This window comes from Aeromonas sp. Y318-1, from assembly GCF_027706125.1.
Taxonomy (GTDB): Bacteria; Pseudomonadota; Gammaproteobacteria; order Enterobacterales; family Aeromonadaceae; genus Aeromonas; species Aeromonas hydrophila.
Genome location: NZ_JAPDCM010000009.1, coordinates 1 through 55103 on the forward strand (window position 1 = coordinate 1; position 55103 = coordinate 55103).

The 55103-nt window shown below is 60.9% G+C and carries 58 protein-coding genes and 1 pseudogene; 32 read left to right on the forward strand and 27 right to left on the reverse strand.

What is annotated here, in order from left to right; all coding sequences use genetic code 11:
• Window positions 1-392: 392 nt before the first annotated feature.
• From erpA to clcA, 3 genes are all read right to left on the reverse strand, one after another.
• Window positions 393-743 (reverse strand): iron-sulfur cluster insertion protein ErpA, encoded by a 351-nt coding sequence (gene erpA / locus OKB87_RS14075; RefSeq protein ID WP_005304404.1) that lies wholly within the window; start codon window positions 741-743, stop codon window positions 393-395.
• Between the two features lie 90 nt (window positions 744-833).
• Window positions 834-1529, reverse strand: coding sequence for a DUF6776 family protein (locus OKB87_RS14080; RefSeq protein ID WP_270827776.1), 696 nt, complete (start codon window positions 1527-1529; stop codon window positions 834-836).
• 86 nt (window positions 1530-1615) lie between these two features.
• The gene (clcA, locus tag OKB87_RS14085) at window positions 1616-3010 is read right to left on the reverse strand and encodes a H(+)/Cl(-) exchange transporter ClcA (RefSeq protein WP_270697527.1); all 1395 of its coding nucleotides are present in this window, start codon (window positions 3008-3010) and stop codon (window positions 1616-1618) included.
• A gap of 222 nt (window positions 3011-3232) precedes the next feature.
• Here clcA and hemL point away from each other — a divergent pair, with 222 nt between their 5' ends.
• Together hemL and OKB87_RS14095 are read left to right on the forward strand one after the other, a co-directional pair.
• The gene (gene hemL, locus OKB87_RS14090) at window positions 3233-4519 is read left to right on the forward strand and encodes a glutamate-1-semialdehyde 2,1-aminomutase (protein WP_270697526.1); all 1287 of its coding nucleotides are present in this window, start codon (window positions 3233-3235) and stop codon (window positions 4517-4519) included.
• Between the two features lie 219 nt (window positions 4520-4738).
• Window positions 4739-5545, forward strand: coding sequence for a hypothetical protein (locus tag OKB87_RS14095; RefSeq protein ID WP_270827777.1), 807 nt, complete (start codon window positions 4739-4741; stop codon window positions 5543-5545).
• Window positions 5546-5605: 60 nt separating this feature from the next.
• On the opposite strand, the gene OKB87_RS14100 is transcribed toward OKB87_RS14095, so the two are convergent.
• Both OKB87_RS14100 and OKB87_RS14105 read right to left on the reverse strand, forming a co-directional pair.
• Complete coding sequence (locus OKB87_RS14100) at window positions 5606-6508, reverse strand: sulfite exporter TauE/SafE family protein (protein ID WP_270827778.1); 903 nt, start codon at window positions 6506-6508, stop codon at window positions 5606-5608.
• Between the two features lie 257 nt (window positions 6509-6765).
• Complete coding sequence (locus tag OKB87_RS14105) at window positions 6766-7488, reverse strand: phosphatase PAP2 family protein (protein ID WP_045789068.1); 723 nt, start codon at window positions 7486-7488, stop codon at window positions 6766-6768.
• Between the two features lie 175 nt (window positions 7489-7663).
• Between OKB87_RS14105 and OKB87_RS14110 the strand changes: the two genes are divergently transcribed.
• Window positions 7664-8191 (forward strand): DUF2937 family protein, encoded by a 528-nt coding sequence (locus OKB87_RS14110; protein WP_270827779.1) that lies wholly within the window; start codon window positions 7664-7666, stop codon window positions 8189-8191.
• 75 nt (window positions 8192-8266) lie between these two features.
• Here the strand turns inward: OKB87_RS14110 and OKB87_RS14115 are convergent, their stop codons facing one another.
• Window positions 8267-9847, reverse strand: coding sequence for a response regulator (locus OKB87_RS14115; RefSeq protein ID WP_103829041.1), 1581 nt, complete (start codon window positions 9845-9847; stop codon window positions 8267-8269).
• Window positions 9848-9960: 113 nt separating this feature from the next.
• Window positions 9961-10842, reverse strand: a complete 882-nt coding sequence (locus OKB87_RS14120) for a LysR family transcriptional regulator (RefSeq protein ID WP_270827780.1) — start codon at window positions 10840-10842, stop codon at window positions 9961-9963.
• A 156-nt stretch (window positions 10843-10998) separates the two neighbouring features.
• Between OKB87_RS14120 and OKB87_RS23600 the strand changes: the two are divergent.
• Both OKB87_RS23600 and OKB87_RS14130 read left to right on the forward strand, forming a co-directional pair.
• A pseudogene (locus tag OKB87_RS23600) lies at window positions 10999-11361 on the forward strand (SMR family transporter); the annotation flags it as partial.
• A gap of 191 nt (window positions 11362-11552) precedes the next feature.
• On the forward strand, window positions 11553-11873 hold the full coding sequence (locus OKB87_RS14130) for an SMR family transporter (RefSeq protein WP_039214514.1): 321 nt from the start codon (window positions 11553-11555) through the stop codon (window positions 11871-11873).
• A gap of 117 nt (window positions 11874-11990) precedes the next feature.
• On the opposite strand, the gene gloA2 is transcribed toward OKB87_RS14130, so the two are convergent.
• From gloA2 to hrpB, 3 genes are all read right to left on the reverse strand, one after another.
• Window positions 11991-12392, reverse strand: a complete 402-nt coding sequence (gene gloA2, locus OKB87_RS14135; RefSeq protein WP_039214513.1) for an SMU1112c/YaeR family gloxylase I-like metalloprotein — start codon at window positions 12390-12392, stop codon at window positions 11991-11993.
• Between the two features lie 42 nt (window positions 12393-12434).
• Window positions 12435-14756, reverse strand: a complete 2322-nt coding sequence (gene mrcB, locus OKB87_RS14140; RefSeq protein ID WP_039214512.1) for a penicillin-binding protein 1B — start codon at window positions 14754-14756, stop codon at window positions 12435-12437.
• Window positions 14757-15010: 254 nt separating this feature from the next.
• A complete protein-coding gene (gene hrpB, locus OKB87_RS14145) occupies window positions 15011-17458 on the reverse strand; it encodes an ATP-dependent helicase HrpB (protein ID WP_270827782.1) in 2448 nt (815 codons plus the stop codon).
• A gap of 156 nt (window positions 17459-17614) precedes the next feature.
• Here hrpB and thpR point away from each other — a divergent pair, with 156 nt between their 5' ends.
• From thpR to panC, 8 genes are all read left to right on the forward strand, one after another.
• The gene (gene thpR / locus OKB87_RS14150) at window positions 17615-18142 is read left to right on the forward strand and encodes an RNA 2',3'-cyclic phosphodiesterase (RefSeq protein WP_270827917.1); all 528 of its coding nucleotides are present in this window, start codon (window positions 17615-17617) and stop codon (window positions 18140-18142) included.
• A 42-nt stretch (window positions 18143-18184) separates the two neighbouring features.
• Window positions 18185-18928, forward strand: coding sequence for a DNA/RNA nuclease SfsA (gene sfsA, locus OKB87_RS14155; protein ID WP_270827783.1), 744 nt, complete (start codon window positions 18185-18187; stop codon window positions 18926-18928).
• Window positions 18929-19047: 119 nt separating this feature from the next.
• A complete protein-coding gene (gene dksA, locus OKB87_RS14160; protein WP_005304459.1) occupies window positions 19048-19497 on the forward strand; it encodes an RNA polymerase-binding protein DksA in 450 nt (149 codons plus the stop codon).
• Between the two features lie 113 nt (window positions 19498-19610).
• Entirely contained in the window at window positions 19611-20519 is a 909-nt protein-coding gene (gene gluQRS, locus OKB87_RS14165; RefSeq protein ID WP_270827784.1) for a tRNA glutamyl-Q(34) synthetase GluQRS, read from the forward strand.
• Window positions 20520-20752: 233 nt separating this feature from the next.
• Window positions 20753-22252, forward strand: a complete 1500-nt coding sequence (pcnB, locus tag OKB87_RS14170) for a polynucleotide adenylyltransferase PcnB (protein ID WP_017411017.1) — start codon at window positions 20753-20755, stop codon at window positions 22250-22252.
• Between the two features lie 11 nt (window positions 22253-22263).
• Window positions 22264-22773: a 2-amino-4-hydroxy-6-hydroxymethyldihydropteridine diphosphokinase gene (gene folK / locus OKB87_RS14175; RefSeq protein ID WP_016351886.1), complete on the forward strand. Its 510-nt coding sequence runs from the start codon at window positions 22264-22266 to the stop codon at window positions 22771-22773.
• Window positions 22770-23564: a 3-methyl-2-oxobutanoate hydroxymethyltransferase gene (gene panB / locus OKB87_RS14180; protein WP_011707281.1), complete on the forward strand. Its 795-nt coding sequence runs from the start codon at window positions 22770-22772 to the stop codon at window positions 23562-23564. Before folK ends, panB begins: the two co-directional genes overlap by 4 nt.
• A 187-nt stretch (window positions 23565-23751) precedes the next feature.
• Window positions 23752-24609, forward strand: coding sequence for a pantoate--beta-alanine ligase (gene panC, locus OKB87_RS14185; RefSeq protein WP_270827786.1), 858 nt, complete (start codon window positions 23752-23754; stop codon window positions 24607-24609).
• 64 nt (window positions 24610-24673) lie between these two features.
• On the opposite strand, the gene OKB87_RS14190 is transcribed toward panC, so the two are convergent.
• The 8 genes from OKB87_RS14190 to hpt form a co-directional block, all read right to left on the reverse strand.
• Window positions 24674-25201 carry a rhodanese-like domain-containing protein gene (locus tag OKB87_RS14190; protein WP_270827787.1) on the reverse strand — a complete coding sequence of 176 codons (528 nt, stop codon included), beginning with the start codon at window positions 25199-25201 and terminating at the stop codon, window positions 24674-24676.
• Between the two features lies 1 nt (window position 25202).
• Window positions 25203-25625: a MauE/DoxX family redox-associated membrane protein gene (locus tag OKB87_RS14195; protein WP_270827788.1), complete on the reverse strand. Its 423-nt coding sequence runs from the start codon at window positions 25623-25625 to the stop codon at window positions 25203-25205.
• 62 nt (window positions 25626-25687) lie between these two features.
• Entirely contained in the window at window positions 25688-25948 is a 261-nt protein-coding gene (locus OKB87_RS14200; protein WP_077392373.1) for a DUF3343 domain-containing protein, read from the reverse strand.
• A complete protein-coding gene (locus OKB87_RS14205; protein WP_270827789.1) occupies window positions 25945-26727 on the reverse strand; it encodes an acyl-CoA dehydratase activase in 783 nt (260 codons plus the stop codon). The genes OKB87_RS14200 and OKB87_RS14205 overlap by 4 nt, the downstream gene beginning before the upstream one ends.
• 9 nt (window positions 26728-26736) lie before the next feature.
• On the reverse strand, window positions 26737-27888 hold the full coding sequence (locus tag OKB87_RS14210) for a double-cubane-cluster-containing anaerobic reductase (RefSeq protein WP_060390747.1): 1152 nt from the start codon (window positions 27886-27888) through the stop codon (window positions 26737-26739).
• A gap of 234 nt (window positions 27889-28122) precedes the next feature.
• Complete coding sequence (locus tag OKB87_RS14215; protein WP_005304632.1) at window positions 28123-28896, reverse strand: ABC transporter permease; 774 nt, start codon at window positions 28894-28896, stop codon at window positions 28123-28125.
• Window positions 28893-29810 (reverse strand): ABC transporter ATP-binding protein, encoded by a 918-nt coding sequence (locus tag OKB87_RS14220; protein ID WP_016351893.1) that lies wholly within the window; start codon window positions 29808-29810, stop codon window positions 28893-28895. Before OKB87_RS14220 ends, OKB87_RS14215 begins: the two co-directional genes overlap by 4 nt.
• Window positions 29811-29921: 111 nt before the next feature.
• Complete coding sequence (hpt, locus tag OKB87_RS14225; protein ID WP_024945753.1) at window positions 29922-30452, reverse strand: hypoxanthine phosphoribosyltransferase; 531 nt, start codon at window positions 30450-30452, stop codon at window positions 29922-29924.
• A gap of 200 nt (window positions 30453-30652) precedes the next feature.
• On the opposite strand from hpt, the gene OKB87_RS14230 reads away from it, so the two are divergent.
• On the forward strand, window positions 30653-31267 hold the full coding sequence (locus OKB87_RS14230; protein ID WP_011707289.1) for a TetR/AcrR family transcriptional regulator: 615 nt from the start codon (window positions 30653-30655) through the stop codon (window positions 31265-31267).
• A gap of 74 nt (window positions 31268-31341) precedes the next feature.
• Here OKB87_RS14230 and OKB87_RS14235 read toward each other — a convergent pair whose 3' ends face one another.
• The gene (locus OKB87_RS14235; RefSeq protein WP_270827790.1) at window positions 31342-31953 is read right to left on the reverse strand and encodes a flavin prenyltransferase UbiX; all 612 of its coding nucleotides are present in this window, start codon (window positions 31951-31953) and stop codon (window positions 31342-31344) included.
• Window positions 31950-33320, reverse strand: a complete 1371-nt coding sequence (gene mpl / locus OKB87_RS14240) for a UDP-N-acetylmuramate:L-alanyl-gamma-D-glutamyl-meso-diaminopimelate ligase (RefSeq protein ID WP_011707291.1) — start codon at window positions 33318-33320, stop codon at window positions 31950-31952. Before mpl ends, OKB87_RS14235 begins: the two co-directional genes overlap by 4 nt.
• Before the next feature lie 179 nt (window positions 33321-33499).
• On the opposite strand from mpl, the gene ppa reads away from it, so the two are divergent.
• Entirely contained in the window at window positions 33500-34030 is a 531-nt protein-coding gene (ppa, locus tag OKB87_RS14245; RefSeq protein ID WP_011707292.1) for an inorganic diphosphatase, read from the forward strand.
• Window positions 34031-34055: 25 nt separating this feature from the next.
• Here ppa and OKB87_RS14250 read toward each other — a convergent pair whose 3' ends face one another.
• Window positions 34056-34418, reverse strand: a complete 363-nt coding sequence (locus tag OKB87_RS14250) for a hypothetical protein (protein WP_162517977.1) — start codon at window positions 34416-34418, stop codon at window positions 34056-34058.
• A 124-nt stretch (window positions 34419-34542) separates the two neighbouring features.
• Between OKB87_RS14250 and OKB87_RS14255 the strand changes: the two genes are divergently transcribed.
• The 15 genes from OKB87_RS14255 to OKB87_RS14325 all read left to right on the forward strand — a co-directional run bounded on the left by OKB87_RS14255 (window position 34543) and on the right by OKB87_RS14325 (window position 46468).
• Entirely contained in the window at window positions 34543-35421 is an 879-nt protein-coding gene (locus tag OKB87_RS14255; RefSeq protein ID WP_024945756.1) for a hypothetical protein, read from the forward strand.
• A gap of 257 nt (window positions 35422-35678) precedes the next feature.
• Window positions 35679-36221 carry a YtfJ family protein gene (locus OKB87_RS14260; protein WP_011707296.1) on the forward strand — a complete coding sequence of 181 codons (543 nt, stop codon included), beginning with the start codon at window positions 35679-35681 and terminating at the stop codon, window positions 36219-36221.
• Between the two features lie 44 nt (window positions 36222-36265).
• Window positions 36266-36556 (forward strand): hypothetical protein, encoded by a 291-nt coding sequence (locus tag OKB87_RS14265; RefSeq protein WP_101150618.1) that lies wholly within the window; start codon window positions 36266-36268, stop codon window positions 36554-36556.
• A gap of 35 nt (window positions 36557-36591) precedes the next feature.
• Complete coding sequence (locus OKB87_RS14270) at window positions 36592-37206, forward strand: DUF2796 domain-containing protein (RefSeq protein WP_270827793.1); 615 nt, start codon at window positions 36592-36594, stop codon at window positions 37204-37206.
• 4 nt (window positions 37207-37210) lie between these two features.
• Window positions 37211-37900, forward strand: a complete 690-nt coding sequence (locus OKB87_RS14275; protein ID WP_171279668.1) for an ABC transporter ATP-binding protein — start codon at window positions 37211-37213, stop codon at window positions 37898-37900.
• Window positions 37894-39141 carry an ABC transporter permease gene (locus tag OKB87_RS14280; RefSeq protein WP_270827794.1) on the forward strand — a complete coding sequence of 416 codons (1248 nt, stop codon included), beginning with the start codon at window positions 37894-37896 and terminating at the stop codon, window positions 39139-39141. Before OKB87_RS14275 ends, OKB87_RS14280 begins: the two co-directional genes overlap by 7 nt.
• A 29-nt stretch (window positions 39142-39170) precedes the next feature.
• Window positions 39171-39650 (forward strand): DUF3299 domain-containing protein, encoded by a 480-nt coding sequence (locus OKB87_RS14285; protein ID WP_011707301.1) that lies wholly within the window; start codon window positions 39171-39173, stop codon window positions 39648-39650.
• Window positions 39651-39789: 139 nt separating this feature from the next.
• On the forward strand, window positions 39790-40656 hold the full coding sequence (locus OKB87_RS14290) for a TIGR03899 family protein (protein WP_270827795.1): 867 nt from the start codon (window positions 39790-39792) through the stop codon (window positions 40654-40656).
• A 996-nt stretch (window positions 40657-41652) separates the two neighbouring features.
• Window positions 41653-42300 (forward strand): glutathione S-transferase family protein, encoded by a 648-nt coding sequence (locus OKB87_RS14295; protein ID WP_270827796.1) that lies wholly within the window; start codon window positions 41653-41655, stop codon window positions 42298-42300.
• A 134-nt stretch (window positions 42301-42434) separates the two neighbouring features.
• A complete protein-coding gene (locus OKB87_RS14300) occupies window positions 42435-42782 on the forward strand; it encodes a hypothetical protein (protein ID WP_270827797.1) in 348 nt (115 codons plus the stop codon).
• 116 nt (window positions 42783-42898) lie between these two features.
• Window positions 42899-43849: an alpha/beta hydrolase family protein gene (locus tag OKB87_RS14305; protein WP_270827798.1), complete on the forward strand. Its 951-nt coding sequence runs from the start codon at window positions 42899-42901 to the stop codon at window positions 43847-43849.
• A 137-nt stretch (window positions 43850-43986) separates the two neighbouring features.
• A complete protein-coding gene (locus OKB87_RS14310) occupies window positions 43987-44412 on the forward strand; it encodes a nuclear transport factor 2 family protein (protein WP_242797602.1) in 426 nt (141 codons plus the stop codon).
• 25 nt (window positions 44413-44437) lie between these two features.
• Window positions 44438-45055, forward strand: coding sequence for a nucleotidyltransferase domain-containing protein (locus OKB87_RS14315; RefSeq protein ID WP_270827799.1), 618 nt, complete (start codon window positions 44438-44440; stop codon window positions 45053-45055).
• A 219-nt stretch (window positions 45056-45274) separates the two neighbouring features.
• Window positions 45275-45592 (forward strand): hypothetical protein, encoded by a 318-nt coding sequence (locus tag OKB87_RS14320; RefSeq protein WP_270827800.1) that lies wholly within the window; start codon window positions 45275-45277, stop codon window positions 45590-45592.
• A 414-nt stretch (window positions 45593-46006) separates the two neighbouring features.
• Entirely contained in the window at window positions 46007-46468 is a 462-nt protein-coding gene (locus OKB87_RS14325) for a hypothetical protein (protein WP_242797596.1), read from the forward strand.
• 216 nt (window positions 46469-46684) lie between these two features.
• On the opposite strand, the gene cysC is transcribed toward OKB87_RS14325, so the two are convergent.
• The 5 genes from cysC to cysG all read right to left on the reverse strand — a co-directional run bounded on the left by cysC (window position 46685) and on the right by cysG (window position 53035).
• On the reverse strand, window positions 46685-47278 hold the full coding sequence (gene cysC / locus OKB87_RS14330; RefSeq protein WP_270827801.1) for an adenylyl-sulfate kinase: 594 nt from the start codon (window positions 47276-47278) through the stop codon (window positions 46685-46687).
• Between the two features lie 146 nt (window positions 47279-47424).
• The gene (locus OKB87_RS14335; RefSeq protein WP_270827802.1) at window positions 47425-49149 is read right to left on the reverse strand and encodes an SLC13 family permease; all 1725 of its coding nucleotides are present in this window, start codon (window positions 49147-49149) and stop codon (window positions 47425-47427) included.
• Between the two features lie 4 nt (window positions 49150-49153).
• Window positions 49154-50581: a sulfate adenylyltransferase subunit CysN gene (cysN, locus tag OKB87_RS14340; RefSeq protein ID WP_270827803.1), complete on the reverse strand. Its 1428-nt coding sequence runs from the start codon at window positions 50579-50581 to the stop codon at window positions 49154-49156.
• 24 nt (window positions 50582-50605) lie between these two features.
• A complete protein-coding gene (cysD, locus tag OKB87_RS14345) occupies window positions 50606-51514 on the reverse strand; it encodes a sulfate adenylyltransferase subunit CysD (protein ID WP_039214485.1) in 909 nt (302 codons plus the stop codon).
• 108 nt (window positions 51515-51622) lie between these two features.
• Complete coding sequence (gene cysG / locus OKB87_RS14350; protein WP_270827804.1) at window positions 51623-53035, reverse strand: siroheme synthase CysG; 1413 nt, start codon at window positions 53033-53035, stop codon at window positions 51623-51625.
• A gap of 197 nt (window positions 53036-53232) precedes the next feature.
• Here cysG and OKB87_RS14355 point away from each other — a divergent pair, with 197 nt between their 5' ends.
• Window positions 53233-54153, forward strand: a complete 921-nt coding sequence (locus OKB87_RS14355) for an SPFH domain-containing protein (RefSeq protein WP_011707311.1) — start codon at window positions 53233-53235, stop codon at window positions 54151-54153.
• Entirely contained in the window at window positions 54150-54605 is a 456-nt protein-coding gene (locus OKB87_RS14360; protein WP_010636234.1) for an NfeD family protein, read from the forward strand. The genes OKB87_RS14355 and OKB87_RS14360 overlap by 4 nt, the downstream gene beginning before the upstream one ends.
• A gap of 80 nt (window positions 54606-54685) precedes the next feature.
• Here OKB87_RS14360 and OKB87_RS14365 read toward each other — a convergent pair whose 3' ends face one another.
• Entirely contained in the window at window positions 54686-55099 is a 414-nt protein-coding gene (locus tag OKB87_RS14365; RefSeq protein WP_005304756.1) for a CBS domain-containing protein, read from the reverse strand.
• Window positions 55100-55103 lie beyond the last annotated feature (4 nt).

Here is a 55103-nt window from a genome sequence, read left to right on the forward strand (position 1 = left end):
TTGATATCAAAAATTGTTTTTGATGCTCGATGCTGTGAGTGCCCACACAGATTGCTTGATTCAAATTGTTAAAGAGCAGGGTCGATAACTATAACCCTCACTGATTTGCTTTGCAAGCCAGACCAGACGCGCACTGCGCCGTGCTGATGGAGGCGCATTATAGGGATATGATTCTCGCTGACAAGCGAAAACTCTGTGTTTTTTTGAAAAAGACGTTCAAGTGTTTAACTAACCATCAATCAGGATGAAAAGCGCCCCAATAACAACCCAAAGGAAGCCCATCAAGGGCTCTTTAGCATTCCTGCTTGGTCCAGAGCGTCCGACTATAGGTATGGGGGCCAAAAACAAAAAGGGCCCCTTGGGGCCCTTCGATGTCACGCAGTATCTCTATATCAGATAGAGAAACTGGAACCACAGCCACAGGTGGTGGTGGCATTGGGGTTGGTCACGGTGAAGCGCGAGCCTTCCAGACCTTCGGTGTAATCCACGCTGCCGCCAACCAGATACTGCAGGCTCATGGGATCGATCACCATGGTGACCCCGCTCTTCTCGACCACGGTATCCCCTTCGTTGATCTTCTCATCGAAGGTGAAACCATACTGGAAACCGGAGCAGCCACCGCCCGTGATGTACACCCGCAGCTTGAGCTCGGGATTTTCTTCTTCGGTGATCAGGGTCTTCACCTTGTTGGCTGCCGCATCCGTCATCTGGATGGGCAACGGGGCTTCTGCTACTGCACTCATTACTGACCTCACAACCGTTAAATCCACAAACATGGAAACCGCGAAATTATCCAATACCCGACCATTCAGTTCAAGTATTCACCAAGCTTCTTACTGTACGGCCGGCACAGGTGCCGGTGGAGCGACCACCAGCGGCTTGATTACCTCACCCCATTCAGCCAGCAGCTCCTGGGCTGGTTGCCGGCCATCCTTGCCGATGGTGACCCGTACCCGATCCGGTACAAAGCCTTCCGGCAACTGCCAGTTGCCTTCCAGCAGCTGGAAGTAACGCAGTGCATAGCGCCCCTCCCCCACCTTCATACCCAGCTCGCGGCTACCGAGGGTTCTGGGCTTGTCGCCCTGACTGCCTTCCACCTTTATCTGTACCTGACCACGAAACAGCTCGCGCTTCTTGGCGGGCTGGGTCAGCGCCAGCCGATAGTGATAACGGCCGGGGATACTGGTCTCCTGCAGGGTGAGGTTGTCGATCACCACCCCCACCTGCTCGCCGGTGGGACGCATGATCCGCTCGAAGAAGGCCAGCTGGCGCTTCTGCTCCTGTACCTGGGCCTCCTGATCCTTGAGCGTCTGCTGCAACTGCTCGAATGCCGCCTTCTGGGTAGCCAGCAGCGTCTCCTTGATGCCGAGCTCGCTCTTGAGCTGGCCTATGGCCTTGCCTTGGCGCTCCAGCGTCTCCTGCTGCACCGTCAGCAAGCTGCTCTGGGCCAGCTCCTGGCGATTACCGACGAAATAGCCGATGAGCGCCCCCACCATCAGCACTGCCAACCACTTCACTATCTGGGACATAAGGCCTCTTTTGTTACTGCGCATACTGCGGCCACGCTCCCTTCACTATACGCGACTCAAGCAGATTCAGGCCGGCAGACAGAGGGTTAACCGGCGGTGACGCCGCTTTCTCCCCGCTTTTGACGCGCAGCGAGCCGTAAAGTTCGCTCGAGGATCTGGGAATAAATCGGGCGCCCCCCCAACCACTGCGCCACCAGGGTCGCACCGACCGTGGTGATCATCATGGGCAGGATCAGCTGATAGTTGTCGGTCATCTCGGTGACCAGCACGATCCCCGTGATGGGGGCACGTACGGTGGCGGCAAACAACGCGCCCATTCCGGCAATGGCAAAGGCACCGGGTTCGATGCCCAGCTCCGGGAAGGCCGCATGGAACAGATGCCCGAACACCACCCCGAACAGGGTGCCCAGCGCCAGAGTCGGGGCAAACACCCCGCCCGGCGCGCCTGAGCAGAAACAGACCAGGGTAGCCACCAGCCGGATGGAGAAGATGAGGAACAAGGTGGCCATCGCATACTCCCCGCCCATCAGATGGGGGATGAGCTCGGTACCGCCGCCGGTCACCGCCGGGGCAACCAGCGACAGCACGCCGAAGGTTCCTGCCACCAGCGTCCCGATGGCCACAAAGCGATGGCGTCTGTTTTGATGCAGCGCCAGATAACCATCCTGACAGGCCAGCACCAGCTTGTTGAAGACAAAACCCAGCACGCCAAAAGCGGCCCCCATGAAGAGGAACAGCCAGAGCGCCCTGAGAGCCGGCGCATCGTAGTGAGGCAAGCTGATCACCGCCCCCTGCCCCTTCATGTTCTGCAGCATCAGGGTCGCCATGATGGCGGAGATGCCCACCGCCTTGATGGCCAGAAAGGAGTAGCGAAACTGCGGGCGCATCTCCTCCATCACGAACAGGATCCCCGCCAGCGGCGCATTGAAGGCCGCGGCCAGACCGCCCGCAGCCCCGGCTGCCAGCAGGGCGTGGCCATGCTCCTTCGGTAGCCGGAAGATATCCGCCACCATCTTGCCGAGGTTACCGCCGATCTGCACCGACGGGCCTTCCCGCCCCAGCACCATGCCGGAGCTCAGGGTGCAGATGCCACCGAAGAACTTGACCGGCAACACCCGCCACCAGCGTACCGGACGCAGCTCGTCCATGGCCCCCTCAATCTCGGGAATGCCGGAGCCACCCGCCTCCGGCGCAAAGGTATGGGTCAGGAAATAACCAATACAACCCAGCAAGGCGCTGAAACCAAAGCCGAGCAGGCCGAGCTGCCACCAGGGGCGATCGGCCAGCAGGTCGACACGCTGCTGTGCCAGCCAGTGCACGCCGGACTCGAACAGTCCGCAGACCAACCCGGCCAGGGTGCCGACCAGCGCCGCCAACAGCAGCACCAGCAGGGGCATCTTGTCTTGATGAATGATCCGCCGCAGGACAGGGCCGCGGGGAGGCGAGAGCGGTTCGGAGGAGGAGAGAGCTTGTTGCGACATGAAAAAACCACATTCGTTTGCTGACGGAGGTGACGATCATCCGGCCTGCTGTCCGGCTGCCCAGCACCGGGCCTTTCTGCTATAGTCGGCCCGTTTCATTTAACACGGGGCAGTCCTTGGCCGGGGTCAAGAGCGCAAGCATACTCCAGCGCCCCCTGACTGCCGAGCCGCAATCGGCCACCTGCGCCTGTGTGACGACCAAAATCCCATTAAGGATGATCCATGTCAAAATCAGATCAGCTGTTTGAACAGGCCCGCCAGACCATTCCGGGCGGCGTCAACTCACCGGTCCGCGCCTTCAATGGGGTCGGCGGCACACCCCGCTTCATCGATCACGCCGATGGCGCCTACCTCTATGACGTGGATGGCCAGGCCTATGTGGATTACATCGGCTCCTGGGGCCCCATGCTGCTGGGTCACAACCACCCAGCCATCAAGGCCGCCGTCATCAAGGCGGTGGAGAAAGGGCTGAGCTACGGCGCCCCGACCGAGATCGAAGTGCTGATGGCCGAGAAGGTGCGCCAGATCGTGCCCTCCATGGAGCAGGTCCGGATGGTCAACTCCGGCACCGAAGCCACCATGAGCGCCATCCGGCTGGCCCGCGGCTACACCGGTCGCGACAAGATCGTCAAATTCGAAGGCTGCTACCACGGCCACGCCGACTCCCTGCTGGTCAAGGCCGGCTCCGGCGCGCTGACCCTGGGTCAGCCCAACAGCCCGGGCGTCCCGGCCGACTTTGCCAAGCACACCCTGACCTGCGTGTTCAACGATCTGGACTCGGTGCGCGAAGCCTTCACCCAATACGGCAGCGAGATCGCCTGCATCATCGTCGAGCCGGTGGCCGGCAACATGAACTGCATCCCGCCGGTACCCGGCTTCCTGGAAGGGCTGCGCGCCATCTGTGACGAGTTCGGCGCCCTGCTGATCCTGGATGAGGTGATGACTGGCTTTCGCGTCTCCCTGCGCGGCGCCCAGGGCCACTACAACATCGACCCGGATCTCACCACCCTCGGCAAGATCATCGGTGCCGGCATGCCGGTCGGCGCCTTCGGCGGCAAGAAGAAGGTGATGCAGCACATCGCCCCGACCGGCCCCGTCTATCAGGCCGGCACTCTCTCCGGCAACCCGGTGGCCATGGCTGCCGGCCTCACCATGCTGGATCTGCTGCTGGAGCCGGGCCTCTATGAAGAGCTGAGCGCCAAGACCGCCCGGGTTGCAGAAGGGCTGAAAGCCGCTGCCGCCAAGCACGGTATCCCGCTTGCCATCAACTACGTCGGCGGCATGTTCGGCTTCTTCTTCACCGACGAGCCCGAGGTCACCCGCTACGAGCAGGTGACCCGCTGCGACATGGAACGCTTCAAGCGCTTCTATCATCTGATGCTGGAAGAGGGCGTCTACCTGGCGCCGAGTGCCTACGAGGCGGGCTTCCTGTCGCTGGCGCACGGTGACAAGGAGATTGAACACACCCTGGCCGCCGCAGAGCGCAGCTTCGCCAAGCTGGCTGGCTAAGCCGCCGCGTGTCGCAAAAGGGCCCTTCACGGGCCCTTTTTCATTGCAGCTTCGGCGCCTTTCGGCCTCCCCTGATACGCCCGATGTTGGTGCAGCATTTGCGCAAGCGGTGCTGCTCTGTCACCAAACGGTGCATATCCCGCCCCTCTGCCCGTCATAAAACGGGCCCACAATTTGCACCCTGCAAGTTGGATGCAAGCCCGTTTGAGCGAGGTGTATATGGCGGAAATGAGCCCCATCGATGTGCTGCGACGCTATCAGGAGTACGAAGCCGAACTGGCCCCTCTGCTGCTGGGACTGCTCACGGCATCACCCGATTCACTCAGGAGTTATCCCTTCATCCTGAACCAGGCACCCAGTCGGGAACCGCTCGGGATCCTGCCACCGGTGCCGGCGCCGCAAGCCCGTTTGCATCTGATAGTGCGAGGCCAGGGTCGTGAGCTGACCCTCTGCCTGAACCAGCTCATCGCCTGGCTGATGGGGGACAGGGAGCGACGCCGGGCCATGCCCTGGTTCAAGGGGGTTTATGTGGTGCTGAGTCTGGCGCTGTTTCTGATCGTCGCGACGCTCATCTGGCACGGGCTGGAGCAACTCTATCTGCTGCTGTGCGGGGCGCAGCAGAACCGGCTGGGGGCCTTCAGCGCCATCATCTTCCTGACCCTGGCGCTGGCAGTGTTCGACTTGGGCAAGACCATTCTGGAAGAGGAGGTGCTGCTGCATAAGGATATCTTTCGCCACAGCGCGATTCGCCGCACCATTACCCGCTTCATCGCCGCCATCTTGATCGCGGTCTCCATCGAGGGATTGCTGTTGCTGTTCAAGGGCTCGCTCGGCCAGAGCGAACTGCTCTGGCCGGCGGTGGGTGTGATGGGGTGCGCCGTGGGGCTGCTGCTGGCCCTCGGGCTCTATGTGTTTCTGGGGGCCAGGGCCGAAGCGGCGCTGGTGCAGGCCAGCCTGCGACCTCTGCCAGCCGTAGTTGCCGCGCCGCCCGCCAAGAAGCGGGCATGGTCCAGGAGGTATAGATAACGCTAAAGGACTGCAATCACGTCAATACTCCACGGCCAGCACCGACTCGCGCCGTACTGGCTAACCAGTGACGCCTGCCAACCGGGGTGGTGGCGCCCGCCGCGCCGCCCGCCAGGAGGCGTACATGGTCCAGGAGGTATAGATGACGATGAAGGCCACCAGCCATTTGAGCATCGCCATGTCCATGGATTTGACCAGCATGGCCGCCAGCACCACGCCGACAGGGCCGAAGATGGCCACCGCCAGCACCGCCTTGGCATCAAAGGCCCCTTTGCGGATGAAGGTGCCCGCCGAGAAGACGCTGAGCACGGCGGTGGAGCCCATCATGATGGGAAACGCCGCCAGCGGATTCATGCCGAGCAGATAGACCAGGGTCATGCAGGGGGCGAACAGGCCGATGCCCACGTTCATCAGCACACCGAAGATGAAGTTGCCGAGCAGCGCGATCCCGAGCTTGTAACCGGTCAGCCCCATGGCATCGCCACCGAGGGGGAACAGTCCCAGCAGGCCCGCGAAGATGAGGCCGGCCACCACCAGCAGGGAGACCGCCATCACCAGCCGGATGGTCTGGCGATCGAACGAGGCGACGTGGCGCGCCCCCCAAGCCGCCCCGGCGGCCGCGGCCACCATCATGCCGATGAGGGTGAGTGGGTCTACCTGCACGGCGCCGATGAAGATCAGCGACTGGGTGACCGTCGGCAACACGCACTGGCCGTTGAGGGTGCCCGGCAGCAGCCGATCGTCGATCAGCTTGAACTGCTTGTAGCAGGCGGTCTTCACCGCGAAGCTGCCCACCCCCAGGGTATCGAGAAAATTGGCAACAAAACCGATGGCCGCCACCGGCCAGAAGGGGGTCGACTCCAGCTCCCCCTGTTGCCGTTTGTTCCACCAGGCCCGTACCAGCATGAAGATGAACACCAGGGCGCAGATGATGAATATCAGGCGCAAAAGATTAATTAACATACAGAGTTCTCCAGCAACGGGCGGCGATTCTAAGGCAGCAAAAATAAAAAATCTTGGTCAGGATCAAGCATTCAGCCCATGCAAACGATTATCTGGAGAAACTCATGACGAGCACGCCCGAACGAATCTGCTAATACTTGTCTATGAGGGCCAGCAGGCCTGGGGCCACCGGTGGTAGTCATGGTCATTTCGCGACGACCACAGTCACCGGCGGGAAGTAGCCAAAAAGAAGGCCGGTATGCACCGACCTTCTTTTTTTATTGCTGACTCGCCGGCGTTTTGCCCGCCAGCCACTGCCAGCCCGGCAGACGTGGCAGTCGCTGGGCGATCCAGCCGATCAGCGCATCCGACAGCCCGGTCAACAGCAGCAGCGGCAGACAGAGCAGGGTCAGCGACAGGGCCCCTACATAGACATCCGTCAGCCAGTGGGCGCCGGAGAGAATGCGGGGCGCCGAGAACAACGGCACCATCAGCAGCGCGGTCACCCCGGCCCAGCGCGGCAGATGGCGCAGGGCAAAGCCGGCGAAGATCATCAGGAACAGGGCGTGATCGCCGGGGAAGCTGTCGCTGGAGGAGTCCTTGGTCGGGATCCCGCTGAGCTGGGTCACCCGCAGCGCGTCCGTCACCGTCAGGGTCGGGCTGGGCCGGCTGACCGGCAGCAGATGACCGAACTGGTTGATCACCAGCGCCCCCAGCAACATGACGATCCCCATGGCCACCAGCCGGCGGCGTCCCTGCTCGTCCGCACGCCAGAAGCAGCGAGAAAGGATCAGTCCCATGCAGGAGAGTACCGCCAGATCGAACAGCCGGTTGTTGGTCACGGCCACCAGATCGGCCCACCACTGGGCCTGACCCAGCCAGCCATTGACCAGATGGAAGACGGCGAGATCCCACTGATCCCAGGGGCCGTGATCGGGCAGAGCGGCCCAGCTGATGGCGATGAGACCACCCAACAGATAACAGGGTATAAATTTGCGCATACGAACTCTCCTCCCCGAAAAATGGGGCCGTATTTTAAAGCATAAAAAGCGTGACGTGAATCACACAAACGAGGGAGGAAAGGGTCATGCCTCCTATCCGGAAAGCCGGCGCGTCCCCTGCCGGCTTGGCCTGTTGCAGCCTTGCGGCTAGTATGGAGTCCCTCTATTTCGCGAGATGACGAGAGCTATGCGCAGCTACCTTCGGATGATGCTGTTTGCCCTGGGCCTGCTGGCCGGCGTGCAGATCCCGGGTCTGATCGACCTCTACTACCAGCGGCTGGATGCCCGCCTGCAGCAGGCCAGCCTCAGCCTGGCCTCTTTTCAGGAGACGGCGGACCAGCACTTCAACGGCGATCTGACGGCCCTGGTCAACCACTACCGCACCAACCCGGATCCGGTATTCGCCAAAGATGCTGCCAGCCTGCAGCTGCTGGTCAGCCAGCGCCAGACCCTGCAGCAGGAGAGCGTCTACAAGCACCATCCCTGGTACCGGCAACTCTCCCATTTGCTGCTGCGCGCCGAGCCCCAGCTCTGGCAGGATACCCTGCAAAACTACAGCTACGTGGTGCCGCTCAAGCAGGCCGCCATCGTCTGCGGCATGGCGGCAGGCCTGCTGGCAGCCCTGCTTGGCGATCTGTTGCTCAGCCTGGTGCTGTTGCCGTTTCGCCGGCAGCAGCCCCGCACACGCTACGCGCCGCGCTGACGAGATCGATGCGGTGGCGCAGGCAGCCGGAAACAACAAAGGGGCCAGTGGCCCCTTTGTTGTTTCCGTCCGGTGTCACAGCTCGTATGGCAGCCGCGACTGGCTGACCAAACGCTGGAGCGCCTGCACCACCAGGGGATCGAACTGGCTGCCGGAGCGTGACAGGATATATTCCATGGTCTGGGCCAGCGACCAGGGCTCCTTGTAGGGCCGCTTGCTGAGCAGGGCATCGAACACGTCGACCACGGCCACGATGCGGGCCGACAGCGGGATCTGCTGGCCGGCCAGCTGCTCCGGGTAACCCTTGCCATCGAAGTGTTCATGATGGCCGCGAGCAATCTCGGCCCCCAGCGACAGATAGCTGGTGCCCTCCACCATCTCCCCCGCCTTGTGCAATATGCTGGCGCCGATGTCCGCGTGCTGCTCCATGATGACCCGCTCATCCGGTTCGAACCGGCCCGGCTTGTGCAGGATGTGGTCCGGCGTGCCCACCTTGCCCACGTCGTGCAGTATGCTGGCCATGCCGATCATGTCGACGAAGCCCGGTGTCAGCTCATCGGGATAGGCCCCCGCCTGCTGCAGCTCGGCCACGATGGCATCGGAGAGCTTCTGCACCCGCAGCACGTGATCACCTGTATCCGAATCGCGGAACTCCGCCAGCGCCGCCAGCGCCACCACGGTCGCCTCTTGGGCGCGCAGCAGCTGGTTGTAGAGATAGAGGTTGTCGTACGCCGCCGAGATCCGCTGGCAGAACACGTCCAGCAGATCGCACTCGAGCGGATCGAGCGGCTGGGTGGGGGTAAAATTGAGCACGAACTCACGCCCGTTCTGGGCGGCGATATAGAGCGCATCCTGGGGATGCTCGAAGCGGTTGCAGCGGTTGGCCAGCGCACTCATCACCGAATCGTGCAGGGCCGGGAAGGCGCTGAGCGGCACATCGCTCAGCAGGGATTCATAGTCGCCGGTGGCCGCCAGGATCTCCAGCTCCTGCGAGCCGGGCCGGCGTTCGGCGCAGATGGCGCCTTCGGTGCCCACGTCGAGAATGGCGCTGATCTGCTTGAGCACGCCGGAGGCAAATTCTCGCAGCGAGTGCAGATGATAGAGATCCCCCGCCCCCTCCAGTATCTTGCCGAGCCCCTGCCGGCTCTTGTCGATGGCGCAGAGGGTCTCGTAGGAGCGCAGGGAGGCGATGACGGTGGTGTAGAGCTTCTGCACCGTCAGTTCGGTCTTGGTCTTGTAGTCGTTGATGTCGTAATCGAGGATCACCCGCTGCTCCGGAGCCTGCCCCGGCTGGCCGGTGCGCAGCACGATGCGCACCAGGCTGTTGTGCATCTCGTTGCGGATCTGGTGCACCAGCCGCAGGCCGGCATCCTCGGTCTCCATCACCACGTCCAGCAGGATCAGGGCGATGCGCGGATTGGCCAGCAGCATGCGGGCCGCTTCGGCGCCGCTGTAGGCGTTGAGCAGTTCAAGCGGGCGGGATTTGTACTGAATGTTGGAAAGTGCCAGCCGGGTGGCATGATGAATGTCCGGCTCATCATCGACGATCAACACCTGCCAGGGGTTGATCGCCTTGGTCACCACGGCCTCATCGTCATCCAGCTCGATGATGTCGTCATCCAGCCAGAGCTCGTCCTTGTCTTGGGCACTGCTCATATCGTTCACGCCTCCAGGCGCTGCATGAGGGTACTGACAGTATGTACCATCAGGCAGCGATGGATCACAAGCCCCTGCACTTGCCCCCTCGTGCTCGCCCAGCGCCGGCCGGCTTATTCGAACGGTTCGAGATAGGCCTGGATTGCCTTCCTCAGCCAGGCCAACACCTTGCCGTGATAGGCATTTTCCGACAGATAGACGCCGTAGTCGCGCCACTGCAGGCTGAACTTGTGCTTCAAGGTCAGCAGCTCCCCTTGCCGCAGCTGGCTCTGGATCAGCGGCGACGGCAGCACTGCCCAGCCGAGGCCATCGAGCACCGCATCGCGCATCAGCTCGAAGCTCGACAGCCCGATGTGGTGGCCGCCGATGGGCAGCAGGCTCTTGACCGAAAATTCGTCCACATAGGAGAGGGTGACCTGGGTATGACCGGTCAGATCCTGCTGCAATACCCGCTTCAGGCTAGCCAGCGGGTGGCTCGGGGCCACCACCATCAGGGTACGGATCGGGTTGAGCACCTCGATGTTGAGGCCGCTGCGCTCCTGCTCCTCGGTGATGAGGCCGAAGGCGGCGTCGACAAACCCCTCCTCCACCAGCGCGGGCAGCTCCGGCGGCGAGGCCAGCACCAGCGAGATGCTGGTGCCGGGAAACTGGTGGCGCAGCGCTCCCAGCATCTCCCGCCACACCGCCTCGGGAATGGCGTCATCCCGCGCCACCCGCAGCGCCACCTCGGCGCCGGAGGCGTAGTGTTCGCACTTGAGTTTGAGGCTGTTGGCGGCCTGCAGCAGCCGTTTGCAGTCGTCCAGCACCTGCTCGCCGATCTCGGTCAAGCGGCTCTGGTTGGCACCTCGTTCAAAAAGTTCGACGCCAAGCTCAACCTCAAGCGCCGCTATCGCAGTGCTGACGGCGCTGCGGCTCTTGCCAAGCCGGCGCGCCGTATTGGCAATGGAGCCACTGCAGGCTGATTCCACAAAGAGTTGTATCTGGTAGAGCTTCATGATCTGGGTCGTGAGCAGGGTATCCGATATTCACCTTACCTTGCCCCCTTCTAGCAAGGCAAACCGTCAGCGTCTGAATTGTCGACGCTCAGCGATTCTGCCGCCTGAGCGGGCTGCGGCTATCATGGCCCCGTCGCAGCAACAAAAGGACATTTTATGTTATTCAATCGCCTGCTTCTGGCCCGCATCTTCCTGACGGGCGCCATCCTGACCGAGGTCGCCGGAACCTCCAGCATGGCCATGATCCCGGAGAACGAGGCCGGCTGGCTCAACTATCTGCCGATGTGGCTGCTCATCTCCTTCTCCTATCTGTTGTTGGCCAAAGCCGCCAAAACAATCTCCATTGGTATTGCCTTCGCGCTCTGGGAGGGGCTGGGGATCGCGCTGATCACCGTCGTCTCCGTGCTGTTCCTCGACTACCACCTGAATGCTCAGGAGTTGATCGGGCTGGCGCTGGCCATAGTGGGTATTGTTCTGGTGACAATGGGTGAAACCCATGACGAACCGACCGCAGGCACCAGCAGCATCCGCCGCCTTGGCTCTGCCCATGACGAACCGACCGCAGGCACCGGCAGCCTCCGCCGTCTTGGCGCTGCCCATGACAAACCGGCCGCAGATACCGGCAGCCCCCGCCGTCTTGGCGCTGCCCATGACAAACCGGCCGCAGGTACTGGCAGTACTCGCTGCCTTGGCGCTGCCAAGGAGGCCTTATGCACCCGTTGATCATCGTACTGGGGGCAGCCCTGCTGGATATCGGTGCCAACATGGCGATCAACCGCTCGGTTGGTTTTCGTCACAAAGGCTGGGGATTTCTCGGCATACTGCTGGTGCTGTGTGCCTTCACCCTGCTGTCGGAAGCGGTGAGCACCGGCAAGATCGATCTGGCCGTGGCCTACGCCACCTGGGGTGCCATCGGCATTCTGGGGACCGCCCTCGGTGGCTTGCTGCTGTTTCGTGAGCGGCTCAAGCCCATCGGCTGGGTCGGCATGCTGGTGATGGCCGTCGCGGTGACCCTGCTCACCACAGCCTGATCGCCTCCGTCACGCACTTCACACCATGAAAAGAAGCCGCCCGGCTAACCGGGCGGCTTCTGCTCTTTATGGGGCAATGCAGGTTATGGGGCAATGCAGGCTTGCGGCAGGTCTGCCTCAGCGGCTCGCTTCGTAGAGCTCCAGCGGCAAGCCGTCTGGGTCGGCGAAGAAGGTAAAACGCTTGCCGGTCAGCTCGTCCACCCGCACCGGCTCCACCTCGACACCATGACCCTGCAGATGGGCGATGACCCGGTCGAGCTCAGCGACCCGAAAGGCCAGATGGCGCAAGCCGCACGCCTCCGGCCGGGAGGGGCGCAGGGGCGGCGCCGGGAAGCTGAACAACTCCAGCTGGCTGCCGTCCGGCAGCGCCAGATCCAGCTTCCACGACTGGCGCTCCTCGCGCAGCGTCTCGGCGATGATGGGCAGCCCCAGCACCTGGTGGTAGAAGTGGCGCGAGCGCGCATAATCGCTGGCGATGATGGCCACGTGGTGGATGGCATCGAACAGGGGATGTGACATGAGTTCTCCGGGCAAGCGGGCAGCCAGGGCTGCCCGCTGCGGTCAGTTGAAGAAACCGTTGAACCAGTTGTCCAGCGCATTGACCGGGCTGGACACCGGGCTGGCGCAGCCCATGGGCTCGGCCAGCCCGGCCAGCTTGGCAGGCACCTGCAGACTGCCGGGGCAGTCGCTGGTGACCCGGGTGCCGCTGGCACGGGAGAAGCTGGCCCAGCTCACCCCTTGCGGCATGTTCATGGCCAGGCTGTTGACCCCGCGCTGACTCATGTAGCCGCTGAACAGCTGCAGGGCACCGCTGGCGCCGGTCAGGCCGGCCGGGGTGTTGTCGTCGCGACCGACCCAGATGCTGACCAGCTCGTTGTTGTCGAGCCCGGTGAACCAGGAGTCGCGCAGCTCGTTGGTGGTGCCCGTCTTGGCTGCCATGGTGGCGCCGGGGAACTTGGCACCGAGCGCTCGCGCCGTGCCCTGGCTCACCGTCTTGGTCATGGCGAACAGGGTCAGCCAGCTGGCCTGTTCGTCGGTCACCCGCTTGGCCGCTTCGTCATGCTGATAGAGCTTGCTGCCGTCGCTGTTGACCACCGCCCGGATCGCCGACAGCGGCTGGGTCAGACCCTGGTTGGCAATGGGCAGGTACATCTGGTTCACCTCCATCGGCGAGAGCGCCACCGCCCCCAGCACCAATGAGGGATAGGGCTGGATCTCCTGCTCCACCCCCAGCTTGTGCAGGGTGTCCACCACCTTGTCCAGCCCCACCTGCAGCCCCAGATTGACGGTCGGCACGTTGAGGGAGCTGGCCAGCGCATCCATCAGCGGCACGCTCTGGCGGAACTTGCGATCGTAGTTTTGCGGAGTCCAGATCTGGCCATCCTTGCCGCGAATGCGGATCGGCTGATCCTTGAGCGGCGTGCCCAGAGTCAGGCCGTTGGAGAGGCCGGTCAGATAGACCGCGGGCTTCACCAGCGAGCCAATCTGGCGACGGGCATCCAGCGCCCGGTTGAAGCCGGCGTAGCGCGGATCCCGGCCGCCCACCATGGCCACCACCTCGCCCTTGTGCCAGTCGGAGACCACCATGGCCGCCTCCAGCTTCTTCTTGCCGCGCAGCTTCTCGATCTGGGCCAGACCCGACTCCACCGCCTGCTCGGCGGCGTGCTGGGCGATGGGATCCAGACTGGTGAAGATCTTGAGGCCGGACTGCTTGAGCAGATCCGGACCGAAGCGGCTCTGGATCTCCCGCTTGAGCAGGCCCATGAAGGCCGGGGTGCGGCCATAGCTCATCTGGCCGCGGGTGATGATGCCAAGCGGCTGCTTGCTGGCGAGCTCATACTCGGCCGGTTGCAGGCTGCCGTGATCCATCAGCAGCTTGAGCACCAGATCACGACGCGCCTTGGCCCGCTCCGGGAAGCGCCAGGGATCGTAATAGGAGGGCCCCTTCACCATGCCCACCAGCAGGGCCACCTGATCGATGTCCAGCTCGTTGACCGGAATGCCGAAGTAGAAGTAGGAGGCGAGCCCGAAGCCATAAACCCCCTGGGAGAAGTTCTGCCCCAGATAGACCTCGTTGAGGTAGGCCTCCAGGATCTCGTCCTTGCTGTAGCGATAGTCGATCAGCACCGCCATGTAGGCTTCCTGGGCCTTGCGCCACAGGCTGCGTTCCCGGGTCAGGAAGAAGTTCTTGGCCAGCTGCTGGGTCAGGGTACTGCCCCCCTGCACGGTACGACCCGCCAGCAGGTTGGCCGCCATGGCCCGCATGATGGCCACCGGCGAGACGCCGCCGTGCTGGTAGAAGTCGCGATCCTCGGTGGTGAGCAGGGTGATAAGCAGGCTGTCCGGCACCTCGGCGATGCGCACCAGCAGGCGATCCTCCCGATCCTCGGTGTTGAGGCGATCGAGCAGCACCGGGTCCATCTGGGCGTAGCCGAGCTGACGCTGATTCTCCAGCGACTGGATCCCCTCCAGCCGCGCACCGTTGAAGGTGAGGCGCAGGCCGCGGGCGGCATCGGCCCCGTCATGGAATTCGAACGGCCGGCGAATAAGCTCGATGCGGTTGCCGCTCACCGCATACTCGCCCGGTGTGTGGGGCTGGCGCACCTGCTTGTAGCTCAGCATGTTCAGCTCGCGCAGCATCTGGGCCTGGGAGAGGCGCTGGCTGGGATAGAGTTCCAGCGGCCGGCTGTAGACCATCACCGGCAACTGCCACTTCTCGCCGTCGAAGCGTTCACGCACCTTGGTATCGAGGTAGATGCCAAACACCACCATGAAGGCCGCTCCCACCAGGGAGAGCTTGAAACCCAGCCAGAACAGCGTGCGCCAGATGGTGCGTTTGGGCGCCGCCTTCTTGGGGGTGCGCTTGCGTCGTTGCGTTGCCATAAATCCTCTTTGCTTTCCTTTCTACTTGTTATGTCGCGTTCGCGAACGTCCGATCGGGCTTAACCAATTGGATCTGGATTCCGGGTTCGCTCCACCAGACAGATGGATGGATGTCTCCCCCCTCATCCCTGGCCCTTCTCCCACAAGGGGAGAAGGGAGCAAACACCCACCTCGATCAGTTCCCTCTCCCTCTGGGAGAGGGCCAGGGTGAGGGTCATCTGCTGGAGTAGGGCTACGTTATTCCCTGCACCAACCTACATCCCCATCTTCTTCTTGGTGACCCTGGTCGGCATCGCCTCCAGCGGATTGTCCGGCCAGTAGTGGCGGGGGTAGCGTCCCTTCATCTCCTTTTTCACCAGCTCGTAGGAACCGGCCCAGAAAGCAGCCAGATCGGCGGTGATCTGCAGCGGCCGCTGGGCCGGGGAGAGCAGCTCCACCACCAGTGCCACCCGGCCATCGGCCACGCACGGGGTCGCGGCCTGGCCGAACATCTCCTGAATGCGCACCGGGATCACCGGCGCCTGACCCGGCTGATAGCGGATCCGTACCCGGCTGCCGGTCGGCGCGCTAAAGTGGCCGGGCAGCGCCTCGTCCAGTCGCTTGGACAATGGCCAGGGCAGCGACTGGCGCAGGATGTCGCTCAGATCGAGCTTTTTCAACTGCTCCAGCCGGGTCATGCCGTTCACCGCCGGCAGCAGCCACTGCTCCAGGTCGGCCAGCAGGCTCGCCTCGTCCATGGCCGGCCACCCTTCGTCGGGCAACCAGTCACGGGCGCAACGCAACCGGGCCAGCAGCCCCTCGCTGGCGTCATCCCAGGGCAGCACATGCAGCCCCTTGCGCCGGATGCCCTGCAGCAGGCAGCGCCCCTTCTGTTCATCGGAAAGATCGGTCAGCGGCCGCTGGCTCAGCACCAGCTCGCCGAGCACCTGCTGGCGTTCGGCCCGCACCCGCTCTTCACGCTCGTCCCAGTCGAACCACTGGCGCTCGCTCACCAGCTCGGGCAGCTGGCGCACCAGCTCATCCAGCTCCACCGGCTCGGCGATGAAGATGCGGCTGCCGCGCTCGTTCTGGCCCATCTCGATGGCAATGAGCGCCCCCTGCCCCTGACAGGGATGACCTTCTACCAGATCGCAGCTCACCCCGCCACTGAGCTGATAGCGGCTGCCGCTGCGCAGTTTGCCGATGCGATCGGGCCAGGCGAGGGCGCACAGCAGCCCCAGCCATTGCCCCCGCGCACTGGCGGGGCGGGCGCCGAGCCGCTCGAACCAGCGGGCCGCACTCTGGCGCAGGGCCCCCTGGCGGCGGTGGAACAGCACGGAGAGGCGCTCCGATCCTCGCAGATCTTCTTCCAGCAGCGCCACCAGGAAAGCCGCATCGGCGACAATCCCTGTCAGACCTTCCGCCTCCAGCTCGCGCGCACGCAGCAGCATGCGGGCAAGCCGGGGATGGGTACCGAAGGCCGCCATGGCGCGGCCGGCCGGGGTAAGTTGTTGCTCACCCTCCGGCTTCATGGCGCCGAGGGCCACCAGCAGCCGCTGGGCGCTGGCCACGGCGGCGGCCAGCGGCATGTCCAGCAGCGGCAGCTCTTCGACCTTGGCCCCCCACTGGGCGGCGTCCAGCAGCAGGCCGGTCAGCTCCTGGGTGAGGATGTCGGGCGGGCTCTGCTCGGCGAGGCGCTCCTGCACCTCGCTGCTCCAGAGCCGGTAGCAGACACCGGGGCCGAGACGACCGGCGCGGCCCGCCCGCTGGGTGGCGGAGGCTTTGGCGATGGGACGGGTCTCCAGCCGGGTGACGCCGCTCTTGATGTCGAAGGAGGCGCGCCGCTCCAGCCCGCTGTCGACCACCACGGAGATCCCCTCGATGGTGAGCGAGGTCTCCGCCACATTGGTGGTGAGCACCAGCTTACGGCGCCCCGCAGGTGCCGGCTCGATGGCCGCCTGCTGGGCCGCCATGTCGAGGCGGCCGTAGAGGGGGGCGAGGGTCACTTCGTCCGACAGCCGCCCTTCCAGCCACTGTGCCAGCCGCTCGATCTCCCCCTGGCCCGGCAGGAACACCAGCAGGCTGCCGGCGTGGGCGGCCAGCGCCTCCAGCACCACGGCGCCGACCTGGGGTTCCAGCCACTGCTGGCGATTGGCGGGGCGATAGTGGTAGTCGATGGGAAAACCGCGCCCCTCCGAGCGAACCACCGGGGCCTCCGGCAAAAGCCGCTCCAGCGCCATGCCATCCAGGGTGGCGGACATCACCAGCAGCTTGAGCTCATCGCGCAATCCCTGCTGGCTCTCGATGGCGAAGGCCAGCGCGGTATCGGCGTGCAGGCTGCGCTCGTGGAACTCATCGAAGATGACCAGGGAGACGCCGGTGAGCTCAGGATCCTGCTGCAGCATCCGGGTCAGCACCCCTTCAGTGACGATCTCGAGCCGGGTAGCTGCGCTGGTGCGGCTCTCGCCACGCACCCGCAGGCCGATGCGCTCGCCCACCTTCTCCCCGAGCTGACGCGCCAGAAAGGCAGCGATGTTGCGCGCCGCGAGACGTCTGGGCTCCAGCATGATGATGCGACCGGGCAGCCGGTTCTGACGCACCAGCTCCAGCGGCAGCAGGGTCGATTTGCCCGCACCGGGCGGCGCCTGCAGGATCACGCTGGCATGGTTGTCGATGGCGGCAAAGAGTGCGGGCAGCACCGACACTATGGGGAGGGAAGACAAAGGGATCTGCACCTTCTTGTTGCAAGTCGTAAAGCGGCGCCCATTCTGCCACAGCCTGGCCGGCCACCGTGAGCGGATGTCGGCCGGCGAGACAGGATGCAGTGGCTGCCCTAGAATGGGCCACCCTGTCTGCGTGAAAGAGGCATGCTCACCCGAATGGCCAAACTCTTCTTTGCCCTGCCCGCCGAGGCGCTGGCACCCGATCTCGTCGCCTGGCGCGACCAACTGCCCTGGCCGGGTCAACCGGTGCCCGCAGCCAATCTCCACCTGACCCTGGCCTTCCTCGGCGAAGCGGATCAGCTCACCACCACCCGCCTGATGGCCGCCGTCGAGCGCCAGCACTGCCCGCCGCTCACCATAGCGCTCAATGAAACCGGCTGGTTCGGCCGCGCCAAGGCCGCCTGGGTCGGCCCGACGGAGTGGCCCAACGAGCTCACCGTGCTGGCCAGGGCGCTGCGTCGCCACGGCGAGAAGCTGGGGCTTGGCAACGGCGAGCAAGGTTATCGCCCCCACATCACCCTGTCGCGCAAGGCGAACGAACCGCCGGCGCTGCTGCCCGCCCCCGATTTCGTGCTGCAGGCCGACCGCTTCTGCCTCTATCAATCCCTCTCGACCCCGGACGGGGTGCGCTACGAGCCCCTCGCCTGCTGGCCGCTGCGGGCCAGAGAGAAAATGGCATCCTGACCGGCGGCCATGCCCAGACTCATCGATTAAGAGAGCCATACCATGATCTTCGATCCCCCCCTGCAATCCGGGCAGCTGATCTCCCGTTACAAGCGCTTCCTGACCGACGTGCAGCTCGACAACGGCGAGGTGATCACCATCCACTGCGCCAATACCGGCGCCATGACCGGCTGTGCCGAACCGGGCACCCGGGTCTGGTACTCCACATCAAGCAACCCCAAGCGCAAGCTGCCCCACAGCTGGGAAATCGCCGAGAGCCCGGCGGGGCACTTCATCTGCGTCAACACGGCGCGCGCCAACCAGATAGCCCGCGAGCTAATCGAACAGGGGGCGCTGGCCCCGCTCGCCGGCTACGCCAGGCTGCGCACCGAGGTGAAATACGGCGAAGAGAACAGTCGAATCGATCTGCTGCTGGAAGATGACCACCGGCCGGCCTGTTATATCGAGGTGAAATCGGTGACCCTGCTCGACGAGCGGGAGCAAGCCGGCATGGGCTACTTCCCCGATGCGGTCACCACCCGTGGCGCCAAGCACTTGCGTGAATTAATGGCCATGAAGGCGGCAGGCCACAGAGCCGTGCTGTTATTTATGGTTTTGCACTCCGGAATCGTGAGAATGCGCCCGGCAGCGCATATAGATCCGCACTATAGTCTGCTTATTGAGCAAGCAATTACGGCAGGGGTTGAAATTTTATGCTATCGACCCCATGTTGGGGTGCAGAGCATGGTGGCCCAAGATTTTATCCCGTTTGAATCTTGTCACCTGCTACCCGAGGGCAGCGAATAAATGTTGGAGTGGGTAACATTATTGGTACGGCTTGTTTGCCTCCAAGTTACCCTTCTGCTATAGATGTCGCCCTCAATTTATGGATGGCACGGGTAGCGTGCTGAATTAGGAGACAGGGCATGCCAACAGGCGAAAACAGGAAATCTCTGGGCCCCCTGGCCATTGCGGGTGTGGCGCCTTACCAGGAAAAACCGGGTGAGGAGTACATGAATGACCAACAAAAGGCACATTTTCGCAAGATCCTGGGAGCCTGGCGCAACCAACTGATGCAGGAAGTTGACCGCACCGTTGACCATATGAAGGATGAGGCTGCCAACTTTCCGGATCCCGTGGATCGCGCCGCGCAAGAAGAAGAGTTCGCTCTTGAACTGCGTACCCGCGACCGTGAGCGCAAGCTGATCAAGAAGATCGAGAAGACCTTGCTGCTGCTCGAAGACGATGACTTCGGTTACTGCGAACACTGCGGTATCGAGATCGGTATCCGCCGTCTGGAAGCCAGACCCACCGCCGACCTCTGTGTCGACTGCAAGACCCTGGCTGAAATCAAGGAAAAACAGATGGCCGGTTGATACCGACCTCTGGCATAACAGAAAAAAGGGAGCTCGCGGGCTCCCTTTTTTATTGAGCTTTTGGCCGGGCCGTCCCAGAATGCAGCCTCAATGTCCCGTTTGCCCGAATCCGCATGCCCGTGAATACCATCCCCTCGTCCCAGACCCGCCCTTATATCGGCCGCTTTGCCCCCTCCCCCTCAGGCCCGCTTCACTTCGGCTCCCTGATCGCGGCGCTCGGCAGCTTCCTGCAGGCCAGGGCACGGCAGGGGCGCTGGCTGGTGCGCATCGAAGATATCGATCCGCCGCGGGAGATGGCGGGGGCCGCCCCGCTCATTTTGCAGACGCTGGAGGCCCATGGCCTGCAGTGGGATGGCGAGGTGATGTACCAAAGCCGGCGCCACGGCCGCTATGACGAGATCATCGACCAGCTCTACCGGGCTGGCGATCTCTACTGGTGTCGCTGTACCCGGCGCGAAATCATGGCGAGCGGCGGCTTTTACAACGGCCACTGCCGCACCCTTGGCCTCACGGCAGAGGGCTCTGCCGCCCGCGTGCGCCAGCACCATCCGGTGTACGATTTCGAGGATGGGCTGCAGGGCCGCATTGCGGTGCCGGCGGCGCTGGCCGAGGAAGATTTCATCGTGCGCCGGCGCGATGGGCTCTATGCCTACAATCTGGCGGTGGTGGTGGACGACATGGATTGCGGCATCACCGAGATAGTGCGCGGTGCCGATCTGCTGGAGCCGACGGTGCGCCAGATTGCCCTCTACCAGACGCTGGGCGCCCCCGTGCCCGCCTGGGTGCATCTGCCGCTGGCGGTGCAGGCCGATGGCAACAAGCTCTCCAAGCAGAATCACGCGCCGGCGCTGGCACAGGACGAGGTGCGCCCAGCCCTGTGGCAGGCGCTGCACTTTCTCGGCCAGTGCCCGCCCCCCGAGCTGATGGCAAGCCGGGTGGACGAGATCATCGACTGGGGCATCGCCCATTGGCAGCTGGCCCGGGTGCCTGCCAGCGAGAAGATCCAGCTAGCTGATTACTGAATCGTGCGGGCAATTTGGGAGGGATTGAACATAAATCGCCGTTGCTGGCCGTGATTTTACCGGGATGATCCGCTTCAAACGAGATCAATTGCCAGCACGGTTTTTCATTTGGTTAGGCGTGAGCTATGCGCAGGTAGACCGCTATTTTTTGGCTCGGTTTGATTCAAATGAGCTGAAGTAGCCACATGGTTTTTCATTTGTGCAGGCGTGAGCTATGATAGGCCGCTATTTTTTTGGCCTCCCGTCAATTTGAAGTCATAACGAGGTGTACCATTTTTTCCCAGATCGCAAACTTTTGCCGCAAAGTGCTCGGCAAGGAAGACGGCGAGCAGTCGGCGGAGTCCCCCATTCCGGCCCGTGTCGCCGGACAACGTCGTACCTTGAGCCGTGACCAGCACCCGATTTCGCGCAAAGAGATCAGCGAGAATGCACTCAAGGTGCTCTATCGCCTGAACAAGGGCGGCTACGAAGCCTACCTGGTCGGCGGCGGAGTCCGGGATCTGCTGCTCGGGAAGACGCCCAAGGATTTCGACATCGCCACCGATGCGACGCCGGAGCAGATCAAGTCGCTGTTCAGCAACTGCCGCCTGATCGGCCGCCGTTTCCGGCTGGCCCACATCGTCTTTGGTCGTGACGTGATCGAAGTGGCCACCTTCCGCGGTCACCACCATCAGGTCAATACCAGCAAACATGTGTCGGCCCAATCCGATGAAGGCATGCTGCTGCGCGACAACGTCTACGGCACCATCGAAGAGGATGCCGAGCGTCGCGACTTTACCGTCAACGCCCTCTATTACAGTGCCAAGGATTTCACCCTGCACGATTTCGAGGGCGGGCTGGAAGACCTGGCCGAGCGCAAGCTGGAGCTCATTGGCGATCCCGAGACCCGCTACCGCGAAGATCCGGTGCGGATGCTGCGCGCCGTGCGCTTCGCCGCCAAGCTGGACATGACCATCAGCCCGCGCACCGCCGCCCCCATCAAGGAGCTGGCGCCGCTGCTGCAGGATATTCCGGCGGCCCGCCTGTTCGAGGAAACCCTCAAGCTGTTCCTGGCTGGCGATGGCCTGGCCACCTACAAGCTGCTGCGCGAATACGGCCTGTTCCAGCAGCTGTTCCCGCAGGTGGCGGCGCTGTTTACCCCGCACGGCAACTCGCCCTACGAGCAGTTTATCGAGCAGGCGCTGATCGATACCGACACCCGGGTACGGGAAGACAAGCGCGTCACCCCCGCCTTCCTCTACGCCACCCTGCTGTGGGGCTGTGTCGAGGCCCGCGGCCGGGTGCTGGAGAACGAGAGCGGCCTGCCCTGGTATGACGCCTTCATGCTGGCGATCAACGAGGTGCTGGATAACCAGGTGCGGATCATCGCCGTCCCGCGCCGCTTCACCACCGATGTGCGCGACATCTGGGCCCTGCAGCAGCGGCTGACCCGCCGTCAGGGCCGCCACCCCGAGCGGGCCATGGAGCATCCCAAGTTCCGCGCGGCGTTTGACTTCCTGTTGCTGCGCAACCGGGTCGAGCGCGGTCTGGGCGAGCTGGCCAGCTGGTGGGAACGCTACGTGGAATCCAATCCGGACGTGCGCCCGCAGCTGCAACGTGAGGCGACCCGCCGCCCGGCAAGCGGTGAGCGCGGTCAGGCCGGTGAAGCCCGCAGCAACGATGGCGAGAAGCGCAGCAGCAACAGCCGCAACCGTCGTCGCCCCCGTCGCCGCAAACCGAAAGCGGCCGAGTGACAACTGACGTGATGACCGAGGTCTTCATCGCCATTGGTTCCAACCTGTCTGACCCGCTCGGTCAGGCTCGTCGCGCCGTCGCCGCTCTGGCAAGGTTGCCGGAATCCGTGCTGGTGCAGGCCTCGTCGTTTTACAGCAGCCGCCCCATGGGCCCTGCTGACCAGCCGGACTACGTCAATGCCGTGGCCCGGCTCAACACCCGGCTGACGCCGCTGGCGCTGCTGGATCAACTACAAAGCATCGAGCTGGAACAAGGACGTGTGCGCAAGGATGAGCGATGGGGGCCAAGAACCCTGGATCTCGATCTGCTGCTGTTTGGCGATCAGATCATCAGGCATGAACGCCTCATCGTTCCCCATTACGGCATGAAGGAGCGGGAGTTCGTGCTGCTGCCCCTGGCCGAGATTGCACCCGCTCTGGTACTGCCTTGCGGCACCCCACTCGCAGAACTGGTTGCCCGCTGCCCGCACAATGATCTTGCCATCATTGCCCCCGGTGCAGACGAACAGGAGCCTCTATGAGCAAGATCACCACCACCAACCTGCTGAAGATGAAGCAGGAAGGCCAACGAATCACCGCCATCACCGCCTATGATGCCACCTTTGCCAAGCTGTTCGACGACGAGGGCGCCCACGTGCTGCTCATCGGCGACTCGCTGGGCATGGTGCTGCAGGGGGGTCAGGATACCCTGGGCGTCAGCATGGATGAGATGGTCTATCACACCCGTTGCGTGGTGCGCGGCACCACCAATGCACTGGTGGTGACCGACATGCCGTTCATGAGCTATGCCACCCCGGAGCAGACCTATCAGAACGCCGCCCGGCTGATGGCGGCCGGTGCCCGCATGGTGAAAATGGAAGGGGGCGACTGGCTGTGCGACTCCATTCGCCACCTGACCCGCAACGGCGTACCGGTGTGCGGCCACCTCGGCCTCACCCCGCAATCCGTGCACGTATTCGGCGGCTTCAAGGTGCAGGGGCGCGACGAGTTCCAGGCCCAGGAGATCTACCGTCAGGCCCTCGAACTGCAGGCTGCCGGCATCCAGTTGCTGGTGCTCGAGTGCGTGCCCACTTCGCTGGCCGAGCGCATCAGCAAGGCGCTGCGCATTCCGGTGATCGGCATCGGTGCCGGCCCCGCCACCGACGGCCAGATCCTGGTGATGCACGATGCCTTCGGCATCACCTCCGGCTATGTGCCCAAGTTCACCAAGAACTTCCTGGCCGAGACCGGCGACATGCGTGCCGCCATCCGGCTCTATGTGAAGCAGGTGAGCGAGGGCACCTTCCCGGGCCCGGAACACTGCTTCAACTGATCCGATAGCGTGACGAGAGCGGGGGCCTGCGCCCCCGCTTCGCCCCCTGGTGCTGACTGAGCAACCCGTCTCTTGATGATTCATCCCAAGGTGACCTGTCGATGATGCTGCCCGTTGCCACTCCTCTCTTACCCATGCGGGCCCATACCGCCCGCCTCTCTTTGATCTTTTCGAAGGTGAACTGCTGATGTTGGTCGTTAACAATCCCGCCGCTCTGCGTGAACAGATCGGCCAATGGCGCCGTGAAGGGCTCACAATCGCATTCGTGCCCACCATGGGCAACCTGCATCAGGGCCATCTGACCCTGGTGAAAGAGGCGCACCACCACGCCGATAAGGTGGTGACCAGCATCTTCGTCAACCCGATGCAGTTCGACAAGGCCGAGGATCTCGCCAACTACCCGCGCACCCTGGAGCAGGACTGCGCCGCGCTGGAAGCAGCAGGGGTGGACATGGTATTCGCGCCGACCCCGGAGATCATGTATCCGCAGGGGCTGGCCAGCCACACCTTCGTCGAGGTGCCGGGCCTCTCCGGTCTGCTGGAAGGGGCGCTGCGTCCGGGGCACTTCCGCGGTGTCAGCACAGTGGTGACCAAACTGTTCAATCTGGTGCAACCGGATGTGGCCTGCTTCGGCCAGAAGGATTTCCAGCAGTTGGCGCTCATTCGCAAGATGGTGGCCGACATGGCGATGCCCATCGAGATCGTCGGCGTACCCACAGTGCGGGCCGAGGACGGGCTGGCGCTCTCTTCGCGCAACGGCTACCTGACCGCCGCCGAGCGGGCCCTGGCCCCTGAGCTGGCGCGCACCATGAACTGGATCGCCGAGCAGATTGAAGCGGGTGACCACCACCTGCCCTCCCTGGTGGCCCAGGCCAGCCAGCGCCTCGACAAGGCCGGTTTTCGGACCGACGCCATCGACATCGTCGATGCCGCCACCCTGGAAGCGGCCACCGACCAGAGCGAGCAGCTGGTGATCCTGATGGCGGCGTATCTCGGCAAGGCCCGCCTCATCGACAACCGGGTGGTGACGCTGGCCCGCTCCTGAGCCGCTGCGTCACTGACAACAAAGCCCGCATGCGCGGGCTTTGTTGTTTCTGAGCGTATCGGCCCTACTCGGCGGTGACCGGGTAACCCGCCCCTTTCCAGGCGAAGATGCCGCCCGGCACCCGATAGACCTGCTGATAGCCCTGGGTGACCGCCCAAGCAGCCCCGTTGTGGCTGCGACCACACTTGACGAAGCCGCAGTAGAACACCACCGGACGGGTCTTGTCGTCCCCCAGCAGGGCCAGCAGCTGCTCGGGCGTGCCGCTCCCCTCGACGATCTGGCTCCAGTCATCGCCGGACTTGGCCTCCTTCACGAAGGCAAAATTCTTGGCCCCCTGGATGTGCTCCTTCTTGTAGGAGTCCTCAAACAGCATGGTGTCGATGATCACCAGCGCCTCGCCTTTATCCATCCGGGTCTTCAGCTCGGCCACGGTCAGCAGCTGATAGCCCCCCTGCTGGGTCTCCTGGGAGAGCTGTACCGCCGCCTGCTCCAGCTTGGTCTCCTGCTCGAACTGGTTGTCGCCACAGCCACCGAGGGCAAAGCTGGCCGCAATCAGCGAAGCCATCAGGGTGCGGGATTGCAATCTCATCATGTCACTGCTCCTTTGGAACGGTAAAAACGGGGCGGGAGTGGCGCAGCAAGGCGCCCGCAAGCGTCAACAGCAGCAGATCCCGCAAGAGGGCCTGTGGCAGCGAACTGAGATCAGCCCTGCCAAGACAGCCGCAAGCGATGTCGAGCCCGATGGCGATGCCATAGCCCAACACCGGAATAAACAGGGCGAGCAGCCCGATCACCAGCCAGAGTCCCCAGCGCCGGTTGCCGATCACCGCGAGCCCGGCGCAGAACTCCAGCCCGACAAGGCCCCAGACGGCAAGGGGAATGAACGGCGACCAGAGCAGGCCGAAGGCGCCGATCTGCTCGGCGAACAGCTCCGGCGCTGCCAGCTTGAACCCGGCGGAAGCGACGAAGAATCCCCCCAGCGCCAACCTGATCAGCATCCGCAGATACACGGCCATGGGACAGCTCTTTATCATCCATGACCCCCACTGCCAACTCCCCGAGCAGGCGTCACCATGCCCTAGCCGGCGGCCGGATAGCGGGCCAGTTCGCAATACTCACCGTCTTCGTCACAACGAAAAACGGCAGCAGTTTCGCCGCGCTGGCACCACTGCTGCCACTCCTCGGGCGGGCAGTGCAGGCGGATGGCGAGGCCGCAGCCGGCACTGAGCCGGCGCGGTACGTCGCAGACCCGAAAGGCGTGGGGCTGCTGCTCCAGCCGCTTGCGCAGCCTGAGCGTACCGAGGGTGGAGTGGAACAGGTAGAGGAACTCTGCGTTCATGATTTGCCTCCCGTGCGGGCACGCGCACCGAACAGGGCCGCCCCCAGCGCGCCGGCAAACTGGGCGTCCGGGTGGGTGGCCACGTCGCAGCCCAATCCTTGCGCCAGATAGTGGCGGAAGGTGGCGCAGTGGCTGACGCCGCCGGTAAAGAGCACGGTCGGTCTGGCGCCAAGGCGGCCGATGAAGTTGGCACTGCGCCGGGCCATGGCGCGGACGATGCCGGCCAGAATCGACTCGGCGGGAATGCCCGCCGAGCGCAGGCTGATCGCCTCCGATTCGGCAAACACGGTGCACATGCTGCTGATGTCGTGAGGCTCGGCCTCTTCCAGTAGCTCGTCGAGCTGCTCGACCCGCGCCCCCAGGGTGCGGGTGATCACCTCGAGAAAGCGGCCGGTGCCCGCGGCGCACTTGTCGTTCATCAGAAAGTCGGTGAGATTGCCCTCGCCATCGAGCTGGATCACCTTGCTGTCCTGGCCGCCGATGTCGATGACGGTGTGTACCGACGGGCAGAGCAGGCGCGCCCCCAGCCCGTGGCAGGAGATCTCGGTGACCCGCCGATCGGCGAACGACGCCAGATCCCGGCCATAGCCGGTCAAGGTCAGGTGGGGGCGCTCTGGCAAATCGGCCGAGAGCGTCTCCCAGCCTTGCTCGATGGCAGCCAGCGGACGAAAGGGGGTCGGCACCAGAAAGCGGCGGACGATGCGCCCGCCGTCCCTGTGGTCGAACAGGATCCCCTTGGTCGCGGTGGAGCCCGAGTCAATCCCGATGGTGAGTGACACGGCACCTCCTCACAGCATTTCGATAAAGGCGGCCAGCCGGGTGGCCAGCTGTCCCTTGTCGGCGCTGGAATAGTCGGTCTCCACCGCCATGTAGGGAATGCCGTGGCGATCGCGCACGTGGCGCTTGATGGCGAGCGACTCCACCGCATAGGTGTGACAGGCCTGCAGGATCACGTCGATCACCCCGTCCGCCTGATACTCCTCCACCATCTGGCTCAGCAGATTCATGCGCTGGTGGTTGGGGGAGATACAGGAGCAGCCGATGGCCAGATACTTGTCGGTCAGCGCATCGAACAAGTCGCCCTCCTCGCTGACGCACTGCTCGGTCGCCTTGGCGCCGGTGCAGTTCTCGTAACCCACCACCCAGCCGCCGTGCTCCTCGATGAGGCGCACCACCTTGTCGGCGGCGCCGCCGATGGGGCAGCCGGTGATGAGGATGCGCGGGCGGGCATCGAGCCGTTTACCCTCGGCGTACTCGGCCTTGATGCGGCGGGTCATCTCCTGCAGCTCGCTGATGAGCTGCTCCTTGTCGAAGCGGAAGGTGGCGCCATAGACCACCTTGAGGATGTCGGTGCCGCTCAGCGCCGGCGGGTTGAGCTGGCCCAGCCGGTAGAAGTCGGCCAGCGCGCGGCGCTCGCGGTTCTTCAGCACGATGGCGTCGCGCAGCGCCTGCTCGCTGATGGGGTTGCCGAACTGCTGCTCCAGCAACGCCTTGAAGCGGACGATCTCGCTGCGCCACAGGGTGCGAGAGGCCTCGTCATCGGCGCGGTTGGGCAGCTGCATCACATGCACCGGTTTGAACTCGGCCATGTACTCGTACATCTTCTTCTTGCCGTCGCAGGTGGTTTCCCCCACCACCAGATCGGAGAAGTAGAAGTAGGGGCACTTGTCGGTCTTGCCGAAACCGTAGCTGCTCTTGATCAGCGGGCACAGGTTGCGGGGCAAGTCTTTCTCGGCCTCCTCGATGGTCTCGTCGCTGGTGGAGCAGAGCGATACCACCACGGCGCCGGCGGCCATCGCCACCTCCTGCGGCATGAAGGTGCAGTAGGTGCCGACCAGGGGGATCTGTCGCTCCTTGAGTGCCATCACGGCCAGAAAGCCCTGACGGCGGGCATCTGAAAAACTGTCGAAAATGGCTGGCAACTCGGTGATCAGTGACATAGGCGATCCTGCCCTGGTGAGAAAAAGAAGAGACGGAGGGCCCCCATTGTGCAGACCTTCCAACCGCGGGAATTATACCTTTGGGGGTAAGTTGAAAAGTGCGGTGGATCACAAGGTGCCGGATAAAACCTTGATAAGAGAGTGGTTATTGACCCTGTTCGAGAGGAGGCCAGCGCAGGAAAGGGAAAAGAGGCGACAAAAAAACGGGCACCCCAGGGTGCCCGTTGCATTGCATCAGTGACGCAGCCCGGTGCCGCGGGAGATGAGCCACCAGGCCAGACCGTAGAGGGCCACGATGAAGCCGATGATGATGAGGTAGGCGGTGCCGAGCGGCACGTCGGAGATCCCGAGGAAGCCGTAACGGAACGCGTTCACCATGTAGATGATCGGGTTCACCTGGGAGACCCCCTGCCAGAAGGGAGGCAGCAGGCTGATGGAGTAGAACACCCCGCCCAGGTAGGTAAGCGGCGTCAGCACGAAGGTGGGGATGATGCTGATGTCGTCGAAGGTCTTGGCAAACACCGCGTTGATTAGACCGCCCAGCGAGAAGAGGATGGCGGTCAACAGCACGGTGAAGCAGACGCTGAACAGGTGGTGGATCTGCAGCGGCACGAAGAACAGCGACACCAGGGTGACGATGAGACCGACGCAGAGGCCGCGCGCCACGCCACCGCCCACGTAGCCGGCGATGATGACATAGTTGGGCACCGGCGCCACCAGCAGCTCCTCCACGTTGCGCTGGAACTTGGCGCTGAAGAAGGAGGAGGCGACGTTGGAGTAGGAGTTGGTGATCACCGACATCATGATGAGGCCGGGCACGATGAACTCCATGTAGCTGAAGCCCCCCATGTCACCGATGCGGCCGCCGATGAGGTTGCCGAAGATGACGAAGTAGAGGCTCATGGTGATGGCGGGCGGCACCAGGGTCTGGATCCAGATCCGGGTGAAGCGGCTGATCTCCTTGGCCAGAATGCTCTTGAAGGCGATGTAGTAAGTGGTCAGGTTCATGCTTTTCTCCCCTCCTCGACCAGGGTGACGAACAGCTCTTCCAGCCGGTTGGCCTTGTTGCGCATGCTCAATACCTGCACCTGCTGGCTCGACAGTTGCTCGAACAGGCTGTTGAGGGACTGGCTCTTGTCCAGATCCACCTCCAGGGTGCGTTCGTCCTGCATGCGACCGTTGAACTCGGGCACGTTCGGCACGGCGGAGCCCGGCGCCAGATCCAGCATGAAGGTCTCGCGGCCCAGCTTGCCCAGCAGATTCTTCATGCTGGTGTTCTCGATCAGGCGGCCCTTGTCGATGATGCCGATGTTGCGGCACAGCATCTCGGCCTCTTCCAGATAGTGGGTGGTGAGGATGATGGTGACGCCCTGCTCGTTGAGATCCTTGAGGAAACTCCACATGGAACGGCGGATCTCGATGTCCACCCCGGCGGTCGGTTCGTCGAGGATCAACAACCTAGGTTCATGCATCAGGGCGCGGGCGATCATCAGCCGGCGCTTCATGCCACCGGAAAGAGTGCGGGCCGGCATGTCGCGCTTGTCCCACAGGTCGAGCTGGCGCAGGTACTTCTCGGCACGGATCTTGGCCTCGGCCCGCGGCACGCCGTAGAAGCCGGCCTGATGGGTGACTATCTGGATCACCTTCTCGAACTGGCTGAAGTTGAACTCCTGCGGCACCAGCCCGAGCTGGGCCTTGGCCTCTTCCAGATGAGTGTCGATGTCGTAGCCGAACACCTTCACCTTGCCGGCGCTCTTGTTCACCAGCGAGCTGATGATGCCGATGGTGGTGGACTTGCCCGCCCCGTTGGGGCCGAGCAGCGCGAAGAAATCCCCCTGCTTGACGGTGAGATCGATGCCTTTAAGGGCTTCGACGCCCCCCTGATAGGTCTTTTTCAGGCCGCTGATTTCCAGTGCGTTCATTGCAACCCCTGTGATGGCGCATCCCATCTCGAGACAGAAAAGGCGGCCAAGGCCGCCTGCAGACAGAAAATGGCGCTCTGCCACCTCGCCCGTGATATTCCTGAACCTTGCTTACTCTTGCGGTACTACCTTGCCGATGAACTTCAGATTGCGGTACTTCTGGGCATAGTCGATGCCGCAGCCCACCACGAATTCATCGGGAATGGAGAAACCGATCCAGTCTACCGGCACCTGCACTTCGCGGCGGGACGGCTTGTCCAGCAGGGTGCAGATGGCCAGGGATTTCGGCTCGCGCAGAGAGAGGATCTCGCGCACCTTGTTGAGGGTGTAGCCGGTATCGATGATGTCTTCGACGATCACCACGTCCTTCCCTTTGATGTCGTCATCCAGATCTTTGAGGATGCGCACGTCACGGGTGCTGTGCATGCCGGAGCCATAGCTGGAGGCGGTCATAAAATCCAGGGTGATGGGCAGCTGGGACTGGCGGCACAGGTCGGCCAGGAAGATGCAGGAACCACGCAGCAGGCCGATCATGACCACTTCGTCAGAGCCCTGATAACGGGCGGTGATCTCTTCACCCAATTTGGCGATCCGGGCGGCGACTTCAGCCTCGGAGATCATCACCTCGACAGTGTGTTTCATCACTTACTCCATAATGGCCAAAGCGAATTTGGCCGTTCATTAACGTCAAAACCGATGATTCTACCATTCAAGCCGAAGGGCGTCAGGCATACGTGATGCTTTTATCGGCTTATTTTAATTGATAGAGTTAGCAGGCCCTCGGGCATTATCGGTGACAATACTATAAACACCATAATCAATAACTATTAGATGAAAAAACTATGGAACCACGCGCAGAAATAAGACGTCGAACCCGGCTTTCGCCGGAGGCCCGACGCAATCAATTGATGGAATGTGCCATCGAGGTGTTCTCCCGTCGCGGCATTGGCCGTGCGGGTCACGCCGAAATCGCAGAACAGGCCAAGGTCTCGGTTGCTACCGTGTTCAACTATTTCAACACCCGTGAAGAGCTGGTGGATGAAGTGTTGGCCGAGATCGAACGTTTCGTGCATCAGATGCTGGAACAGGCCTACACCGGCCAGGGCCCGGTCAGCGACAGCATTCGCCGCCACGTGAAGCTGTTCGTCGACGCCGCCTACGATCAGCCTGACCACGCCAGCATCTGGCTGGAGTGGAGCTCATCGGTGCGGGAAGAGGTCTGGCCCCGTTACGCCAAGCTGCTGGACAAGGCGCTGGAGCGCATAGCCCCCCACCTGCAACGCGCCATGGATGCCGGCGAGATCCAGAGCGTGCTGTCCGCCCAGGACCTGGCCCGTTCCCTCACCGGTTTTGGTTACGTCATGATGCAGATGATCAATCAGCCACAACGCCCTGACCGGGAAGAAGTGACCGATTTTCTGTTCAAGTACGTGACGGCCCCGATCCAGGCAGCCTAACCCGCTCCGTCAAAATAAAGCGGCGCCGAACTGTTCAGGTCGGCGCCGCTTTTGTTTGTCCGCAATCTCCCATCTCACCCTTTGGCGTAGCCCCAGCGGCGGGTCAGATCGTGCTCGATCCCCAGATGGTCGAGGATCCTCGCCACCATGAAGTCCACCAGATCCGCGATGCTCTTTGGCTCATGATAGAAGCCCGGCGCCGCCGGCATGATGGTCACCCCGAGCCGTGCCAGTTTCAGCATGTTCTCCAGGTGGATCGCCGAGAAGGGGCTCTCGCGAGGTACCAGAATGAGCTGGCCGCGCTCCTTGATCACCACGTCCGCCGCCCGCTCCAGCAGATTGTCGGAAGTGCCGTTGGCAATGGCCGAGACGGTGCCCATGGAGCAGGGACAGACCACCATCTGCCTGGGCGCTGCCGAACCGGAGGCGACCGGCGAGAACCACTCCTCCTTGCCACAGGCCACTATCTGCCCCTCGCGGGCGCCATATTGACGACAGAGATAGGCAGAGAGCTCTTTGGGCGAACCGGGCCACCCCTGCTGCTGCTCGGTCTTGAGCACCACACGAGCCGCCGAGGAGGCGAGCAGGTAGACCCGATAATCCGCCTGCACCAGGCATTCCAGCAGGCGCAGGGCATAAGGGGCGCCAGAGGCGCCGGTCAGCGCCAGGGTGATCGCTTTGTTCATAGCTGGCCGTGATAGTCCTTGAGGCGGGCGATCAGCTTGTCATGAATGCCGCCGAAGCCACCGTTGCTCATGATCAGAATATGATCGCCATCGCGGCACTCGGCCACCAGCCGGTTGATCAGGGTCTCCAGATCGTTGAACACCTTGGCCGGTCGGGTCATGTGGGCGGTCACCTCGCCGAGATCCCAGCCGATGTTGGGCGGCTGGAAGAAGAACACCTCGTCGGCGCCATCGAAGCAGCCAGCCAGCTCCTCCTTGTGAACCCCCAGCTTCATGGTGTTGGAGCGGGGCTCCAGCACCGCCAGGATGCGGGCCTTGCCCACCTTGGCGCGCAGTCCGCCGAGGGTGGTCTCGATGGCGGTGGGGTGATGGGCGAAATCGTCATAGACGCTGATGCCGGCTACCTCGCCTTTGAGCTCCATCCGCCGTTTGGGGGACTTGAACTGGCAGAGCGCCGCAATGCCGTGCTCCACCATGACTCCGGCATGGCGGGCGGCGGCGATGGCCATCAGGCCGTTGTTGACGTTGTGCTCGCCGATGCACTCCCAGTGCACCTCGCCCTGCTTCACCCCGTCCAGCCATACCTCGAAGGCGGAGCCGTCGTCGGCCAGTTTGACCGCCTTCCACTGGGCATCGTCCTGACCCACCAGCTCCACTTCGCTCCAGCAGCCCATCTTGCGCACGGCAGCCAGGTTCTCGTCCCCCTTGGGGAAGAGCACCCGGCCGTTGCTCGGCACGGTGCGCATCAGGTGGTGGAACTGACGCTGGATAGCGGCCAGATCCGGGAAGATATCCGCGTGGTCGAACTCCAGGTTGTTCATCACCAGGGTGCGCGGGTGGTAGTGGACGAACTTGGAGCGCTTGTCGAAGAAGGCGCAGTCATACTCGTCCGCCTCGATGACGAAGAAGGGGGCGGAGCCGAGACGGGCGGAAACCGGGAAGTTGCCAGGCACGCCGCCGATGAGGAAGCCGGGCTCCAGCTTGGCGTATTCGAGCACCCAGGCCAGCATGCTGGCGGTGGTGGTCTTGCCGTGGGTGCCGGCGACGGCCAGTACCCAGCGATCCTGCAGCACGTGCTCCAGCAGCCACTGGGGGCCGGAGATGTAGGGCAGATTGCGGTCCAGCACATACTCCACACAGGGGTTGCCGCGGCTCATGGCATTGCCGACTACCACCAGATCCGGCGCCGGATCGAGCTGGGAGGGGTCATAGCCCTCGGTCAGTTCGATGCCCTGTTGCTCGAGCTGAGTACTCATGGGGGGATAGACGTTGGCATCCGAACCGGTCACCCGGTAACCAAGCTGTTTTGCCAACACCGCCAGACCACCCATGAAGGTGCCGCAGATCCCGAGGATGTGAATGTGCATACCGCTTCCTTTCGCAGTAAAGGGAAGTGCGCATTCTAGCAAGGTGACGGCAATTTGGCAGACCCAAGCTGTGCGGTATCCACCAACTCTGTCGCAGTGGCCCTGAAATATGGTCATTTGACGCGACATCGCTATAATATCGGCCTGCAAACTTGACTCCAACACTCAAAGGAAACGTCATGAGCCTGAACCTGGTCCCGGCTGGCAAGAGCCTGCCCGACGACATCTACGTCATCATCGAAATCCCGCAGAATGCCGACCCGATCAAATACGAAGTCGACAAGGACAGCGGTGCCATCTTCGTTGATCGCTTCATGTCTACCCCGATGTTCTATCCGTGCAACTACGGTTACGTGAACGCCACCCTGTCTCTGGATGGTGATCCGGTCGACGTGCTGGTGCCGACTCCCTACCCGCTGCTGGCCGGCTCCGTCATTCGCTGCCGCCCGGTTGGCGTGCTGAAGATGACCGACGAATCCGGTGAAGATGCCAAGATCGTGGCCGTTCCGCACTCCAAGCTGACCAAGCAGTACGATCACATCAAGGATGTGAACGATCTGCCCGAGCTGCTGCGCGCCCAGATCCAGCACTTCTTCGAGCGCTACAAAGAGCTGGAAGCAGGCAAGTGGGTCAAGGTTGAAGGCTGGGGCGACAAGGCCGCTGCCGAAGCTGAGATCATCAGCTCTGCCGAGCGTTACGCTGCCAAGTAAGCGTATCTCTCGTGAAAAAGGCGCCTCAGGGCGCCTTTTTTATGGGCTGTTGCGGGCGCTGACCCGGCGTCACACCGGCAGGATCCCCCTGGATATAGATGTCGCGCCCATCCTGTCGATAGGACCGATAGTAGTCTCCCCCACAGCGATAGCTGCCATCCTGATCGCTCATCAGCTCGCAGTTCACCGGCAGCACCTCCAGCCACTTGATGGCCTGCTGGAAACGCAACCACTCCTGCCATTCATGTTCTCGCGCCAGCTTGTCCCGCAGGGCAAAGGTATCGGCGCTGGACATCCCCTGGTTGACGATGACCGGCCCCGCTGCGGCCGGCAAGGCGGCCAACAGCAGCAACAACGGTGTGATTCGCTTCATGACGGTTTCCTGCATGACTTATTTCCAGAATTAAATTAAAAGTCCGATCAATCTGTTATCAAAATCACAAATGCCAGACTCATCCAAAATCGGCCGGCTCACCTAGTTGTTTATTATCACCCCGAGCAGGATGCACATCATGAAACTGGCACAAGGTCTGTTGTTGAGTCTAGTGTTCGCGTCCATGGCCGGGGCCAACGAGGTCACCCTGAGCTGGCAGTGGCAATCGGCCGACGGCCAGCAGAAGCATCTGCTACTGAACACGGATGAGCGGGTCATCTCCGCCAGCCGCCACGAGATGAGCCTGCTCGATGCCTCCCTCAACTATCCGCTGGAGACCCTCTACTCCTACATCAGCCCGCGGCTCTACAACAGCATCAATCTGATCAATCAGACCAGCCCCGAGACCGCCACCAAGTTTCGCAATCTGGAGCAGGCCTTCACCCTGCACGACGACAGCATGGAGTCGACCCTGTTCTGGCAGGCCTATCAGCAATATCAGGACGATGCCTTCTATCAGATGCGGGTGGTGCCCTGCGTTCATCCCGCCAATCGCAAGCTGCCCTGCGTGCGCCCCAACTATTCGCAGCTGTTCTACCAGTTCAAAGGCGACCTGAGGCCATTGGCGAAACAGTTCCTGGCCAAGGATCTGGCTACCAGCGTCGGTCTGCTGCAGGAGTGGCTGAGCGGCATTCCCACCCCACCCGAGCAGATGGACCACTTCGCGCCCCCGCTGCAAGCCTTGCAGAGCAACAAGGCTGACAGCGACGAGAAGGCGCTGCTGATGGCCAGCCTGCTGGCCGAGCTGGCCCCCCAGTACATGCTCAGCATCATCTATCCAAACATCAGTATCGGCAGCGTCTCGCCGGCCTGGTTGGCCATCACCGCCGACAGCGGCCTGAAAGGGGATACCGTGGTGATCGGCAACCAGCGCCACATTCTGCTGACCGGCTCTCCCTTGCTGGCCCAGCAGATGACCATGGCCAAGATCCCGCTGGTGAGCGAACCGCTCTACTGAGCCCTACCCCTCACCTCCTGTCTAGCTGCATGCCGCAGCCAGACTCCTCAAACCAGTTGATAAGCAATTGATTTTTATCGACTGCGTGCCATCCTAGCCGCCTTTGCCAGCCAGGCCCCGTGCTGGCGGGCAGGCAAGCGGGCCAATCACACGTTTATTTAACACTTCTTAAACAGATCCGATCAGTTTAGGATGAGTACTGCCCCATTCCCTCAATGCAAAAATCGTTATAACATAACAAAAGGAGTGTCATCAGGATGAAACATCTCGTACTTACTCTGGCGCTGCTGCCAACCCTGGCCCTGGCTCACAACATCAAGGAGTCGGCTCAGGTGCCGCTGGTCAACATCAGCGACAAGGGTGAACTGGTTCTGAAAGAGAAAGAGATCAGCTATCAGCCCTGGCAAAGCAAGGTGCTGGCCGGCAAGGTCTTTCTGATCCAGCACATTGCCGGTCGTTCCAGCGCCAAGGAGCTCAACGCCCCCATGATCGAAGCGATCAAGGCGGCCAAGCTGCCCCACGACAAGTACCAGACCGTCACCATCATCAACAGCAATGACGCCATCTGGGGCACCTCGGGCTTTGTAAAGAGCAGTGCCGAGGACAGCAAGAAGGAATTCCCCTGGTCCGCCATGGTGCTGGATGCCAAGGGCATGGCCCGCAACGCCTGGGATCTGGCGCCGGAAAGCTCGGCCATCATCCTGCTGGACAAAGAGGGCAAGGTGCTGTTTGCCAAAGATGGCCAGCTCGATGCCAACAATATCGCTACCGTGATGGGGCTCATCAAGTCCCATCTCTAAGTCAGAGAAAAGGGGCGCTGATGGCGCCCCTTTGATAGGGGTCTATGGGTCGTACCAAGCTGAAAATCTGGTTGTTGCTGCTGGGCTGGTTGTGGTTGCAACCGGTACTGGCACAACATCCGCTGGAAGCCGACCTGCCCGGCCACAACCACGCCTGCGTCCTCTGCGCCCTGCATCTGGATGGCAAGCTGGCACTCACCCCAACCCTGGTCATCCCGTCTTCACAAGTGGTCATCGGCAAGCTCGTTGATGCCGCCTTGCCCAAACCTCATGCCACCCCGTCAGGCCAGTGCCGCATTCGCGCGCCGCCACTGTTTCATCGCTTATCCGGCTAAATCCATTTTTCAATAAATTTTTCAAAGGATTAACGATGAAAGCAGTCACCCTGTTACTGGCGGCCGCCGCATTTGGCGTGCAGGCAAACCACGATGAACACGACAGTCACGGCCACGGTGCCCATGAGCACGGCCACGGTCACCTCAATCTGGTGCTCGATGGCAACCAGCTGATGATCGAGCTGCAGGCTCCCGCCGCCGATCTGGTGGGCTTCGAGCACGCCGCCAAGAGCGACGAAGAGAAGGCGCAATACACCAAGGCCATGGCTCAACTCAAGCAACCCGACGCCCTGTTTCGCTTCGACCCGGCCGCCGGCTGCAAGTTGACCCAGCAGGAGCTGCAAGCCGCCAAGGAAGATCACGACCACGACCATGACCATGACCATGACCATGACCATGACCATGACCATGACCATGACCACCAGAAGTCTGACGGCAAGCACGACGAACACCATCACGACGACGCCGGTCACGCCGACATGGGCGCCATGTACACCTACACCTGCGCTACCCCGGCCAAGCTGACCGGGCTGGAGGCCACCCTGTTCAGCGTCTATCCGAGCCTGGAGAAGCTGAGCGTGCAGGGCATCCTGCCCAGCGGCCAGACTGCGGCCGAGCTGACCCCCTCCGCCAACAAACTGAGCTGGTAACGCCATGAAAAATGCCGTGGTTGAGATCCGCGATCTGGCCTTTGCCTGGCCGGGTCACGAGGTTGTACTCGATCTGCCCGCCCTCACCATCAGCGAGGGAGAGCGGGTGTTCATCAAGGGACCGTCGGGTTCCGGCAAGTCGACCCTGCTCGGCCTGCTGGCCGGGATCCAGACCGCCAACCACGGCACCCTGGAGGTGCTGGGACAGCCGCTGGCCCGGCTCTCTGGCCGTGCCCGCGACCACTTCCGGGCGGCCAATCTGGGTTACATCTTCCAGCAGTTCAACCTGCTGCCGTTTTTATCCGTGCAGGACAACGTCACCAGCGCCCTCACCTTCTCCCCCGAGAAGCGGGCCCGGCTGCAAGGCAGCCCGGCCGAGGAGGCGCGTCGCCTGCTGCGGGAATTGCAACTGCCCGAGGAGGCGCTGCACAGGCCCGTCCATGCCCTCAGCATCGGCCAGCAGCAGCGGGTGGCCGCCGCCCGCGCGCTGATCGGCTCACCGCCGCTGGTGATCGCCGACGAGCCCACCTCTGCCCTCGATACCGACAACCGGGCCGCCTTCATCAAGCTGTTGTTCGAGGAGTGCGACAAGCAGGGCTCGACCCTGGTCTTCGTCAGCCACGACCCCTACCTCGAACCGCTCTTTCCGCGGGTGGAAAACCTGCAACAACTGAACAGGAGGGCATCATGCTGAAACTTGCCCTGCAAAGCCTCTGGGCCCGCCGTCTCACCGCCGGGCTCACCCTGCTGGCCGTCGCCATCAGCGTCACCCTGCTGCTCGGGGTGGAGCGAGTGCGCAACCAGGCGCGCGAAAGCTTCGCCAATACGGTGTCGGGCACGGATCTCATCGTTGGCGCCCGCTCCGGCCAGGTGAACCTGCTGCTCTACTCGGTGTTTCGCATCGGCAATCCCACCAACAACGTGGGCTGGGATGCCTATCAGGCCATCAAGAACCAGCGCGGCATCGCCTGGACCATCCCGCTTTCCCTTGGCGACTCCCACAAGGGGTTTCGCGTGCTCGGCACCAATGGCGACTACTTCACCCACCTGAAGTACGGCCAGCAGCAGGCGCTGGAGCTGCGTGAAGGACGAGCGTTCGACACGCCGTTCGAGGCGGTGCTCGGCGCCCAGGTGGCCGAGAAGCTCGGTTATCACCTGGGGCAGTCCATCGTCATCGCCCACGGCGCCGGCAACACCTCGTTCAGCCAGCACGACAACCTGCCATTCAAGGTGGTGGGGATCCTGGCACCGACCGGTACCCCCATCGATCGCACCATCCACGTGCCGCTGGCCGGCATCGAGGCGATCCACCTGGGCTGGGACACCGGCCGCCACAGCAAGAACGTGACCGCCGAGCAGGCGCTGGCCCAGGATCTCACTCCCAAGACCATCACCGCCTTCATGGTGGGGCTCAGCAACCGAATATTGGCGTTCCAGCTGCAGCGCAGCGTCAACACCTACCGAGGCGAGCCGCTGATGGCGATCCTGCCGGGGGCCGCCCTGCAGGAGCTGTGGAGCCTGATGAGCGTAGCGGAGACGGCGTTGTCGGTGATCGCCGGCTTTGTGGTGGTGGCAGGCCTTATCGGCATGCTGACCACCCTGCTGGCCGGTCTCAACGAGCGGCGCCGGGAACTTGCCATCCTCCGCTCTCTCGGCGCCGGCCCCGCCCACCTGTTCCTGCTGCTGGCACTGGAGGCGATGGCCCTCACCACCGCCGGCATCGCGCTCGGGGTGGCCGCGCTCTACCTGGGGCAGGGGCTTGCCACCCCCTGGCTGCTCAGCCACTATGGCCTGCAATTGAGCCTGGGGCTGCCGAGCGCCCACGAGTGGCTGCTGCTGGGGCTGGTCTGGCTGGCCGGCATGGTGATCGGCCTGTTGCCCGCGGCCCGCGCTTATCGCTACAGCCTGAGCGACGGCATGAGCATTCGCGTCTAGCCAGACGCCCATAAAAACGAGAAGGACAGATGATGAAGTGGAAAATTGTGGCGCTGCTGGCCGCCCTGCTGGCGCTGCCGGCCATGGCCGTGGAGTACAAGACCATCGACTGGGATGTGCTCATTCCCGCAGGTGAAAAACTGCTGCCCCCACCCCAGGTGAGCCACGACGGCAACCTTGCCTCGGTGCCGCAGCCGGTGGGCGGGGTCAACCAGAAGCTGGACAACCAAGAGGTGCGCATCCCGGGCTTCGTGGTACCGCTGGAGGGAGATGCCAAGAAGATCACCGCCTTCCTGCTGGTGCCCTACTTCGGCGCCTGCATCCATGTGCCGCCCCCGCCCACCAACCAGGTGGTCTACGTGAGCTACCCCAAGGGGGCACCGGTGGACGACCTGTGGGATGCCATCTGGGTGAAGGGCAAGATGCGCACGGTCAGCTCCAGCCACGAGATGGCCACCGCCTCCTACTCCATGGAGGCGGTCGAGGTGAGCGTCTACGAAGAGCAGTAACCAGGCACAAACGGCCTCCCTCGGGAGGCCGTTTTGTTATCCGCAACGACCGGCTCTTTACCGGCCCCTGCCTGAGGGATTGCCCGCCATCCCAGTTGGAGTAACATTCAAGGCTAGACCTTGCGATCACGGAGCCAGCATGGCTGACCTGCCCCCGCCCAAGAAAGAGAGTTCCATCCTGAGCAGCCAGGAGCAGACCCTGCGCCTGGCCCGCAGCCGCGGTATCGACGGCATGCTCACCCGCAACAGCGACAGCACCTTCGAGCAGCGTGCCACCTTTCGCCAGCTGGCGGATCAGGCCGCCCGCCAGCGCAACCTGGAAGCCATCATGGTAATGGCCTCCCGCCACTGCGAGGAGACGGCCGCCGGCGGCGAGATGGACAGCGACTGGCTGACCCGCTTCCTGCAACTGGCGGAAGACATCAGCATGGTGCCCATGCAGCAGTTGTGGGGCCGCATCTTCGCCATCGAGATCGCCACCCCGGGCCGCTTCTCCATCCGCGCGCTCTCCACCCTCAAGGAGATGACCCAGCGCGAGGCCCAGCTGTTCCAACGCATCTGCTCCCTCTCCTGCCACTACGTCGGCAGCGACGAGCAGCGGCTGCTGCTGGGGCTGCACAAGGGGGCCAGCCTGCTCAGCCGCGCCCGGGTGACCCGGCTCGGCCTTGGCAAGTACCGCATCCCCTACAACGCCCTGCTGCAGCTGTTCGAACTCGGCCTGCTGCACCGGGGCGAACTGGAATCCGGCCCGCTGCCCGCCGACGGAGTGGAGCTGGAGTTCGGCGATCAGCGCTGGCGCCTGCAGCGCAAGCAGGCCAACATCACCCTGCTCTACTACCGGCTGACCCCGGTCGGCAACGAGCTCGCCCAGTTGCTGCAAGAGCCGCCGCTGGAAGAGTACCTGCAGGATCTGAAAACCGTGCTGGTGCAGGGACTGCAGATCGAGACCATGATGCTGACCCCGTCCGCCGGGCCTGAGCCTGCCCTGGCCGACCCTGCCCCCTGATCCCCTGGAGCCCGCCCCCGGGCTCCGTCGTTTCGCACACCGCCGCAGCATCTTGCGAAATATCGACCAGCCGTTGCCAAAACGGTTCCTGAAATGCAAATACCGTCAGCCCTGGCACCTCATGCCACAGGCTACCCCAGGTCAATGCCGTGACAAGAGGCGTGTGACAAGCTCACCGAGGATCTGGCCCGCCCCTTGCTATCGTCTATTTGCAGGCAGGCAATGAGCGGCAATGGTCAACCAAGCTCCCCCGCTCGCCCGCCGGATCCAGTCACCGGACGGTGCCTGCCAGCTGGACTTGCAGAACGTGCGCTAACAACAAAAAAGATGGGCCCGCCGTCGTCACCGACAGCGGGCTCATTTATCTCGGGTGGGGCATGCAGAGTTGACCGAATGGAAACGCCCATACCATCACAGACCCAGCCTTGATGCCCTCGCCCTAGTATCTGTGCTGCGCCTCACTCAACAGCGTGACAGCCCCGCAGTTCATTCCCCCGCCCAAATGTGCAGCAAGCACTGAGCAAACAAGGTCGCGGAGGTCCTTACATCGCCCGACCACCGCCCCATGGCCGCTCAATTTATTGATCTTGCCCGAGAAATCACCCACTCCCCCTTCCCTAAAAGGCTCCGTTCGGTAACATGGCCAGCAGATCCCCTCTTGTCGGAGTCAGCCATGTACCAGACCAGAGCCACACCACAGGGAAAGGAGCAGCAGACTGGAGGCTGAAATTCAGGGGCGGTAGCCTTGCCTATGATTTCCACGGCCTACTCTCTTACTGTTTCTTTATTCGGTGGTAATTGAGGTGCTAAAAGAGGACGTAAAGTGAAGGCATTAAGCCTCAAAGATGTAAGGTTAAACTATTTATTCAAAACATCATTTTCATTCCTGGCATTAAGGCCGGGTAGTATTATATGTAAGGCGGTTATAACGTGTTAGTACCGTCTTACATCTCACCACCATTATGAGCATTTATATTTCACGGACAGGAACCAATTTTGTTCAAACTTTACTATTATCCGAACAATGCGAGTTTAGCTCCCCATTTTTTACTTCATCATGTGCAAGCAGATTATGAGTTGTTGTTAGTCGATAAAAAGTCTAATGCTCAGAAATTAGCTAATTATTTGAAGTTAAATCCAGCAGGTCGTATTCCAACATTGGTCGTTGACGGACAGGCCATTTTCGAAAGCCCTGCAATTTGTATCCACATTTGTGAATTGCATCCTGAATACGAATTAATCCCTCTTATTGGCGATCCGAAAAGGCCATTGTTTTTTCAATGGCTGTCATTCCTAAATAATACACTCCAAGCCGAATTGATGGTTCGCTACTATCCGCATAAACATACAACTGATGAAGTTTCAATACCTTGCGTGATAGCTGCACAGGATGAGCGTATAGCGGAAGCTTTATCTATCATCAATGACCAGCTAGAAAACAATGAGTATTTGTTGGGTGATAAATTTTCAGCATGTGATTACTTTCTATTTATGCTTGCAGGATGGTCCCTGCCAATCAAACGGTCACCAATGACCTTTAATCACTTAGCGCTGTACTTACAGCGTCTTAGCGAGAATCCAACGGTAAGAGCAGTTTGTGAACTTGAAGAAATAAACCTGACTCCCTTTGAGTCACACTCATAACTAACGCCTCAAGAGGGACTGTCAACGCGTGACGATTCAGACCATGACCACAGTGGCTATCGTTGTTGCTACTGCGTTTAGCTGTCGTGCGTTACCAGCCCCTTGGCGGGCATTATAAATCACAAGGATGTGTCATGAAAAAATTATATATTGGAACCATATTCTTACTTAGCTCAAGTGTCTTAGCCAATCCATATAAAAGTGAATTTGTTGATGTTTCAATTCAAGTGCAAGAAGGTAAAGAAATTTTTCAACTAATCTGTCAGCCTAAAGTCACCATAGGGGAATTACCAGGAAACTGGGTCGATGTTTGCAATTATATTGGCAAGAAAATTTTGGAGTTAGCTGTCGAAAGTGGAGTGAAAGTAGAGCCCGTTGAAAAAGCATTTGGTTTGGCTGGCGATTTTGTTCAAAAAGCGTCTAGTGACTTACCAGAAAATGTTATCCCCACCAAAATTATCAGCCGAGAGTTTGGTGGTTGATGGCTTATAACAAGCTGCTGTTGTCGACCCCAGCCCGGCTGGGTTGATTTACGAATAAATAAAGGCTTCAGCAGCCATTGAGAAGCCTATTTTTCTCATCACCCTTAGGGGATAAAATGAAAATCCGGGTAGTGTCTTTTCTTTTGCTATTTTTGACATTCACTAGCAGTGCTGAAAATATCACCACTCATACAGCCAGCAGGAATGATGGCGCCACTATCTCCTATTATCTGGCCCAATATTCCCATGATGCAGATACACTGCTATTGATTCTGCAAGGCTCTGATTGCAACAGTGTGCTTAACATTGATTCGATACTTTCCGACTATAAAAATGTTTGGCCAGAAGCTGATATTCTGCTGGTCGAAAAGTACGGCATTGACAGCAAATTAGAATACAGTACAGATCCGGCACGCAAGGATTGTCCTGCTCAGTATCTTGAAAAGGACAGCCCTGCGCAGCGGGTAGCAGATATCAAGGCTGTTCTCGATATTATCCGCAAAGATAGGCAATACAAGACATTTATCCTCTTGGGCGGCAGTGAAGGGGCAGTTATCGCCAACTTGGTGACCGCGGAGATTGACTCTATCGATGCCACCATCGCCTTTAATGGCGGTGGCCGCTGGTTTATCGATGACGTCTCACACAGCATCGCGGTAAAGCATAAAAAACCCGCAGTGGCGAGAAAAGAGGTCGATGACTTTAAAGGGTTTGCCGAGCATGTTCTTAACAGCAAACCCTTTGAGCTTGAGGTGAGCGGACATGGTTATCATTGGTGGCAGCAGATGCTCTCCCTCGATCAGCTTGATACCCTTAAAAAAGTAAATTCTCCTTTGCTGATCATTCAGGGTGGAATGGATACCTCGGTATCACCGCAAAAAACAGATGAATTGGTACAGCGTCTTAAAAACCTCGGGAAGAACAATATTGAGTATCGGCATTACGAAGAACTCGATCATGGATTGAAGAACAGTGACGGGAAAAGTCAGCGCAAAGAGGTAGTAACGGATATGAATATATGGTTACAGTCCAAGCTAGGCGACCCGAAGAAGCACAAGATTCACTGATTTAGACTTGCAGGCGATGCATTGTTTTATAACGACGACTAGGATGGAGTGGATTCATAAAGTGGCGCAACTCACCAGTGAGCGCCCTCCTTCCAATCACGGTTATTCTGAAGCCTCATACAGACATAGGAATGGTAATGGAACAGGAAAGTTTAGTTGAGATAGCGATTGAGTATTTTAAGAAAGTAGATGCAGGTGATCCCAGTTATCTTGACCTCTTCTCAGAGAATGTTGATTTTTTCTTCCCCAAATTTGGTCAGGCTAAAGGAAAGGATGCATTGGTTGAGTTTGGCAATAGAATTGGTAGCTCGCTCACCAGCATCTGGCACGACATAGATGGTTTTAAGATAACGACTGCTGGCAACACCGTGATCGTCGAGGGGCAAGAGGGGGGAGTGATGAGTGATGGTACCTCTTGGCCGGACAATAATATCTCCATGGGTCGTTTTTGTAGTGTATTCGAATTTACAGGAAAGCAGATAAGCCGCATGTACGTGTATGTCGACCCTGACTTTCCGAGTAGAGATGCGGCAAGGATTGCTGTGTTGTCAGAGACAAATTAATAGCTGTTATATGCCCGGAGTAGAAATGGACAACATTCTAGATTTGGCCATGGAAGATCTCAAAGGAAAATACGCACCTCATACAATCATTCTTTATGGTTCTTATGCCCGCAATGAGGCAACCGACACTAGTGATATCGACATAGCCTGTTTTTGCGATAACCCGAACGAACAAAGGGATGCAAGGTTATTTCACGGCATTTATCTTGATGTATGGGTTTACCCAACCGATTATCTAAGCTCAATTCCCGAAGAGGCCCTTCGCTTCGGGGACGGAAAAGTCATTTATGATACGCAAGGTTTAGGAAGCAGCTACCTGGCTCGCGTCAAGCAGAAGCTTGCTGATGGCAAACCGGCAACATCGGAAGTGGATAAGGCACACCTTCAACAGTGGGTGATGAAAATGCTGGAGCGTGCGCATGATGAAGACATAGATAGTCATTATCGTCGTACTTGGCTTCAACATGACCTTCTGGAGATATATTTTGACATGCGTGACTTGTGGTATCTAGGCTCAAAGAAAAGCTTTCATTATTTGCAGCAGCATGACCAACCCACTTTCAATCTATTCGAGAAAATGTATAAAGAGCCGTTAAATATTGATCTGTTGGCCGCCTTGGCAAAGCGTGTCATACGTATATAGATATGTCCGAGAGCAATGTACCACGTGTGAAATTTTTACTATGAGTTTGTTTAAACTCAATTGCCACCGGCTGGTGAGTCAGTTTAAGAAAGCACCTTCTACCTCACCACGAAGTATCGCTTACAGACGCCGTCCCAGTACACCAAGCCAGATAACCACCACACACAAACAACCTCCGCAGAAAAAACCTATGGGCCAGCAGGCCCATAGATTTTTTAAATGCTCGCAACAAAAAGGCGAGACTGCCGTTACACCTTCCAATCTCCCTCTGCTCTGATAGCCGCTGCGATTCATTATGAAGAAGAGGCAAACAAAGAGTTTTTCTTCAAAGTGCTAGGCGGAGGCATGGTGGGATTCGGAGGGTACACTTGGGTAGCTTATTTTTTTGCAGACACTGGATTTGCTTTTTCTATCTGCGTAGCAATTGTCGCTGGAGGCGTGGCAATGCTAGCGTTCTCCGATGAAATAACAAAATGGGTATCAGAAATATTCGATTTCCTAGGTTGTGGTAAAAATGAATGGAGCTTAATCAAGTAAACTGGAGTGCAATGGTCATGACGCCACCCCCACGACGGACTACCTATCAAGCGATAACTACATTCTACGCTACAGTCAAGTTAGTGGGTGTCCAAAAATTATTCTGGTGACTATTTCCTAGCATGTAAAGGCATAAGTAGCCCGCAAGGTTAATAATCTAAAGCAGATATATAATAAAATGCATTGTTTGATTTTCCTGTTCGTTTACCCTAGGTCTTTTATATATACCTATTGAGTCTTCTTCTTACCTGGATATTTACAAATGAATATAAAAAAATAAACACAGGCACAATGGAAGGGTACAGAATACATCATAATATTCTTGCAATTTAAATTGATTTGATTTAATAAATAATAAAGTTAGGCCATGGCGTCATTCACTGAATAATGCAACATTATGGAACAAGGAAAATCATGTCTAAAGAAAAAATTCCATCCCCTATTTTTTCAGTTTCACTAACTCTGATTTTAATTATAGGCTTACCACTTGTGTGGTGGTTTTTTCTTGACTTCCCTATGAATACTATATCTACTGAAGAATCCAGAAAATTTTCCCAGATTGGCTCAAGCATTAATTTACTCGCTGGTTTATCTATGATAGTCCGTTTTCTATGGTTAAATCGCTATGAGAAACGGTTGGAGCATATTTACAAGATAGATGATTTGATTGTGTCAAAATTCAATTTATTAAAGCACGACACATACGATGAGAAAACGAAAGAGAAAGTTCTAGCACAGTTTAAAAAAGAGCAAGCACCATTATATAAAGAACTTGATAACTATCTGAAATTTAATAAGGTCGAGTCAATCCATATGATTATTGGTATTGTCGGCTTATTTTTTGGCACTTTATTTCAGATAATTGGCGCAGGATAACCTTATTATAAACATCATCAGAAAGACAGCCAATACATAGCTTTTCGCTCTGTATTGGCTTCAGCAATTATGGTCTTATGCGACACGCTATCCAGCCCTTTACCAGGCGATACTACATCTTAGATGTACAATATTAAGAGCCCCATTATACCGTTAGCAACTGACAACAAGAGGGCAAAGCCCCCTTGATATAAATCCCTGAATAACCAATCGCTCTTAATAGATTAACTCCCGCAGCCTTAGCGCAGTCAGCAACTCATCCACCAGCACTTCCACCGGCTTGCCGGCGTTAAGCAGGTGGATCTCCGGCTGCTCAGGGGCCTCGTAGGCGGAGTCGATACCGGTAAAGTTGCGGATCTCCCCGGCCCGCGCCTTCTTGTAGAGCCCCTTGGGGTCGCGCTCTTCACACACGCTAAGGGGCGCATCGACAAACACCTCGACAAACTCCCCTTCACCCACGAGATTGCGTACCAGCTCCCGTTCGGCACGAAATGGCGAGATAAAGGCGGTGAGGACGATCAGGCCCGCATCCACCATGAGTTTTGCCACCTCGCCGACCCGGCGGATATTCTCCTGACGGGCGGCATCATCGAAACCGAGATCGCCACAGAGACCGTGGCGCACGTTGTCCCCATCCAGCAGATAGGTGTGCTTGCCTTGCGCGGCCAGCGCCTGCTCCAAAGCTCCCGCCAGAGTGGATTTACCCGCCCCGGAGAGGCCGGTGAACCAGATCACCAGCGGCTTCTGTCCCTTCTGCTCGGCCCGGCTCTGTTTGTCGACGGCATGCTGATGCCACACGATATTGCTCATTCACACTCCTTGCTTGGCGCTCGCGCCTCAATGCTGAAACGGTCTGGCTCCCGGGAGCTCAGCCTCTGACCACTCGCCACTGACGGGGCCATGGTCGTCGTGTATTCCTATTCCCTACCAGCCACCAGGCCCCCAGTTGCGGCGCCTTAAAACGGAAACAGCAGGGGCACCATGACGATCACCCCGAGGCTGTAGGCCAGGGAGACCGGCAGGGCTAATTTAAGGTAATCCGGCATCTTGTAGTTGCCCGCCGCATAGACCATCAGGTTGGTCTGGTAGCCGTAGGGCAGGATAAAGCTGGAGCTCGCCCCGAACAGCACCGCCAGAATGAACGGCATGGTGGAGACATCCATGCTGAGCGCCAGCTGATAACCCATGGGAAAGGCCAGGGCCGCCGCGGCGTTGTTGCTCATCAGCTCGGTCAGTACCAGAGTGAACAGGTAGATGCCGATAAAGGCGATCAAGGGGCTGGCACCGTTGAACTCCCCCATCAGCCAGTCGGCGATGACCCGCGCCAGCCCGCTTTTTTCCAGCTGATCGGCGATGGCGAGCGCCCCGCCCACCACCAGCCAGATATCCAGCGGAAAGCGGCGGCGGATCTCGTCCAGGGTCAGGATGCGCGAGAACAGCAGCACCACCAGCATCACCAGCAGCCCCTTGAACAGCGGCACCAGATCGAACACCGACAGCGCCAACACCCCGAGAAAACCGCCCACCACGGCGGCGCTGCGCGTGGCATCGAGCCGGGTGGAGGCTTCCAGCCCGCTCACCACCACGAACTCGCGGGAGAGGGACTTGTTGCCGGCAAACTTGGGGCCGGGGGCCAGCAGCAAGGTGTCCCCTGCGTGCAGTTCAATCTGGCCGAGGCCGCCGGTGAGCTGGGTCTCGCCCCGGCGCACCGCCAGCACTACCGCATCGAAGTGGGTGCGAAACTCCGCATCCTTGATGGTCTGGCCCACCAGCCGCGAGCTGTGGCTGACGATCACCTCCACCAGGTGCTGGCCGTTGAGCCGGTGCTGGCCGTAGAGATCCAGCCCCTTGAGCTCCTGCAGCACGCCGACGCTCTCCACGTCGCCACAAAACAGCAGCATGTCCCCCTCGTGCAGCTCGTGTTCCGGCTGCACCGGGCAGATCACCTGGTTGCCGCGAATGATCTCGGCCAGATAGAGGCTTTTCAGGCTGCGCAGGCCGTTCTCCTTGACGCTGCGCCCGGCCATGGGCGAGCCGGGGCCCACCTTGGCCTCGAGAAAGTAACCGGACTCGCGGCTCATCTCGGTGTCCTGCTCCGGCAGGTGGCGGGCAAACAGCAGCACGGCCACCAGGCCGGTCAGCAGGGTCCCCGCCCCCACCATAAAGAAATCGAACATGCCGAGCGGCTTGGCCCCCATCTTGATGAGAAAGCTGTTGACGATGAGGTTGGTGGAGGTGCCGATCAGGGTCAGCACGCCGCCAAAGGTCGCCGCGAAGCACATGGGCAGCAACAGCCGGGACGGCGCATGGTTGGGGTTGCGTTTGACCGCTCCCAGCATGGAGGCCACCACGGCGGTGTTGTTGACGAAGGCCGACAGGAAGGCGGTGGAGAACCACACCTTCACCAGCACCTTGTTGAAGGAGCCGGTGCCCACCAGATTGGCAAACCAGCTCATGACCCGGGTCTTTTCCACCGCCAAGGAGACCAGCAGCAACAGCACCAGGGTCAGCAGGGCACTGTTGGTGTAGCCCGCCACCACGGCGTTGATGTCCGCCAGGCCGCTCAGATAGGTGATGAGCACGGCGCCCGAGAAGAGCAGCGCCGGCCGGAGTTTGCCCTGGATCAGCAGGACGACGAGGGCAGCCAGCAGACCCAGCACCAGGGATTGTTGCCAGGTCATGGGCTTATTCCTTGCTTGCGTCGTTGCTGATGGTCAGCGCCTGCCAGTGGGGGAAGTGCTTGCGCACCAGGGCATTGAGCTCCACTTCGAACTCGCTGTAGTGCCCGGTTGCCACTTTCGCGGCCAAGCCCTCCACTATCATGCCGGCGCCGACGGTGACGTTGGTCAGCCGGTCGATGAGGATGAAGCTGCCGGTGTCGCGGATCTCCTGGTAGGGGTCGAACGCCACCGGGTCGGTCAGGCTCAGCTCGCACAGGCCGATCTCGTTGAGCTTGAGTTCGCTCGCATCCAGCTCATCGAGCTTGTTGATCTCGATGCGGTGGCGGATGGCCTCCACCTGGCCACGGCTCTTCTTGGTGGCCAGCTTGACGTCGTAGACCCGGCCCGGTTGCAGGGACTCTTCCCCCATCCAGACGATGTGGGCCAGCAGGTTCTGGGTCACCAGCGGCTTTCTGGCGGCATCCACCAGCAGGTCGCCACGGCTGATGTCGATTTCATCGGCGAAGGTGACCGTGATGGCCTGACCCGGCAGGGCGTAGTCGAGATCGCCGTCGAAGGTGACGATGCGGGTGACCGTGCTCTCCTTGCCCGACGGCAGCACCGCCAGCTTGTCGCCGACCCGCAGGATGCCGGAGGCCAAGGTCCCCGCGAAGCCGCGAAAATCGAGGTTGGGGCGGTTCACGTATTGCACCGGCAGGCGTACTGGGTGACGCTCCAGCTCGCGCTCCACTTCGGCGGACTCCAGCAGGGAGAGCAGGGTTTCGCCTTCGTACCAAGCCAGCTTATCGCTCGGGTTGACCACGTTGTCACCGTCCAGCGCCGAGACCGGCACTATGTGGATGGTGTCGACGCTGAGCTTCTTGGCGAATTCGCGATATTCGGCACTGATGCGCTCGAACACCTCCTGGCTGAACTCCACCAGATCCATCTTGTTGACCGCCACCACGAACTGCTTGATGCCAAGGAGGCTGGCGATAAAGCTGTGGCGACGAGTCTGATCCAGCACCCCCTTGCGGGCGTCGATCAGGATGATGGCCAGATCGCAGGTGGAGGCGCCGGTGGCCATGTTGCGGGTGTACTGCTCGTGGCCCGGGGTGTCCGAGATGATAAATTTGCGCTTGGCGGTGGAGAAATAGCGGTAGGCCACGTCGATGGTGATGCCCTGCTCGCGCTCCGCCTGCAGACCGTCTACCAGCAGCGCCAGATCCAGCTTCTCGCCAGTGGTGCCGAGTTTCTGGCTGTCGGACTCCAGCGCTTTGAGCTGATCTTCATAGATCTGCTGGGAGTCGTGCAGCAGGCGGCCGATGAGGGTGCTCTTGCCATCGTCCACGCTGCCGCAGGTGAGAAAGCGCAGCAGGCTCTTGTGTTGCTGGGCGTGCAGGTAGGCTTCAATGCCCTGTTCGCTGATGGCGGTCTGAATGTGGTTGTTCATGTTGCGATTCCTTAGAACATTTTTTTAGAAATAGCCCTGACGCTTCTTCTGCTCCATTGAGCCGGCCTGATCGTGGTCGATGAGCCGCCCCTGCCGCTCGCTCGAGGTGGTGAGCAGCATCTCTTCGATGATCTCCGGCAGGGTGGTGGCAGCGGATTCGATGGCACCGGTCAGCGGGTAGCAGCCGAGGGTACGGAAGCGCACCAGCTCTTGCTTCACCTCATCTTCAGGGCCGATGGGCATGCGCTCGTCATCCACCATGATCTTGATGCCGTTGCGCTCCACCACCGGGCGATGGGCCGCAAAGTAGAGCGGCACTATGTCGATGTTCTCGAGGTAGATGTATTGCCAGATGTCGAGCTCGGTCCAGTTGGAGAGCGGGAACACCCGGATACTCTCCCCCTTGTTGACCTGGCTGTTGTAGACGCGCCACAGCTCCGGGCGCTGGTTTTTCGGATCCCAGCGGTGAGACTTGTCGCGGAAGGAGTAGACCCGCTCCTTGGCACGGGACTTCTCCTCGTCGCGGCGGGCACCACCGAAGGCGGCGTCGAAGCCGTATTTGTTGAGCGCCTGCTTGAGCCCCTCGGTCTTCATGATGTCGGTGTGCTTGCCGCTGCCGTGCACGAAGGGGTTGATGCCCATGGCGAGGCCGTCCGGGTTCTTGTGGACGATCAGATCCAGCCCGTACTTTTTGGCGGTCTCATCGCGAAACTTGATCATCTCCTTGAACTTCCAGTCGGTGTCGACGTGCAGCAAGGGGAACGGGATCTTGCCCGGATAGAAGGCCTTGCGGGCCAGGTGCAGCATGACGGAGGAGTCCTTGCCGATGGAGTACATCATCACCGGGTTTTCAAATTCGGCAGCCACCTCGCGGATGATGTGGATGCTCTCGGCTTCCAGCTGCTGCAAGTGGGTCAGTCTTTCACGGTCCATGTCTGGGTCCTCGGTTCATTGCTGACGCGCCTGGTCAGGGCGCGGTGTTGGTTCAGGTCGGTGCCGCCATGGCCGCACCGTCAAATCGATGGCTGTCGCCGCCGGCGCTCAGGCCAGGCTCACCAGCTTGAGGTCGCTGGTGCCCTGCTGTTGCCCCTCGCCAAACCAGGCGAGCCGCTCGCGCAGGGCCACCACTTCGCCGATGACGATAAGTGACGGGCTCACGGCCTGCTGGGCCAGTTCGGCCAGATCCGCCAAGGTGCCGGTCAGTACCCGCTGGCGGGCGGTGGTGCCGCGCTCGATGATGGCGATGGGAGTAGCTCTGCTGCGGCCATGGCTCACCAGCTGCTGGCGGATATGCTCGGAGCGCATCAGCCCCATGTAGATGACCAGGGTCTGGCTGGTAGCGGCGAGCTGCTGCCAGTCGGGCTCCTTGCCATCGATCTGACAGTGGCCAGTGATAAAGACGGCGCTCTGGGCATGGTCGCGGTGAGTGAGCGGAATGCCGGCATAGGCAGTGGCACCGGCGGCGGCCGTGATGCCGGGCACCACCGAGAAGGGGATGCCTTCGTCGGCCAGCACTTCCAGCTCTTCGCCGCCACGGCCGAACATGAAGGGATCGCCCCCCTTGAGCCGCACCACCCGGTTGCCCGCTTTGGCGAACGTAACCAGCAGGCGATTGGTCTCCTCCTGCGGCACGCTGTGGGCGCCGGCCTTCTTGCCGACCGACACCAGAGTGGCGTCGCGGCGCACCAGGTCCAGGATCTCGGGCGAGACCAACTGGTCATAGAGCACCACTTCGGCCTGCTGAATTTGTTGCAGCGCCTTGAGGGTCAACAGGCCCGGATCGCCGGGGCCCGCCCCCACCAGCACCACTTCCCCCACTTCGCTTTTCGCCTGGTCAAGCCCCTGGTTCAGCCACTGCTCGGCCCCCTGCCAATCTTCTTTCTCAATCAGACCGGCCAGGGTGTTGGAGGCAAAGGCACGCTCCCAGAAGCGACGGCGATCGGAAATGGATGAGAGCACCCGCTTGGCCTGGTCACGGACCCGGCCGGAGAGCTCGGCCAGAGCGCCGAGATGGCGCGGCAGCAGGCTCTCCAGACGCTCGCGCAGCAGGCGCACCAGCACCGGCGCCTTGCCGCCGCTGGACACCGCCACCATGATGGGGCTGCGATCGATGATGGAAGGGAAGATGAAGCTGGAACGCTTGGGGTCGTCCACCACGTTGACGAACAGACCGAGCTGGTTGGCGCGCTGATAGACCAGGGCGTTCACCTCGAGATCGTCGGTCGCAGCCACCACCAGGATCTGGCCGGCCAAGTGGGCCGGGGTGAAGCGCTCCGCCAGATGGGTGAAGCGACCGGCAAATTGGTGAAAGTCGGGTTCCAGTTTGGGGGAGACCAGGGTCAGCCTGGCACCGGCCGCCAGCAGCAGGCGCGCCTTGCGCAGGGCCACTTCGCCCCCTCCCACCAGCAGCACCGGGCGACCGTCCAATTTGGCAAACATCGGCAAATAATCCATTTCGGCCCATCCCTCGGAACACGACTAATATGGGGCGACTATAGGCAGGGCTGCTTATCCCTCAAAATAATAAAAAATGCTTTTTAATGCGTTTTAGTAATTAACAAAGCCGTATGATGACAAAGGCGAAGCAAGGCGCTTGTGGTGCCAGGCGCAAGGCCATAGGCTAGTGAAAGTGTTTCATAAGGAGCTTAATAATGAATGAGTCATTGATTGTGCTGGGGATCTTCGTGTTTCTGGTGCTCGCGACCCTGAGCGCCGGCATCAAGATAGTGCCGCAGGGCTACAACTGGACCGTGGAGCGCTTCGGCCGCTACACCCGCACCCTGGTGCCGGGCCTCAACCTGCTGATCCCCTATGTGGACAGGGTCGGCCACAAGATCATCATGATGGAGCAGGTGCTGGACATCCCGGCGCAGGAGGTGATCTCCCGCGACAACGCCAACGTCACCATCGATGCCATCAGCTTCGTGCAGGTGGTGGACGCCCGCAAAGCCGGCTATGAAGTCAACGATCTCACCAGCGCCATCCGCAATCTCACCATGACCAACATGCGGACCGTGCTCGGCGCCATGGAGCTGGACGAGATGCTCTCCCAGCGCGATACCATCAACGAGAAGCTGCTGCGCACCATGGATGCCGCCACCGCCCCCTGGGGCATCAAGGTGACCCGGATCGAGATCAAGGATGTACGTCCGCCGCTGGCCCTGGTCGAGGCGATGAACGCCCAGATGAAGGCCGAGCGCCAGAAACGGGCCGAGGTGCTGGAGGCCGAAGGGGTGCGCCAGTCCAAGATCCTGAAAGCGGAAGGTGAGAAGCAGTCCCAGATCCTCAAGGCCGAGGGTGAGCGTCAAGCCGCCTTCCTCGCCGCCGAGGCGCGGGAGCGGGCCGCCGAGGCGGAAGCCAAGGCGACCCACATGGTGTCAAAAGCCATCGCCGAAGGGGATCTGCAGGCCATCAACTACTTCGTGGCCCAGAAATACACAGAGGCGCTGGCCCGCATCGGTGAAGGCCCCAACAGCAAGGTGGTGATGATGCCGCTGGAGGCGGGCAGCCTGATCGGCGCCGTGGCCGGCATGGCCGAGCTGTTCAAGGATGGCAAGGGCGGCAAGTCATGACAGCCCTGTTCGAGGGGCTGACCCACTGGCACTGGCTGGGGCTCGGCTTCGTGCTGCTGGCCATCGAAGTGCTGGGCTCGGTGGGCTTTCTGCTCTGGACCGGCATCGCCGCGCTGGAGGTGGGCCTGCTGCTGCTGGTCTGGCCCTTCGGCTGGCAGGCCCAGCTGCTGCTGTTCGCCCTGCAATCCCTGCTCACCACCTGGGCCTGGTGGCGCTGGCAGCACCGCCGGGATCGCTCCGATCAAGATGCCGCCGCCCCCATCAACGAGCGGATGCAGGGGTATCTGGGGCGCGAGCTGGTGCTGCTGGATGACGTGACTCAGGGGATGAGCCGGGTACACCTGGACGACACCGCCTGGACGGTGCGCTGCAGCCAGCCACTGCTCGCCGGCAGCAAGGTGCGGGTGACGGGGCATGACTCCCATATCCTGCTGGTGGAGCCGCTACCCTGACACGAGGGCTGGCGCCTGTGACCAACAACAAAGGGCTCCGCGGAGCCCTTTTTCATTCTCTTGCAAGCCGTGCCAGCGGGCTAGAAAGCGTCGCTGTCGAGGGCGGCGCGCAGCAGATCCTTCCAGCTGATGATGCCGACCAGAGCGCCGTTTTCCAGCACCGGCAGGCAGGAGACGTTCTTCTCCAGCATCAGCTTGACCCCTTCCCGCACCGTGAGCTGGGGAGCGATGGTGATGGGGTGGCGGCTCATGATCTGGTGGGCGCGGCGGTTGAGGGTCTCAGTGTCGCGGCTCATCTCGGCCTCGGAGTCGAGATAGGGGCTGATGGCGCGAAACAGGTCGCGATCGGAGATGACTCCTACCAGTTCCTCTTCTTCCAGCACCAGCAGATGGCGAAAGTGGGCCTGCTCGAAGATCTCCTTGATGACGCTCAACCTGTCGTCCATGGATACGGTGGCGACCCGGGTCGTCATGATGTCCCTGATATGCAGCATGCTA

Bases quoted from the DNA above. Each gene is read 5' to 3' on its own strand.
- OKB87_RS14285 (WP_011707301.1), top strand. From the start codon at position 39,171: ATGATGAAGTGGAAAATTGTGGCGCTGCTGGCCGCCCTGCTGGCGCTG.
- gloA2 (WP_039214513.1), bottom strand. From the start codon at position 12,392: ATGTCACATCCCCTGTTCGATGCCATCCACCACGTGGCCATCATCGCC.
- hpt (WP_024945753.1), bottom strand. From the start codon at position 30,452: ATGAAACACACTGTCGAGGTGATGATCTCCGAGGCTGAAGTCGCCGCC.
- thpR (WP_270827917.1), top strand. From the start codon at position 17,615: ATGGCCAAACTCTTCTTTGCCCTGCCCGCCGAGGCGCTGGCACCCGAT.
- clcA (WP_270697527.1), bottom strand. From the start codon at position 3,010: ATGTCGCAACAAGCTCTCTCCTCCTCCGAACCGCTCTCGCCTCCCCGC.
- OKB87_RS14315 (WP_270827799.1), top strand. From the start codon at position 44,438: ATGGACAACATTCTAGATTTGGCCATGGAAGATCTCAAAGGAAAATAC.
- OKB87_RS14320 (WP_270827800.1), top strand. From the start codon at position 45,275: ATGCTCGCAACAAAAAGGCGAGACTGCCGTTACACCTTCCAATCTCCC.
- OKB87_RS14280 (WP_270827794.1), top strand. From the start codon at position 37,894: ATGCTGAAACTTGCCCTGCAAAGCCTCTGGGCCCGCCGTCTCACCGCC.
- folK (WP_016351886.1), top strand. From the start codon at position 22,264: ATGACCGAGGTCTTCATCGCCATTGGTTCCAACCTGTCTGACCCGCTC.
- OKB87_RS14230 (WP_011707289.1), top strand. From the start codon at position 30,653: ATGGAACCACGCGCAGAAATAAGACGTCGAACCCGGCTTTCGCCGGAG.
- panB (WP_011707281.1), top strand. From the start codon at position 22,770: ATGAGCAAGATCACCACCACCAACCTGCTGAAGATGAAGCAGGAAGGC.
- OKB87_RS14260 (WP_011707296.1), top strand. From the start codon at position 35,679: ATGAAACATCTCGTACTTACTCTGGCGCTGCTGCCAACCCTGGCCCTG.
- OKB87_RS14275 (WP_171279668.1), top strand. From the start codon at position 37,211: ATGAAAAATGCCGTGGTTGAGATCCGCGATCTGGCCTTTGCCTGGCCG.
- erpA (WP_005304404.1), bottom strand. From the start codon at position 743: ATGAGTGCAGTAGCAGAAGCCCCGTTGCCCATCCAGATGACGGATGCG.
- OKB87_RS14210 (WP_060390747.1), bottom strand. From the start codon at position 27,888: ATGTCACTGATCACCGAGTTGCCAGCCATTTTCGACAGTTTTTCAGAT.
- OKB87_RS14105 (WP_045789068.1), bottom strand. From the start codon at position 7,488: ATGCGCAAATTTATACCCTGTTATCTGTTGGGTGGTCTCATCGCCATC.
- OKB87_RS14355 (WP_011707311.1), top strand. From the start codon at position 53,233: ATGAATGAGTCATTGATTGTGCTGGGGATCTTCGTGTTTCTGGTGCTC.
- ppa (WP_011707292.1), top strand. From the start codon at position 33,500: ATGAGCCTGAACCTGGTCCCGGCTGGCAAGAGCCTGCCCGACGACATC.
- OKB87_RS14290 (WP_270827795.1), top strand. From the start codon at position 39,790: ATGGCTGACCTGCCCCCGCCCAAGAAAGAGAGTTCCATCCTGAGCAGC.
- panC (WP_270827786.1), top strand. From the start codon at position 23,752: ATGTTGGTCGTTAACAATCCCGCCGCTCTGCGTGAACAGATCGGCCAA.
- OKB87_RS14130 (WP_039214514.1), top strand. From the start codon at position 11,553: ATGCACCCGTTGATCATCGTACTGGGGGCAGCCCTGCTGGATATCGGT.
- OKB87_RS14080 (WP_270827776.1), bottom strand. From the start codon at position 1,529: ATGTCCCAGATAGTGAAGTGGTTGGCAGTGCTGATGGTGGGGGCGCTC.
- cysC (WP_270827801.1), bottom strand. From the start codon at position 47,278: ATGAGCAATATCGTGTGGCATCAGCATGCCGTCGACAAACAGAGCCGG.
- OKB87_RS14365 (WP_005304756.1), bottom strand. From the start codon at position 55,099: ATGCTGCATATCAGGGACATCATGACGACCCGGGTCGCCACCGTATCC.
- OKB87_RS14305 (WP_270827798.1), top strand. From the start codon at position 42,899: ATGAAAATCCGGGTAGTGTCTTTTCTTTTGCTATTTTTGACATTCACT.
- mrcB (WP_039214512.1), bottom strand. From the start codon at position 14,756: ATGGCAACGCAACGACGCAAGCGCACCCCCAAGAAGGCGGCGCCCAAA.
- OKB87_RS14220 (WP_016351893.1), bottom strand. From the start codon at position 29,810: ATGAACGCACTGGAAATCAGCGGCCTGAAAAAGACCTATCAGGGGGGC.
- OKB87_RS14095 (WP_270827777.1), top strand. From the start codon at position 4,739: ATGGCGGAAATGAGCCCCATCGATGTGCTGCGACGCTATCAGGAGTAC.
- hemL (WP_270697526.1), top strand. From the start codon at position 3,233: ATGTCAAAATCAGATCAGCTGTTTGAACAGGCCCGCCAGACCATTCCG.
- OKB87_RS14200 (WP_077392373.1), bottom strand. From the start codon at position 25,948: ATGAACGCAGAGTTCCTCTACCTGTTCCACTCCACCCTCGGTACGCTC.
- OKB87_RS14250 (WP_162517977.1), bottom strand. From the start codon at position 34,418: ATGCAGGAAACCGTCATGAAGCGAATCACACCGTTGTTGCTGCTGTTG.
- OKB87_RS14115 (WP_103829041.1), bottom strand. From the start codon at position 9,847: ATGAGCAGTGCCCAAGACAAGGACGAGCTCTGGCTGGATGACGACATC.
- cysN (WP_270827803.1), bottom strand. From the start codon at position 50,581: ATGAACAACCACATTCAGACCGCCATCAGCGAACAGGGCATTGAAGCC.
- dksA (WP_005304459.1), top strand. From the start codon at position 19,048: ATGCCAACAGGCGAAAACAGGAAATCTCTGGGCCCCCTGGCCATTGCG.
- OKB87_RS14265 (WP_101150618.1), top strand. From the start codon at position 36,266: ATGGGTCGTACCAAGCTGAAAATCTGGTTGTTGCTGCTGGGCTGGTTG.
- OKB87_RS14195 (WP_270827788.1), bottom strand. From the start codon at position 25,625: ATGGCCGTGTATCTGCGGATGCTGATCAGGTTGGCGCTGGGGGGATTC.
- OKB87_RS14110 (WP_270827779.1), top strand. From the start codon at position 7,664: ATGACGAGAGCTATGCGCAGCTACCTTCGGATGATGCTGTTTGCCCTG.
- OKB87_RS14190 (WP_270827787.1), bottom strand. From the start codon at position 25,201: ATGATGAGATTGCAATCCCGCACCCTGATGGCTTCGCTGATTGCGGCC.
- OKB87_RS14100 (WP_270827778.1), bottom strand. From the start codon at position 6,508: ATGTTAATTAATCTTTTGCGCCTGATATTCATCATCTGCGCCCTGGTG.
- sfsA (WP_270827783.1), top strand. From the start codon at position 18,185: ATGATCTTCGATCCCCCCCTGCAATCCGGGCAGCTGATCTCCCGTTAC.
- OKB87_RS14235 (WP_270827790.1), bottom strand. From the start codon at position 31,953: ATGAACAAAGCGATCACCCTGGCGCTGACCGGCGCCTCTGGCGCCCCT.
- OKB87_RS14120 (WP_270827780.1), bottom strand. From the start codon at position 10,842: ATGAAGCTCTACCAGATACAACTCTTTGTGGAATCAGCCTGCAGTGGC.
- OKB87_RS14215 (WP_005304632.1), bottom strand. From the start codon at position 28,896: ATGAACCTGACCACTTACTACATCGCCTTCAAGAGCATTCTGGCCAAG.
- OKB87_RS14335 (WP_270827802.1), bottom strand. From the start codon at position 49,149: ATGACCTGGCAACAATCCCTGGTGCTGGGTCTGCTGGCTGCCCTCGTC.
- OKB87_RS14310 (WP_242797602.1), top strand. From the start codon at position 43,987: ATGGAACAGGAAAGTTTAGTTGAGATAGCGATTGAGTATTTTAAGAAA.
- cysG (WP_270827804.1), bottom strand. From the start codon at position 53,035: ATGGATTATTTGCCGATGTTTGCCAAATTGGACGGTCGCCCGGTGCTG.
- OKB87_RS14325 (WP_242797596.1), top strand. From the start codon at position 46,007: ATGTCTAAAGAAAAAATTCCATCCCCTATTTTTTCAGTTTCACTAACT.
- cysD (WP_039214485.1), bottom strand. From the start codon at position 51,514: ATGGACCGTGAAAGACTGACCCACTTGCAGCAGCTGGAAGCCGAGAGC.
- OKB87_RS14270 (WP_270827793.1), top strand. From the start codon at position 36,592: ATGAAAGCAGTCACCCTGTTACTGGCGGCCGCCGCATTTGGCGTGCAG.
- mpl (WP_011707291.1), bottom strand. From the start codon at position 33,320: ATGCACATTCACATCCTCGGGATCTGCGGCACCTTCATGGGTGGTCTG.
- OKB87_RS14360 (WP_010636234.1), top strand. From the start codon at position 54,150: ATGACAGCCCTGTTCGAGGGGCTGACCCACTGGCACTGGCTGGGGCTC.
- gluQRS (WP_270827784.1), top strand. From the start codon at position 19,611: ATGCCCGTGAATACCATCCCCTCGTCCCAGACCCGCCCTTATATCGGC.
- OKB87_RS14300 (WP_270827797.1), top strand. From the start codon at position 42,435: ATGAAAAAATTATATATTGGAACCATATTCTTACTTAGCTCAAGTGTC.
- OKB87_RS14255 (WP_024945756.1), top strand. From the start codon at position 34,543: ATGAAACTGGCACAAGGTCTGTTGTTGAGTCTAGTGTTCGCGTCCATG.